Source organism: Flavobacterium sp., assembly GCF_013823965.1.
Taxonomy (GTDB): Bacteria; Bacteroidota; Bacteroidia; order Flavobacteriales; family Flavobacteriaceae; genus Flavobacterium.
Genome location: NZ_PNNA01000108.1, coordinates 1 through 57,671, shown reverse-complemented (window position 1 = coordinate 57,671; position 57,671 = coordinate 1). Strand labels below are relative to the sequence as shown.

Genomic DNA, 57,671 nt, shown 5'->3' with positions numbered 1-57,671 from the left:
TTGTCCAAAATCCGGAACTAATATGGCATCGAGGGTGAAGGCATCGTTTATTCCGTATTTGATGTCCATTCCAGCCTTTAATGTTTTGTCGGAACCCAATTCATTTTGTTGGTAATATGCTGATGTGTAAGGAATCAAGAAAAGTCTGGTGGGAGTTTTTATGTTTTCAATTCCTTCCAGAATCCCTTCTTGGGTAATTATGGAGCCAATTTTAGTATCCACGCGATTCCAAGTATATTTTTGAAAATCACGTTTTATTTCGCGCATAAAATTGATGCCCCAAGTTTGTTTTTCGGCTTTGGAGAATCGTAAGGCTGCATAAGGAATTCGCATTTCAACAACCCATCCAAATTGGGTAAGTGTCACTTCGCTGTTCCAGATGGCATCCCAAGTGTAATCCTCGCTGTCATCTGTGGCCAAACAATCCATTTGTACTCCGGCAGCGCTTACATAAAATCTAAAGTCTTGCTGTCCGTCGTTGTACCCGTTGATGGAAACTGAAAAATGGTCTGAAATTCCAAAAACATCTCTATTGGTTAATTCTTTTGAAATTTTATTGGGCTCCTCATCGTGTAATATGGCCAATACGTATATGGCGGTATTGTCATAGAGTATTTTTACGTCTGTTTTTTTTGTGTCACTAATGGGTTTCCCGTTATCAGGTTCAAACATTATGAAGTCAGTGGCTATTGGAGCTGATTGCCACGCTTTTTCGTTGTCTTTTCCGTCAATGATAATGCTTTCTACAGTCGATTTTGCCTGAAGTGTCTTTTTTTGGCCGTAAGAGCAGAAATTAATAAAAATTAAAAAAAGCAGAATTGAAGAGAAAAACTTCGGCATATATTGTGATTATGTTTAAGCAAAAATAGTAAAATTAACACAAAAAGCAAACAAAATGTGATTTTTAAACTCTTGTAAAACGCATCAAATACGCAGCAAAATCATATTTTTTTCTTAATTTTTTTCAAAAAAAACATTTCTGTTGTACATTTGCAGTCCCTAATCTGAAGTATAACCTATACATTGTCAATGATTTATAAGACATTTCCGCTTATTTTGTTTTTGTTGTTTTCTCTTTATTCAAACAAAACTAATTTTTCCGATTTAGAAAATTCTAAAAAACCAGATGTGGCCATTGTTGCAAAACCTACTTTTGATTCAAAGGCAGAGGTTGTGTATAAATCGCTGAATTCCAATGAATTTGAGTTGCCAAATCTCGAAGGTTTCAAAGAAGCCCTTAAAGGGTTTTATATATTAAAAGAAAAAGGATTGGTTCAAAAAGATATTTTAACCTTGGTCGATTTTAGTTTGTCATCCAATGTCAAAAGACTTTGGGTAATTGATTTGGCCACCAATACTATTTTGTACAACTCACTGGTTGCCCACGGAAGAAATACCGGAGATGAATTTGCCAATAGTTTCTCTAATGCCAACAAGTCTTTTAAAAGTAGTTTAGGGTTTTATGCCACGGGTGAAGTCTACAACGGAAAACACGGAATGTCATTAAAATTGGACGGTCTTGAAAAAGGGATTAACAATAATGCAAGAGAAAGAGGCGTAGTGATCCATTCGGCAGCTTATGTTTCAAATTCATTCATCAAGAGCAATAAAAGATTAGGAAGAAGTTTAGGTTGTCCTGCCGTTCCAGCAGAATCCCTGAATGGAATCGTAAACACGATAAAGAATAAATCCTGTTTGTTTATTTACCATCCTTCAAGAAGTTTCAAGACTATTTCGGATTTATTTTCCTAATTTATCATACAAATCGGCATCAAGATTATAGATGTCGTCTCGAAAAATCAAGGTATTTTTTTCGCTCCAAGCCGTCCAATACAAAATATGAATGTTGACTTGTTTTTTTATATTGATGTGTTTGGTTTCCTCGCTTTGGAGTGTTTCGGTGATTTTTTCTAAATTCCAATAGGTTGCATCATCCAATAAATATTCGGTTAATTCTAATGGATTGTCAACTCTCACACAACCGGAACTCAAGGAGCGCTCTAATTTTGTGAAAAATTCTTTGTGATTAGTATCGTGTAAATACACGGAAAAGCGATTCGGAAAAGTTAGTTTTACCATTCCAAGCGAATTAAAAGTTCCCGGACTTTGCACATAACGATAACTATTTGCATTGGATAATCTCCAATTGCTTGCCGGGACTACATTCCCGTTTTTGTCATATAATTTGATGTTGGTTTGGGCTAAATAGTTTCGGTTTTTTAAAATGGCAGGAATCACGTCTTCCCTCAAAATAGTTGGTGGAACAGTCCAAGTGGGATTGAAAATTGCTTGTGTCAATTTTGAAGAGAGCACTGGCGTTTTTCTTTTTGCTCTTCCCACAATTACTTTATGGATTCTTATCGTGTCTTGATTTTTGACCAAGGTTAATCTATAATCGGGTATATTGATGATTAGATATTCGTTTCCCATTGCTCTTGGAAACCATTTCCATCGTTCCAGATTGGCCATAATTTGTTCACTTCGCTGTTTTTTCGAAAAGTTAAGCGATGCAATAGTTCCTTTTCCAATAATTCCATCCGCGGCCAATCCGTGTCGAGTTTGAAATTTTTTTATGGCTTCTACGGTTTCACTGTCATAAATTGATGAAATGCTGTCTTTTGAAGGCAAGTCTTTCCAGTAAATTAATCTTTTTTTGATGCCAATTAAAGAGGAATTGGTGTCGTTCAGGACAATTTTATTCTTTATTTCTATTTTTTTAAAAACATCTTTCGGTAAAGTGGTAATTATTTTAAGGGCATTTTTTAATCTTTTGTATACAAGATGTTGGGGTTTTAGTAGTTCGATTTTTTCTGCCAATGAATCGCTTTTAAGTAGTTGTAAAATGGTCTCGTTAATGTCGATTTTGTTTTCTTTCAAATCCCAATTCGAATATAATTTTCTAGGATTTAATCTTCCGTTGGCCAAATGTGAAATGTATTTTTGAAAACTTTGAGTAAGTAAAACATCATAGTTTGCCATTTCTTTATGGGATAAAACAGCTATTTTTCGTTCGTATTTTTGCAATTTATTTGTGTTGTAATCCGCAGGATTTAGCCCTTCTTTTTCGGAATTAAGGAACTGCTCCATTATGATTTTTCTGTTTTCTTTTGATTCCCAAACAGTTTTGTAACGAGTGGATTTGTAAAATTCCTTGAGTGTTTTGTTGTCAAGAGTGTTTAGCAAAACACTGTCTATCAGGACTTCTTTTCTTTCGGGTTGAACCGCTGCAATTGGGGCAGGAGTGGGAGTTGCATGCTTTTTTATTGCCTCTTTTTCACAGCTGAAAACATTGAATATCAGAAATAAAACAAAAAATTTATTCATTTTTATTTTTTTTAAACATCACGATATGTTCTCCAACATCGGGTATGTCGAAAGAAATTCCTTTCTTTTGATATCCCATTTTTTCATAGAATCCAATGGCTTCCATTCTGGCATTGAACCAAATTAAATCTATGCCTTGGTTTTTGCATTCCTCTTCGCCATGGATGATGAGTGCTTTGCCAAAATCTTTCTTCCTATGGCTTTCCAATACTGCCATTCCTCGAATTTGGTATTGATTTTTTTCCAAGAAAGTGGGGTTGTTTTTTTTAAACAAGGAGATGATGCCTACTAATTTTTGGCTCAAATAAAGCCCAAAATGTTGGGTCGATTCCAAGTCATCGCCATCAAAGTGGCAACTTTCTATAGGTTTTCCCTTTCGAAGCACGGGAAGTCTTACGGAATAGGTTGCTGTGGCGGCTATTTTTTTTATGATTGCCATAGTAATATAAAAATAATGAATTTATAACAATTTAGTTTTAAAACGATTATAAAAAAAATAATCTTTTTGGATAAAAAAATAAAAAAAAAGCTTGCAAAGAACTTGAATTGTTTCTTATATTTGCACCACAGTAATGCGAAAGTAGCTCAGTTGGTAGAGCTCCAGCCTTCCAAGCTGGTTGTCGCGAGTTCGAGCCTCGTCTTTCGCTCCAAAAACCTCAAACGAAAGTTTGGGGTTTTTTATTTTAAATAACTCAAGTCTGTTCCGCTTTCGATTTCTTCTGGAGTTTTATTGCATAAAAAGAGGCGAGCCTGCAAATTTCCTTTCAAAGTTATTGTATTGCCTTTTACGGCTAACCAGCTTCCTTCTCTCAATCCTAAAACAGGTGTATTGTTAAACGCATGGAACTCTTTTATTCTAGTTTCACGAGTTTCTCCCATATGTTGTGAGTTCATGTCTGGGTCAAGATAATGCGGATTCAAATTAAAAGGAACCAATCCCAGCGTTAAAAAACTTGGCGGATAAATAATAGGCATGTCATTTGTGGTTTGCATGCTCAATCCGCAAATGTTGCTTCCGGCGCTGGTTCCTAAATAGGGAGTTCCGCTTTTGACAGTTTCCGCAAGAACGGTCATTATTTTGTTTTGGTACAATTGGGTCACCAATAAAAAAGTATTGCCGCCACCAGTAAAAATTCCTTCTGCATTAGTGATGGCTGAAGATAAATCTTCGAATTCGTGAATTCCTTTTACTTCTTTATTTATTTTGGCAAAAGCCAAAGCGACCTTTGCGGTATATTCCTCGTGCGAAATTCCACCGGGTCTCGCAAACGGAATGAATAGAATTGTTTTAGAATGCTCGAAATGCGCGCTCAATTCGGGTAATAAATAGTCTAAATAATCTCCTCCGTGAATCGTTGAGGTACTGGCAATAATTATGTTTTTACTCATAATTTTAATTTTTTTTTTGGAATTCGTGAATCTTTGATTTCATTTTATTTTGCAGAATTTGTTTGGGTTAAAGATATGAAATCTGGTTTTTTATTACTTCTTTTTATCGTTTTTAATTAACATATTTTTATCAAGTCTTTGTAAATTAATTGGGAAGGCATTGCGATACTTTTACATTTCAAGAACACCTGATTAGTTTGTTAATGAAAATTAAAACATGTCTCTTCTTTATTTTGGTTGCCAATTTGGTTTTGGCTCAAGAGTCTGCTAGAACGACCCTGGAAGGTAAAATCTGTGCCAATACCTTGGATCTTGAAGGAGTTTATGTTATCAATTTAAAAACAGAAAAATCCACCATAACCCAAAAAGAAGGCTATTTTTCGATACCTGCAACACCAGGAGATACTCTTGTATTTTCGGCGGTACATTTAAAAGGAATCCGGATTGGCCTAGAGAAAAAAGATTTTGAAAAGGAGTTGTTTCTCGTGAAATTAGATGCCGTAGTCACCCAATTAAAGGAGGTGGTGGTTCGACGATACGACAACATTAATGCTTTTTCGTTAGGCATTGTTTCCAAAGGAAAAAAATCATACACTCCTGCCGAGAGAAAATTATATGCTGCCACTAGTCTCAATCCAACAGCCAGCGGCGACGGAATGGCTGGAGGTTCTATTTCTGCCGATCCATTGCTTAATTGGATGTCTGGACGAACTAAAATGCTTAAAAAAGAACTAGAGGTCGAAAATAAAGAGTCTTGCCTGTTGCTGCTTGAAAATATGTTCGACAAAAATCATTTTGTCAATATTTTAAAAATACCTTTGGAATATGTTAAAGGGTTCGAATATTTCATTGTTGAAAACGAGAGATTTACCACTATTTTGAAATCTAAAAATAAAACAATGACCGAATTCTTGATGGGAGAATTGGCGGTAAAATACAACGAAATAATTGCCTGTGAGAACGAATAATACCCTTATGTTTTTTTTGTTTGTATTTTGTCAAGTGACTTTTTGTCAAACTAATGGCGAGAAATTGCTCCACGGAAAAATAGTGGTCGATTCCGGGAATGTAGGCGGAGTTACCATTATCAATTTGGTGAATGAAAAAACTACAATAAGTGATGGCAATGGCGAATTTTTCATTTTGGCTAAAGCCGAAGATTTATTGGTTTTCTCCTCCGTAAATTTAGAATATTACCGCAGGATAATCGAAGAAGAAGATTTGAAAACAGCAGTCTTGACCATAAAAATGACTGCAAAAATCACAGAACTCGAAGAAGTAATTGTCAACAAACATCCAGAAATTAATGCTGTTTCGCTGGGAATTTCGGCAAAAGGCATCAAACACTACACGCCGGCGGAAAGGAAATTATACACGGCAAATTCAACACCAGTTGACGCACTTTTAAATTTAATGTCTGGACGAACGGCGATGCTCAAAAAAAATCTTGAAGTCGAAAAAAAAGAGCGTTTATTGGCTTACATTGGCGCACTTTTTGACGATGAATATTATACAAGTACACTGAGAATTCCTGCCAATTACATCAAAGGGTTTCAGTATTATTGCATTGAAAAAGAAGAATTTGCAGCTTCTGTACGTTCTAAAAACAAAACGACAATCAAGTTATTGATTGTTTCATTGGCCAAAACATACAATAAAATCATAGCAGATGAAAACTAAAATAGTAATTCTAGTCCTGTTTTCGTTTTGTCAATTTTGTCTAGGACAAACATTGATTAGAAAACCATTGCACGGCGCGGTAGTAAATGATTCTGTCAAGGTAGAAAGCGGTTCAGTATTCAATATCAATTCAAAAACCAGGTCGTTTGTAAATTCTCAAGGCCTTTTTGATATAATGGCAAAAAAGAACGACACCTTGCTTTTTTTGAGTTTTGGACTAGAAGCTAAAAAAATTGTGCTGACCGATAAAGATTTTGCTGTTTTATTGTTTACGGTAAAATTAAACACCTCCATAACTCCTTTGGAAGAAGTTGTCGTCAAACGCACCTACATCAAGCCCAATGTAGGCAATATCCAAAGAATTATAGACACTGAGTATTTTGAAGACGAACAGTCTTCGTCGGACAATCCATTAATGCCATCAAAAATAAAATACGGCATGGACATTGATCGAATTGGTAAAATGATATGGAAATCGTTCTTCAAGGAGAACCCCAACAAAGAAAAAGAGGTTGACTATGGTAATTTTTCCAATATTGTATCCAAGCGAATCCATTCCTTTTTCTTTACCAATACATTGAAGTTGAAAGAAGATGAAATTGGACTTTTCCTTATTTATTGCGAAAATGATCCCAGGGCGAAAGCACTTCTAAAACCCGAATCTGAATTTGAATTAATCGAATTTTTAATTGGCAAAAACGAGGAATTCAAAACATTTGCTATTTTTGAAAAATGAAAAAACAAATTTTATATCCTTTATTTTTGTTCCTTTTTTTGACAACCTCCGCTTTTACTTTGCACAAATTTTATATGGCGGTGTATCAAGTAAATTATGCTCCTGAAAAGAAAATGCTTCAAATTACTGCCCGAATCTTTATCGATGATTTGAATAAAGCACTCGAAAACAAGTATAATAAAAAGCTCTATTTGGGAACGGAAAAAGAGACCGCAACAGAATTGATTTTGGTCAAGGAATATCTAGCCAATCATTTTTTCATCAAAGTAAATAAGCAGTCAAAACCCATGAATTTTTTGAGTAAAGAAGTGGATGGCGATGTGTTGATTTGTTATTGGAACATAAAAGGAGTTTCTAAAATCAATTCTCTTGAAATCTACAATACCGTTTTGACGGATTGGTTTCCTGAACAAAAAAACGTCGTTAATGTTGCTGTTTTGGGAGTAAAAAATAGTTTTCTTTTCACAAATTCCACCGGCATCGAAGTGTTAAAATATTAATATTTAAGTCTTCATCTCAACAAAAGTATTATTTTCACAAACTGAAAAGTATCCCATTCTGTTTATGAAAAAAATTTTATTATTATTTGTTTTTCCAATGCTTGTATTGGCTCAAGAAAAACCAGCTGCGGCAACTTCAAAAGAATCTGGCAAAAAGGATTCCAATAAATTCAACCAGATGTATGATTTGTTGGCAACTCCAAACATGTTTCGTACCGCTTCCGGTGCGCCAGGACCTGCCTACTATCAGCAGCAAGCCGATTATAAAATTGATGTAGTTTTAGACGATGCAGCGGCAAAATTGAGCGGTTCTGAAATCATTACTTATCACAATAATTCACCAGATTCTTTAGCGTATTTGTGGATACAACTAGACCAAAATCAAGCGGCAAAAAACTCCCAATCGCCTTTGGTAGAAAATCAAAAAACGCAGCAGGTTTACACTGTCAACAATTTTGCAAATAAATTTTTGAAGCAAGACTTGGAGCGCGGTTTTAATATCGAATATGTCAAAGATATCCAAGGGAAACCATTGACTTACACCATAAACCAAACAATGATGCGAATTGATTTGCCCGTTGCAATGAAGCCGGGCGAGACTTATTCATTCTCCATCAAGTGGTGGTATAACATTAATAATTACAGAACAGAAGGAGGTCGTTCCGGTTACGAACTTTTTGAGAAGGAAGGGAACAAATTGTATGTAATTGCACAATTCTATCCTAGAATGGCGGTTTATAATGATGTCGAAGGTTGGCAAAACATGCAGTTTTGGGGAAGTGGAGAGTTTACGCTGCCTTTTGGGAATTTCGATGTAAATATCACTGTTCCGGCTGATCACATACTCGAAGCTACTGGAGAATTACAAAATAGGAGTGAAGTATTCACGCCAGAACAAGTAAAACGATACGAATTAGCACAAAAAACATTTGACAAACCCGTAATGGTGGTTACACAGGCCGAGGCTGAAGCTGCTGAAAAAGGGTTTTCCAACAAGATGAAAACCTGGAAATTTAGTGCTAAAAACGTTCGGGATTTTGCTATTTCCACTTCAAGAAAATTTCTGTATGATGCGATGGCGGTACAATTAAGCAACAAAACGGTAATGGCAATTTCGCTTTATCCAAAGGAGAGCAATCCGCTTTGGGGCGATTTTTCCACCACGACCATTGCCCATACTCTCAAAAGCTATTCTGCCCATACTTTTGATTATCCTTATTCAAAAGCAATTTCCGTTTCGGCAGAAGACCAAGGAATGGAATATCCAATGATTTGCTGGAATAGAGGAAGACCAGACGAAAATGGATATATCAGTGATCGAGTAAAACGAGGTATGGTTAGCGTGATAATTCACGAAGTGGGACATAATTTTTTTCCAATGATTGTCAATTCTGACGAGCGTCAATGGTCTTGGATGGACGAAGGACTGAACTCCTTCATGCAATACATGGCTGAACAAGAACTGGAAGCCAATTATCCATCGACTCGAGGACCTGCCCATAAAATTGTTCCTTACATGAGTGGCGATCAAAACTTCTTGGAACCCATTATGTCGAATTCCGAAGACATAAATGATTTTAGTTCCAATGCTTATGGAAAACCGGCAACTGGACTCAATATTCTTAGGGAAACCATTATGGGAAAAGAATTATTTGACTATGCTTTTAAAGTATATGCCAATCGATGGAAATTTAAACATCCAACACCCGAAGATTTTTTTAGGACGATGGAAGATGCTTCGGCAGTAGATTTAGACTGGTTTTTTAGAGGCTGGTTTTACACTACGGATTACGTAGACATTGGAATTAAAAACGTCATTCAATATTATGTTTCCGAAACACCAACCAAGGAATTGAAAGATGTCACGGTCAAGAAAAAACGTTTCGGAGTTGAAAAAGGCCCATATTTATACATGATTTCGGAAAAAAGTGAAGAGTTAAAAAAAGACCAAAAACAACCAATGCAAGTTGAATCGGTAAAATTGTTTTCAGATTATGTGGCTCAAAATTTTTCGACCGAAGAAAAAACAAACATAAAAAATCCTAAATACTTCTATGAAGTCGAGTTTGACAAACCAGGAGGAATGCTAATGCCTGTCATTGTCGAAATCACTTATGACGACAACACAATAGAAAATTTTAAATTTCCGGCACAAATCTGGAGAAAAAACAATGAAACAGCCAAAAGAGTTTTTGCAACAGAAAAAGTAATCAAGAAAATTCAAATAGATCCAAAACTGGAAACTGCCGATGTTGATGTGACGAATAATAGTTGGCCAAAGGAAAACGTGAAATCTAAATTTGATTAATGTTAATTAATTATAAATTAATACATCTTGTAATATGGCAAGTTTGTAACTTTGCAACTTAAAAAAATATAAATTATGTTTGGAATAGGTGGAGGTGAATTAATTTTCATAATGTTTATTGTTCTAATGCTTTTTGGTTCTGATAAAGTGCCGGAAATGGCTCGAACTATGGGAAAAGCGATGGCACAATTAAAAAATGCCACAAACGACATAAAAAACGAAATTCAAAAAGGTGCAGAAGACAATGGTTTCGATCAAAAAATGTTGAATGACTTAACCAATAATATTACTTCCGAAATCAATAGTGCCAAGGCAAATTTACTGGGTGACACAAATCCATTAAAAGGAATTTCGGATTCTTTTTCAACTGAAATCAGCAAAGTCCAAAGCAGCGTGTTAGATGATGCAACTTCTCAAGCCGATAAACTAAACGAAGAAATAGAAGATAGTATTGGTCCAATAAAACGCAAAAAATAATGCTGGAAAAAATACGGTCTCTAGATGTAGAATTATTTGTTTTCTTGAATGGTTTGGGTTCGGAGACTTACGACGGATTTTGGTTAATGGTTACCAAACAATACAGTTGGATTCCGCTTTTCATGTTGTTAATTTACCTTATTTACAAGAAATTAGGGACAAAACAAACCTTGTATTTACTTTTATTCGTGGCGATTTTGCTCGTTATCACGGATCAAACCGCTAATTTATTCAAAAACGGAGTCCAAAGGTTGCGTCCTTGCAACAATCCAGAAATAAAATCCTTTATACGAATTGTGCAATCCAGGAATTCCTTTAGTTTTTTCTCGGGTCACGCCACAAGTTCAATGGCGGTTGCCACATTTTTATACCTAATTTTCAAGAAGCATTTCAACTACTTTTGGCTGCTGTTTTTGTGGCCGTTAATCTTCGCCTACAGCCGAATTTACTTGGGATTGCATTATCCTTTGGATATTCTTTCCGGATATTTGTGTGGTGCAATTTTGGGTTTTTTGATGTTCAAGTTCTATCAAATCGTCCAAAAGAGAAATTTTACAGATGTATCCAATTAATGAGTTGTGGGAATATTTTGGTAATTTATTAAAATAATTTTATGAGGATATTAAATGTATTGATTCTTATTTTTTTTATTAATTCTTATTCTCAAGAGAAACTACGTGTAGATGAAATTTATACTATAGATGGTCTTACTTATAAATCTTTTGATGGTGAATTGTTTACCGGGATTGCTCAAAAAAACAGAAATAACAATCATTTAAAATATGAAGTTGAATTTGAAAAAGGAGTTTTAGTTAAACAGACTGTTTATTTTAATACACGAGAAAATCAAATAGCTAGAGAAATATTTTACAAGAATAAAAAATGGAACAAACCATTAAAGGAAATATCTTATGGTTTGGATAGGGATTATAAATGTGTAAAGAGCTTTAATAGCAATGATGAAAAAATACTAGATGAGGATTATGAAAATGGAATACTTGTTTATAGATGTGAATTTATGAAAAACAAAAAAAATGGTATTGAATTTAGTGTAAATAAAAATGGTATAAAAACGGAATGTAAATATGAAAACGGAAAATTTTTAAAATAGTTTTTATATTACAAAACCCGACTAACCGTTAAGCCGTCGCGAATGGGCAACAAAACCGTTTCCACTCTCGGGTCGTTTTTCAACAAAAGATTGTATTCCAACAGTATTTTGGTACTGACATCTTTTGGATTCAAGGGTTCGAGAACTTTTCCGCTCCACAACACATTATCCGAAAGAATGATGCCGCCTTTGTTCATTTTGGGTACTATCAATTCAAAATAATTGATGTAATTTTCCTTGTCTGCATCAATAAAAACCAAGTCAAATTTTAGTTCCAACGTTGGGATAATATCAATTGCTTCGCCAAGGTGTTGCACGATTTGATTTCCCCAAGGTGATTTGTCAAAATGTTTGCGCTGAAAATCGACTAATTCTTCCTTGATGTCAATGGTGTGCAATGTTCCGTTTTCCTGCATTCCTTCGCACAAACACAAAGCCGAATAGCCTGTATAAGTTCCAATTTCCAATATATTCACCGGACGAATCAATTTGGACAACATACTCAAAACACGTCCTTGAAAATGACCGCTCAGCATTCGTGGCAACAAAACTTTCTGATAGGTTTCTTTGTTTAAAGCCGCCAATAATTCAGGCTCTTTTTCGGAATGTTGTTCAATATAATTTTCTAATTCTTGGGAAATGAAGTGCATTATTTTAATTTAAAATTACTCAAATTTTGATGGTTGTTCCAAAAACGCAATAAGTAAATCGTTTCGTTTTCAATGGAATAGTAGAGGGTGATTTGCTTGATGATTACCATTTTGAAAACATTTTTGTAATCAGATTGGGCAAAAATCACATTTCCATTGGATAATAAATTTAGGAAAAAATCTACTTTTTCAATGAAGTGCAAAACTTCTTTTTCAGACCAATAGTGTTCCAAATATTCAATATTTTTCCAATAGTCATTCTTGGACAACAGAGTCCAACTAATTTTCATTTTTGAAATATTTTGGATACCTTTTTTGGGTTTCTTCCATTACTGCATCATGCGAAACGGTTTGCTCGTTGGCGACTTGGATGAGTGCTTCGTCTATCGCTTTTTTTTCCAACAATGTCATCGATTGAAATGAAGCGTCGTTGGTCAAATCTTCATTCAAATAATTGTCAAAAACCGAGGCTACGATACGCAATAAACGTTCGTCCGCATTTTCGATTTGCATCTGGATTTTTTGTTTTAATTCTGGAACTCCCATAACAGACTGTTTTGAAAAAACAAAGTTACAAAATATAATTTGACGCTTATAAAAATTCAGTATAATTCAAAATAGTCATTAACTTTGCAGGATGATGGAAAAACAAGACATTAGAGCTTTATCTAAAGAGCAATTGCGTGATTTTTTTGTTGCCAATGGCGATAAATCCTTTCGCGGAAACCAAGTGTATGAATGGTTGTGGAGCAAGGGCGCACACAGTTTTGACGACATGACCAATCTGGCCAAAACGACCCGGACGATGCTCGAAAACAATTTTGTCATCAACCACGTCAAGGTTGATACGATGCAGCGAAGTGAAGATGGAACGGTGAAAAATGCGGTTCGTTTGCACGATGGTTTGGTGGTCGAGAGTGTCCTGATTCCAACCAATACTCGAACAACGGCTTGTGTTTCGAGTCAAGTGGGTTGTAGTTTGGATTGCAATTTTTGCGCCACGGCACGATTGAAAAGAATGCGAAATTTGGAGCCAGCCGAAATTTACGACCAGGTAATTGCCATCGATAAAGAAAGCCGCTTGTATTACAATCATCCCTTGTCGAATATTGTTTTTATGGGGATGGGCGAACCGTTGATGAATTACAATAACGTGATGAAAGCCATCGAAATGATTACTTCCAACGAAGGTCTGGGAATGTCGCCTAAGCGCATCACGGTTTCCACTTCGGGTGTTCCAAAAATGATCAAGAAAATGGCCGACGACGAAGTGAAATTCAAATTGGCTGTTTCCCTCCATTCCGCCATAGATGAAATTCGTTCCAAGATTATGCCTTTCAGTGCCAGTTTTCCATTGGCCGATTTAAGGGAAGCTTTGGAATATTGGTATCGAAAAACCAAAAGCAAGATTTCCTATGAATATGTGGTTTGGAAAGGAATCAACGACAACAAGGCTTCGGTTGATGCCTTGGTCAAATTCTGTAAATATGTTCCCTGCAAAGTCAATTTAATCGAATACAATCCCATCGATGACGGCGAATTCCAGCAAGCTTCGGAAGAGTCTATCAATGCCTACATCAAAGCACTCGAAGCTATTGGAATAGTGGTAAAAGTGCGAAGAAGCCGCGGAAAAGACATCGATGCTGCTTGTGGCCAATTAGCCAATAAAGAAGCATAAAATTAAATATATAGTTGCTGTTTTTTTATTCGAAAATAGTATATTTGAACTCTTATGAATATCACTTCGCAAATAAAGCAGCCTATTTTTAACGAAATGGAACTTTTCGAAAAAAAGTTCTATGAATCGATGACTTCAAAAGTGGCTTTGCTCAACAGAATCACTTATTATATCGTGAATCGAAAGGGAAAACAAATGCGTCCAATGTTTGTTTTCTTGACCGCAAAAATGGTTTCGGCGGGAATGGTAAACGAAAGAACGTATCGTGGCGCTTGTGTCATCGAACTGATTCACACCGCAACTTTGGTGCACGATGATGTTGTTGACGACAGCAATCGTAGAAGAGGTTTTTTCTCCATCAATGCACTTTGGAAAAACAAAATTGCGGTTCTCGTTGGCGATTATTTATTGTCTAAAGGGTTGTTGTTGTCAATTGATAACGGTGATTTTGATTTGTTGAGAATTATTTCAGTTGCCGTTCGTGAAATGAGCGAAGGCGAATTGTTGCAAATCGAAAAGGCCAGAAGACTCGACATTACCGAAGAAGTTTATTATGAAATCATTCGAAAAAAAACCGCCACATTAATTGCAGCTTGCTGCGCATTAGGCGCAAAATCGGTTCTTGAAGATGAAATTCAGGTAGAGAATATGCGAAAATTTGGTGAACTCATCGGGATGGCTTTTCAAATCAAGGACGATTTATTTGATTATACGGATGATGCCATTGGAAAACCCACCGGAATTGACATCAAGGAGCAAAAAATGACTTTGCCGTTGATTCACGTTTTGAATAATTGTACTTCCAAAGAGAAATCCTGGCTCATCAATTCCATAAAAAACCACAACAAAGACAAGAAACGGGTGAAAGAAGTGATTACTTTCGTGAAAGACCATAATGGGTTGTTGTATGCTGAACAAAAAATGGCGCAATTCCAGCAAGAAGCGCTCCAGCTTTTAGATAATTATCCCCAATCTGCGTTTAAAGATGCCCTGATTTTGATGGTGAATTACGTTATCGAAAGAAAAAAATAATTTTTTTCAAATAAAAATATATCTTCTAAAACCTTAATTTCATTGAGGTTTTTATTTTTTTAGCTTAAAAATGGTATTGCCGATGCAACCTTTTTGCAAGCAGATGCGTCTTACTTATAGAAACACTTTATAAAACAAAATTGAAGGTACTTTACTTAAATCAAGAAGAAAATGAAATCATTCGTTTGGCCATCGAGAACAATCGATCCGCTCAACAAAAGATTTATGCCCAGTTTTCTTCGAAAATGTTAAGTGTTTGCCGACAGTATATAAAGGATATTCATCAAGCCGAAGATACTATGATTACGGCTTTTATGAAAGTATTCACTAATTTGAAAAATTTTCAGCACCACGGAAGCTTTGAAGGATGGATTAGACGAATTATGGTTAACGAATGTATTTCGCATATCAGGGTTCAAAAGAAAGTGAGTTTTATTGAGGACGAGAATTATTCGGAAGATAGTTTCAATAATATCGAAAGTCGGTTTTCTGTGGAAGACATCCAATTTTTAATTGACAATTTGCCGGATGGTTACAGAATGATTTTCAATTTGTACGCGATAGAAGGTTATAAACATCAGGAAATTGCCAAGATGTTGGGAATCAACGAAGGGACATCAAAATCGCAATTGTCACACGCCAGAAAATTATTGAAAGAGCAAATAATAAAGCTAAACAATTACAGCAATGGAACAGAATAAATTAGAAAACGAGTTTAGAAACAAACTCAACCAGCGCGAAATCAATCCCAGTGAAAATGCTTGGGACAGGCTTGATGCGATGCTGACTGTTGCCGAAGAGAAAAAGCCTATTCGAAGATACAGTTGGCTTTATGTTGCTGCCAGCATTATTGGATTGGCATTTTTAGGAACCTTTTTTTTTAGTCAAGTAGATAAAAATATTGTTGTTGAAGAGAACGAAGTGGTAATTGAAAATAATCAAAAAGTGGAGCCAATTCAAAAGGAAGCACCGTCAATAATTCCTTCAAATTCGCAAAAAGAAAGTTTAGCAGTAATCTCGGAAGTGAATACGGTAAAAAAGAATCGTCGAACCATGAAATCGCTAATTAAAAATCAAAATCAAGTTGTCCAAAATTCAAATTCAGACAGTTTAACACCAAGGCACAAGGACAACCAATCCATGCAAGAAACTGAACAAATTGCTTCTTTAAACACTAATAATAATTCAGTTGACGAAATGCTTGCTGTTGCTCAAACTGCTTCAAAATCAAGCAATTCAAGAGCTATCGTAAGAGTAAATCCCAATGCGTTGCTTTCGCAAGTGGATGGCGAATTAGAACTTTCGTTTCGAGAAAAAGTAATTAATAAAGTAAACAAGAATTACCAAACCGTAAAAGTGGCTTTGGCCAACCGCAACCAAGAATAAATCATTAATCACCATTTAAATATTACATTATGAGAAATTTTACAATTTACTTAGTACTACTGCTATGCCTTTTTGCAAGCAAAATGTTGGCGCAAGACCCTAGCCTAAAAGACGGACAGTCGAATCAAACCTTTGAAAAACAGGCCAAAAATATTGCTTCAAATATTGAAAACATCACTAAAGAGGAAAAAGCCGCTTTAAAAAAGGAAGTGGATGCCGTAAACGATGAATTGGCAAACGGGACAATAAGCAAAGAAGAAGCAGAACGTAAAAAGGAAGCATTGGCAAAAGTCAGGGCAATCAACATTGAGACAAGAGTTGCCAAAGAGCAAGAAAATCTTGAAATTTTAGTTCAGAAAAAAGTGGATGGAAAAATTGCAGAGAGCGATTCGACTAAAATCAATTTGATTAACATAGGTTATGATAAAGATATTTTTAAAACCAAAGGCGAAAAAAGAACCACCACCCAATTTGTCCTCGCTTTTGGAGCCAATAATTTGGTGACTGATGGTGTGGTTGCAAACTCTGATTTTAATTATTGGCAATCTCGTTTCTTCGAATGGGGATTAACTTATAACACGAGAATTTTCAAAAACGATAATTTATTGCATTTAAAATATGGGTTTTCAGTGATGTACAATACTATTCATCCGACAGATAACCGTTATTTTGTAGCTGACGGGAACAATCAAACCAATTTGGAGATTTTTCCTTATGAATTAGAAAATTCCAGTTTCAAAAATGTATATCTGGTTGCACCATTGCATTTGGAGTTTGATTTCTCTGGGAATAAATTAAAAGACGGAAATTCCGGTTTTTCGACACACAAAGGAGTTCGTTTCGGAATTGGGGGTTACGGCGGTTTTAGAATAAAATCGAAGCAAAAAATGTATTACAACATTGACGATGATAAAATAAGCATAAAAAACAAAGGGAATTTTAATGCCAATGATTTGATTTATGGCGTGAGCACATACCTTGGTTACAAAGAAACCAGTTTGTATTTGAAATATGATTTGAATTCATTATTCGAAAATAATGTGATAGACCAAAACAATATTTCACTCGGTATTCGTTTCGATTTTAATTAAGATTTGTTTGAGTTAGTTAATGTAAAAGCCGCCGTAAATTTTTCGGGCGGCTTTTTTTATTATGGAATTTATGAGTTTAATTTGGTCAAGGATAATTCCAACGCTTTGTAAGTAAATGAACTTGGTGATTTATGAACCTGATGAACTTCTAAAATGGCATTTCGAATGGTGGTTGAAACATCTTCAAATATACTTTCATCAGTGAGTTCTGAATCGTGCTGCATCAAATAAGCAAAAACCCTTGCCATTCCGCAGTTTGCAATAAAATCTGGAACAATGCTAATTTGCTCATCTGCCCATTTTGCCGTAGGGCCAAAAAATACTTCGTCATCAGTAAATGGAACATTGGCACCACAAGAAACAAGTTTAAGCCCGTTTGAAATCAACGATTTTATTTGTTCTGGACTGACAATTTTAGATGCTGCACCGGGAATAAAAATATCGGCGTTGAGTTTCCAAATTTTTTCATTGATTTCTTCAAAAGGAATCAGGTTTGGTGCACAAAGTGAATTCCCGTCTTTGGTGTCAAACAAATGCTTGATTTCGTCCAAATTATAACCTTTTTCATTTATCAAACCGCCGTTTCGGTCAATAATACCAACAATCAAAGCACCGTTTTTAGCCAAAAAACTCGCAGCTGCCGAAGCTACATTTCCCCAACCTTGAATGATGACTCTTTTGCCTTTCAGATTTTCCTTAAAATAAATATCAAAGAAATGTACCACGGATTGTGCCACTCCGAAACCAGTTATCAAATCGGCAACCGCATATTTTTTTGGACCATCTTGTTTGTAATTGGAATCCTCAATTATTTTGGAACAGCCGTAACGCAATTGTCCCAAAATTTTGATGGCATCGCCACCTTGCGAATGCAGATGTCCATTGACAACGCCTTCTTGTGGATGCCACAATCCCAAACTTTCGGTAATGGGAATGACGTCTTTGAGTTCGTCCACATTCAAATCGCCTCCTGTTCCATAATAATTTTTTAGAATTGGGAAAACGGCTTTGTACCATCGTTCCAAAACTTCTTTTTTTCGTGGATCTTGTGGGTCGAAATTGATTCCTGATTTTGCTCCGCCAATGGCTGGTCCACTAACCGAAAATTTGACTTCCATTACTTTTGCCAACGAAATCACTTCTTCTTTTGTCAATCCCTTACGCATTCTGGTTCCGCCGCCAGCCGCGCCACCACGAAGTGAATTGATGACAACCCAGCCTTGGGCATCAGTTTGGGAATCATTCCATTCGAAAATAATTTCGGGAGTTTTGTTTTTGTATTTTTCTAATAGTGGGAACATAATATTTTGATTGTTGTTAGTTATTGCAAAGTTTCGATTATTTGTCTAACCAAGATTTATAGTAGTTTTTGTCTTCAATTTTTAACGCTTCTTCTGTAATTTGCAAAGGTTTGAAAGTGTCAATCATAACCGCTAATTCCAAGGTTTCTTTTTGTCCAATGCTTTTCTCGTAAGTTCCAGGATGTGGGCCGTGTGGAATGCCGCCCGGATGTAAACTGATGTGGCCTTGTTCGATATCAATTCTACTCATAAAATCGCCATCGACATAGTATAAAACTTCGTCAGAATCGATGTTCGAATGATTGTAAGGAGCAGGAATCGCTTTTGGATGATAATCGTAAAGTCTTGGAACGAAAGAACAAATTACGAATCCTTTGCTCTCAAATGTTTGATGAACTGGAGGCGGTTGATGCACTCGACCGGTTATGGGCTCGAAATTATGTATCGAAAAACCGTAAGGATAATTGTAGCCATCCCAACCCACAATGTCAAAAGGATGTGAACTATAAATCACTTCGTGAAGCTTGCCTTGCTTTTTTATTTTTATGGTAAAATCACCAATTTCATCGTGAGTTTCCAGATTTTCGGGCAATTTATAATCTCTTTCGCAATAAGGGGAATGTTCCAATAATTGTCCAAACCAATTTCGATAGCGTTTTGGCGTATAAATTGGACTGGAAGATTCGGTGATAAGTATTTTATTTTCAGATGAATCAAAGTTAATTTGATAGATAATTCCACGCGGAATTATGAGATAATCGCCGTATTCAAAGGAGATATTTCCAAACATGGTTCGCAAAGTCCCGCTTCCTTTGTGGATGAAAAGCACTTCATCGGCATCGGCATTTTTATAGAAATAAGTTGTCAGGGATTGACTCGGCGCGGCAACGCTTATGATTACGTCGCTGTTAACCAACAAAGGCGTTCTGCTTTGCAAATAATCCGAATTTGGAGCTACATCAAACGAAATTAGTTTTCGGGAATGGATATTTTCGGCAACGGCTATTTTTGGTTTGATATCAATAGATTTCCCGATTTCCTTGACCATTGTTGGGCGATGATGGTGATAAGAAAGCGATGCCATACCATCAAATCCAACGGTTCCAAACAATTGTTCGTAGTACAACTCTCCGTTTGGTTTATTGAAAACGGTATGTCTTTTGGGTGGAATAGTTCCTAATTTATGATAAATTGGCATAATTCAAAGGATTAGTGGTTTCAAAATAAGACAAACCTTTCTCAATTAAATGTTTGTTTTCGGGTTGTGTTTGTATCAGTTTTTTTAATTTGCCATAACTTTTAGATGCGTAATCTTGATTGTTTTTTTTGAAATTGGCTTCGTAAAAATTCAAAAGCAACAGCCAATTTTCTGGCGATAAAGAGTTGATTTTTGTCCACAAATCTTCCAGGTTTGTAGTTTTTCCTGCTGCATAATCTGCCACTTCCTGAAAGAGTTTTACTTCCTCAGAAATGGGAATTTTTATGGTTTCTGTGTTGACAACGTGTTTTATTAAATCAAAAGAATTTACGTCGGCTGGACCGGCATAAGCGGAAATAATTTCTTTGCCAATGGCCAAATGGTAAATGCCCCAATTGGGTTGGTAAAGCATTTCTCCCTCAAAAGTTACGGTGCATTCGTTGAAAGCTATCAATTGAATTTTGCCAAATAAATTACGTGTTCCAGAGATTACTTTCCCTTTTACGACAACGCCACTTTCAAATTCGAGAGTCGTAAATTGTCCTTCAGAAATCTTGTAAGCCTCTAAATCTCTTGGCGACATGTCTTCAATGGCAAGATGGATTCCTTTCAGTTTTCCGATTGCAGTGCCAAATCCATCTGCGTGGTTTAGAATTCCGTGACCAATTAATTCTTTGTCTCTATTAGACAATGCAGTTCCTCCTTCGGTGTGGATATAAGCAACTTGTGAAGAATCTTTTTGTGAAATCCTTACTTTTTTGAAAATACCCGAAATTTGGATACCTGTAGATAATTCGATTGTGCCTAATTCTTCGGACAAAATAAGTTTTTGAACGCCTTTCAATCCGCCATTTCGGATGGATAAATTGTCTGCCAATTCTTCTAATACTTTGCTTAAATGTGCAAAATTGGGCGTTACAAATAGTTGTGGCTGAGGTTTGGTAACATCAAAACTTTGGTAAGCTGCCTCAATGCTATAATCTAATTTTTTGACCTTGTCAGACAAGCACCATTTGCTTTCGCCAATGGAAGACAAAAGTCCTGCTCCATATAATTTGAAGTCGGTTAATGTGCCGATTAGACCATATTCCACGCTCCACCAATGTAGGTTTCTCACCATCGCCATTTCGGACAATTCGCCGTTTAGATTTTGCAGGTATTCGATTTCAGCTTCGGCAGCATCGATTGCTGTAGGAGAACTATCTTTTGATTCTTTTAAAATAGACAATTTTCTGACGGCTTGAAACAAAGCATCGTCGTGTTTTGACGTGATGGCTTTTGAGCCAATCATCCCAAATCGTCTTAAATATTCTGCATATTCTGCATTCGCCAAAATAGGAGCGTGACCAGCAGTTTCGTGGATTATGTCTGGTGCAGGAGTATATTCGATATGGTTTTGTGATCTAATATCAGAGGCAATGACCAAGACATTATAAGCCTGAAATTCCATAAAAGCAGCAGGCGGAATCAAGCCGTCCACAGCGGCGGCAGCCCATCCAATTTCTTGCAAAATACGATTCATACCGTACATACTAGGGATTTCGTTAGCTGAAATTCCGGTTTTTGCCAAGCCTTCAAGGTAGGTTTCGTGCGCGTGAATTTTTAAAAATTCAATATTATTTCGCATCACGTAGCGCCATACCGCTTGATCTTGGGCCGTATATAAATCATAATTTTGAGGCTTGATGTATTGCCTTAAATGTACGGGTAACTTGTCTAGAACCGGATTTGAAATGATTCGTGTCATAATCTATTTGTTCAAAAATTAATTCTAAATCAAAATCACTAAATTAGAAACCAATAATTAAAGAGTTCCTCTTCGTTCTTGCTCTCTTTCGATAGATTCAAACAGTGCTTTAAAATTTCCTTTTCCAAATGATGTGGCGCCTTTTCTTTGAATAATTTCATAGAACATTGTTGGCCTTGCTTGAATGGGTTTGGTGAAAATTTGAAGCAAATAGCCTTCTTCATCCCTGTCGACCAATATTCCCAAAGGTTGCAAAACATCTATATTTTCGTCAATTTTGCCAATTCGATTTCGTAAATCCTCATAATATGCATTGGGCACAGTCAAGAATTCGACACCTCGATTTTGCATTTCGGTTACTGTTTTTACAATGTCATCAGTAGCCAAAGCCACGTGCTGAATCCCGGGACTTTCATAAAAATCAAGGTATTCGTCTATTTGGGATTTTCGTTTGCCAATGGCGGGTTCGTTTATCGGAAATTTAATTCTTCCGTTACCATTGCTCATTACTTTGCTCATCAAGGCGGTATATTCAGTCGAAATATCTTTGTCGTCAAACGATAAAATTTGTTTAAAACCCATTACGTCCTCATAAAATTTGACCCAATGATTCATTTTGCCCAATTCCACATTTCCCACCATATGATCCACATATTTGAGTCCGATGGGTTCAGTTTTGAATGTTGGATTCCACGCTTTGTAACCGGGTAAAAAAGGGCCATTATAGTTGCTTCTTTCAACAAACAAATGAATTACATCGCCAAAAGTGTGTATGCCGGATTGAATGACATATCCAAATTCATCGGAAGTTTTAGTAGGTTCCAAATAAGGAATGGCTCCGCGACTTACTGCTTCTTCATAACTTTTAGTTGCATTATCAACCCAAAGGGCGACAAATTTTATCCCGTCGCCATGTTTGTCAATATGTTTTCCCATTGGAGTCCCGCTTTGCAAAGGAGAAGATAAAACAATCCTGATTTTGTCTTGAACGATAACGTAAGATTCTTTGTCTTGATTTCCAGTTTCTAAACCGGAATACGCCAAAGATTGAAAACCAAAGGCCGTTTTGTAATAATGAGCAGCTTGTTTAGAATTGCTGACATAGATTTCTACAAAGTCGGTGCCGTTGAGCGGTATAAAATCATCTTGGAGAAAAGTTGTCATAGATTTATATTTATAATGTTGGTCACAAATATAATTAATGGGATTGTACAATCAGTAATATTTAGTCAATTTTTATGATTATTTTTATGGTATTAAAAAAAAATAGCATTTATATTTGTTAAATATATAATTGGGATAAAGATTTTGCCAAAAAAAATCCCTTTTAAAGGGATTTAATGTTTGGTTAAAAGTTTGATAATGAAAATAATTAGTAAATAGTGTTGATTTTAAGAATGTAAAGGAAAAAACAATTTGATAGTTGTGCCCACATTTTTTTGTGAAATGATACTAAAAACACCTCTTGTTTTTTTCATGAAAGTCTTGCTTATAAAAAGACCTAGGCCCAATCCTTGTTGTTCTTCTTGTTCACGATCGAATTGCTGGTTAACGTCTATTTCTTTTAATTCTTCATTACTAAATCCAATTCCAAAATCCTGTATGACCAGTTCGTAATATTCATTATTGTGTTTTTTTCCGGAAACAATTATTTTTTTTTCATTTTTTGAAAATCGCAATGCGTTTCCTATCAGTTCAAAAAGAATGAAATTTAGGTATTCGTCTTTGATTTTTACATTTGATTCATCAACGTCAAACGATATTCTTTTTGCTAGATTTTTATCTATTCGGGTAATTTCATTTTTGGTTTTTAAAACACAATCTAGTATTTCGGAATAGGAATCATCCAGGAATTCGAGTTTATTGTTCTTTAAATTTTGATAAAGAATGGAGTTTTTTAAGGTTCTGCTCAATCGCTCTCCAGATGTTTTGATGGAATGATACACTTCTTCAATATTATTTTCTTCCAAACAATCTTCAGGATTCATTAAAACATTGATTGAGCCTAAAATTCCATGAAGAGGCGCGTTTATTTCCTGCATGAAATTGCCGTTTTCATTGGAGTTGATGATGTTGTAGGCTTTTTTTATTTTTTCGAATCTTTCAATTTTTATTTCAATAATCGTAATTAAATCTTCAATTTTGAAAGGTTTAGAAATAAAAAGATCGACGCCATTTAGGATGCATTTTTCTTTTTCCTCTTTGTCATTTTTTGCCGTCAAAAAAACAAAAGGGATTTGGTTTAGCATATTGGAATCTTTGACTATTTCATAAAATAAATAGCCGTCCATGATGGGCATCATAATGTCGCTAATAATGATGTCAGGAGTCCAATAATCTAATATTTCCAATGCATCTTGACCGTTAGCGGCTGTTTTAACAGAATAATTGTTTAGAATAAGTAGGTCTGTAATTGTGTCTCTTAAACTTACTTCGTCATCAACCAGGAGTATTTTTTTATTCATAAGGGAGAATTAGCATTACGGTGGTTCCAAAATTTTCTTTGCTCTTGATGGATATCTCGCCATTAAGAAGATCTATGAATTGTTTAACGATTGTCAAGCCTAATCCAGAACCGACTATTGTGCTGGTATTTGTGGCTCTGAAAAATGAAGTGAATAAGTGTTGTATTTCTTCATTTGGAATTCCAATTCCGTAATCTATTATTTCGATTTTAATTTTTTTATCCAGATAGTTTATTATTAGTTTTGGTTCTGCTTTATTTGCCGAATATTTAAAGGCATTGCTGATGACATTAGTGATAATGTGGGTTAACAATGTTTCGTCACTTATTATTTTTTGTTTTTTCCCTTTAATTGTAATTCCCATTTTACGTCCATCAGGTTCGTTGTTGAAATAGGTTTCAATTGTTTTATTTATGAAGTTGTCAAAATCTACTTCTTTGGTTTCTTTTTTGGTTTCCTCCAACTCGTTTCTTCCAAATATCAGGATGTTGTTCATTAATTCAGTTAGTCTATCTACTTCGTTTTTTATTCTATTGGTGATTGACTCGACTCCATCGGTATTTTTTGATCCGTTTATTTTGCTTTTAAATTCGATAAGTTCCGCATTGGAATAGATAATTGTCAACGGCGTCCTAAATTGATGCGATGCCATGGAAACAAATTTTGATTTCAATTCGTTGAGTTCCTTTTCTTTTAAAAGGTTTAATCTCATTTCTTCTGCCGCTTTTATCGTTTCACTGATATCCCTGCTGGAAGATTGCATCCCCATAATCTCATTTTTGCTATTGAGGATTACTTTTGTGATGCTTTCAATCCATGTATAACTGTTGTCTTTCTTTCTAAATCTAAAGATTAAGGGTTTTGTTCTTAGTTTTTTGGCAATTTCTAGATGGGCATTTTGCATTATATGTATATCATCTGGGTGGATGAAATCATACGGGCTTCTATGAATTAATTCTTCGTGATTGTATCCAGTGATATCTTTGGAAGAGTTTGAAACATAGGAGAAAGAGCCGTCTTTATGATGTTGTGTAATTAAATCGGTTGTGTTTTCGGCGATAAACCTAAATTTTTCCTCGGATAATTTTAGTTGACGGTCTTTTTCTTTTATCTCGCTAATGTCTATATGTGTTCCAATAATCTTAATTGGTGTTCCAATAATATTTTTGATGACCAAACCAGAATATTTGATCCACACATAATGTCCTTTTTTGTGTTTCATTCTTTGCACCCCGCTATAACTATCGGTTTTGCCTTGAATATATCTTTTTAAATTAAGTTCAAGTTGTTTGATTTCGTCAGGATGAACATTTTTTCTCCAAAATTCAAGAGTTTGGTCTATTTCGTCCAGATTGTAACCTAGCATCCCGGCCCAATTATAAGAAAATACAGCTTTGTTTGTTATAATATCCCATTCCCACATCCCTTGATTGGAACCTTTTAAATAGAAATCAAATTGCTCTAGGTGTGCTTCTAATTTTGCATTGATTTTGTCTTGATTTAATCGAATGCCTATGTTCTTGGCAACAGTATGTAACACATAAACCTCTTCATCAATCCATTCTCTCTCTGTTTTGCAATCGTCATAACCTATCCAACCCCAAAATTTGTTCTCTGAAAAGATGGGCGTAAAAAGATAGGATTTAATTCCTTGCATTTCCATCGTTTCCACAAATAACGGGTTGTCGCTTTCTTTGACTAATCCGTATAGTGGTTCATCTTTAATCAAGGTATTGTATATTCCTGGCAGTAAGTCGTATGAAATTCCATTCAAGTCCGGGTTGCCTAAATAGGCATCAACACCTTCATTGCACCATTCGTAAACGTAATATAACTTAAGGTCATCGTCTTCGGTCTCATTTTTAAAAATATAGCATCTGTCAATGTCCTGGCTTTTGCCAATTGCAGTAATACACAAATTTAGAGCGTCGTCAATCGAAATTTCTTTCAAAAGATGATTGTTTGCATTTGAAATTCCTAATAGAAGATTCTTCATAATAATTTTGTAACTTTATGAGGTAATTACGCAGTTACAAATATATTTTGATATAAATAAGTAGAGCGAGTAATTACTTATAATTTAAAAATAAAAAGTTATAACTTAAAATATGGATACCTACATTCGTACAATGAGAGTTAAGAAAAGTGAAATACTATTAATTGAAGACGATTTAGCCTTAGGAAGTTCTATTTCAGAGGTTTTACAGTTAAGCGATTTCAAGGTGCAGTGGTCAGTCAACGGGCTAAATGCGCTAGAGTATTTGCAAAAAAACACACCAGATATCATAATTAGTGATTTGATGATGCCTTTTATGGATGGCGAGGAGTTATTTGTCAATATTAGAAAAAACAACAAATTTAACACAATCCCGTTTATCATGATTACTGCAAATATGGATGACGGAGTCAAGTATAGACAACTTGAAAAAGGAGTTAATGACTATATCATGAAGCCTTTTAAATCCAAGGAACTGATTTTGAAAATCAAGAATTTATTGGTCCTGAGAAACAATATAGAAAAAAAATACAAACCGGACCCATTTTCTAAAGTGACCATAAAATTATCTGAAAAGGATTTTTTATCATCGATAAATGATTACATTTTAAAAAATTTAAAATCAAAAATTGGTGTTGAAGAATTGTCAACTCATCTTTTTATCAGTAGGTCAACATTAGATAAACGAATTAGAAAACTCACTAATAAAAATATTTCACAATATGTAAGAGAGTTTAAATTAGATTATGCAATCAAACTTATTGATTTAGGGGAGAGGAATATTCAATTTTTAGTGGATGAAACAGGGTTTAATTCATTTTCTTATTTTTCAACAAGTTTCAAGTCTTATGTGGGGCTTACCACTCGAGATTATTTTAAATCTTTGTAAAGTCAATACGCGATAAATCGCTTTGGTCGTAAATCAGGTTTAATTCAAAATGAATCTTCTTTAATCTAATAATGAGGGGTTTGTGATGTAAAATTAACTCATAAGTATTTTTTTTTAAGGTATTCGTTAAAATAAAGTTTTTTTCAAAATAGCATTATACTTTAGCGCCTAGATGTTGAATGTCTTGCCGTAATAAAGCAGCCTGTTAAAATTGTTTTTGGGGGCAAAAAGGATTTAGGATTAATAAGGCTGTTTTAGGCAAGAACAAAATTCACGTTTTTCACAATAATAATCTCCTTTACAATCAGTCCAAATATGAGTGCAGTTTTAGGTTCAGGAACCCTAGATGACAGTTTATTAAAAAATCCTTTTTTCAAACTGTATGAGTCCCATTTAGTAATTAAGATTAAAGAAGAAATTAAAGTTTTTCGTATTGATGAAATTTCAAATGTGCGGTTTTCCAAAAAAAGAAATTTCACAATAAACATTGTTCTTTTATTTGTGACAATATTAACCTATTCTTATTTATCTGATTTTATACACAAAAATTTTTTCTACAATATTTTATTGTTTGTAACGGCCATAATATCTAGTGTTTTGTCACTTTCTGTAAGAGATCATAAATACGTATTGTTTATCAACATGAATCGTTTTGGCTTCAGAGAATTAAAAATATCCAAAAAAGAAAGTCCACATGCAGAACATTTTGTTTCGATTTTTAAAACTCAATATGTGAAAAAAAAGAATCAAAATGATTTAGATTTTGTAAAATTTAAGCATTCTTCCTAGTGCAAACCGATGCTCATTTTGAATGAGTTTTTTCAAGAGAATTATTTATATTGCAAATGATGTTCTATGATTAGTTTTAGTTCTTGAAAAGAAAAAGGCTTTAAAACATAAGCTTTTGCACCCAAAGCAATTCCTCTTTCTAGATCTGATACTTCTGTTTTTGCCGTGAGAAATAGCACGGGAATATCAGAATATTTTGTTTTTTTTAGTTGTTCCATAAAGCCGTAACCGTCTAATTTTGTCATCATTACATCGCATATGATAAGATCTGGATTAGTTTGGTTTACTTTTTCTAAACCTTCTAATCCGTCATTGGCTTCATACACTTCATATCCTGACAATGACAACAATTCACTGACAGTTTCTCTTAATTTTATTTCATCTTCAATAATGAGTATCTTGGTCATATTTTTTTATGGTTTTTGCAAAGGGAATTGCAAAGTTACTTTTGTTCCTTTTCCTAAATGACTTTCCAATTGGATATTTCCAGAATTTTTTTCGGTAAATGTTTTGACAATATACAGACCGAGTCCAGTTCCTTGAATTCCATTGGTATTGCTTGCCCTAAAGAACGTGTTAAATAGTTTGTGTTGATCTTCTTCTGGAATGCCTATTCCAAAATCTATAATTTCAAGAATAATTTTTGACGAGATTGAAGAAAGATTTAGCTTTATGTCACCAGAACCTTCCGAATATTTGAAAGCATTGTTCAACAAATTAAAAAGGGAGTATTCCATTAAGTTTTTGTCGGCAAAAACCATAAAGTCTTTGCCTTCAAAAAATGTTTGTACTCTGCTTCCGTTTTTTTCATTGTCATAACTAGTTTCAATTACGTCAAGGCAGAGTTGCCTTAAATCAAATTTGATTGGGTGAAAATTAGTTTTGCCCGCATCATTTTTTGAAATAGTTAAAACGGAATTCATTAATTCGATTATTCTGTCAATCTCTCCAGTGATGGTATTTAATTGTTTGTCTACACGTTGTGCTTTTTCAAAATTCTGCCCATCCATGTACATGGATATCAATTCGGCACTTGTCCGGATGGTGGTCATTGGGGTCCTGAATTCATGGGAAATGGTAGAGACTAAATTGGTTCGTAGTTCGTTTAGTTCACGTTCTTTTGCCAATGCTTTTTCAGTGGCTTCCTCTTCTTCTTTTCTGGTTGTTATGTCTCTACTACTAGATTGGAATCCGCTTTTTACGCCATTTTTTTCAACAATATTTGCTCTTGTTTCAAGCCAAATGTATTTTCCGTCTTTGTTCTTGAATCTGGCAGTCGTGCAGTCATCCACTTTTTCAGCGACAAAATCGTTAAAACTCTCTAAAAGATATTCCACATCATCAGGATGGGCATAATCCAAAGGAGATTTTCCTATCATTTCTTCAGGTTTGTATCCCAGCATGTTAATTGCTGATGGGGAAACGTATTGAAAAGTTGTGTTCAAATCATGTAAACATATTAAATCGATAGTGTTTTCTGCCAAAAATCGATACATATTTTTAGCTTCATTGAGTAGAATGGCTTTGTTTTTATTGTTTTCTTCGATTAATATTTTGTTTTGTAGTTCGATTTTTTTTCTCTCGGAAATGTCTATAATTTGAACAACATAATAAATCTCGTTTTTACTGTTTTTTACCAAAGAAACCGAAATGTGTGCCCATACAATTGATTTGTTTTTGTGAACAAACCTTTTTTCAAAACCAAAATTTGATATTTTTCCCGAGTCTAAATCTGCTTTAAAGTCTAGATCTACTTTTAAATCTTTATGATAAGTAAGTTCTTGGAATGTTAATAATTTCATTTCTTGATTCGAATAACCCAGCATTTCGCAAAGCCTGTCATTGACCTCTATATAATTTCCGTTAATGTCAACTATCGACATTCCCACCGGAGAGTGCTCAAAAGCTCCTTTAAATTTTTCTTCGCTTTGTTGTAATTCGAGTTTTAATTTCTTTCCTATCGAAACATCTTGCATTGCTCCAATCATTCGAATGGCTTTACCTTGTGCATCTCGAATGATTACAGCCTTGTCATTTACATAAGCATAACTTCCATCTGATTTTAGATATCGATATTCAGCAGACCATCTATTGTTTTCGCTATTGATTACTGCTTCGTAATGTTTAAGATAAATGTCCTTGTCATCAGGATGCACAAAGGCTTCACACTCACGAGATGTTATGGTGTTGTCTTTGAAGGAGTGTCCAAAAAGCGCCGTGTAACTGGCGCCAACTACAATTTCATCTGTCATTAGATTCCAATCCCAAATAGCGTCTGATGTTGCTTCGCTGGAATAAGTAAAGCGCTCGTTACTTAATTTTAATTTATCTTCGGTTTTCTTGAGTTCCGTGATATTATTAAAAGAGCATACTACATATAGCAGTTCTCCTAAATCATTAAAAACTGGAATTGCATCGACCAATAACCAAACCCTGTCATTTGTCATGGGGCGAAAAACACCCATGATGATGTTTTTTATTGGTTTCAGTTGTTTGATTGCCATTGGTACTGGATGTTCTTCGGCCAGGAATTCCCTTCCATCAAGGTGAATGACTTGCCAGTGCTCATCAAATGAGGATTTTCCCAACATTTGGTCCTCAGTAAGCCCCAGCATTTCACAAGCAGCTTTATTGTATTCTAAAAATTCGGATTGCGGACCTTGTACAATTATTCCAACAGCCACGTTTTCAAGAATGCTATTGAGAAGTTGTTTGCTTTTAAGGATTTCCTCTTGGGCAATTTTTATTTCGGTAATATCCACGCCAAAGCCTACCATAATGTCCAGATTTCCATGTTTGTCAAAAACTGGATTAAACTTTCGCGTATGGTAAGTAGATTCTCCATTTGAACCTATGTATTTTTCATCCCATGCGATTAAGTTTTTGGATGAAGCAGCCTCTAGAAATCGTATTCTTCTTTTTCTTGCATTTTTGGTATTTCTTCCAGTATGTATTGCATACTCAAAATCATTTTTCCCAATTATAAAATTGCGAAGCTCGTCATTCTTAATTGCAAATGGATTTAAATACAGATAATTGTGATTGCTGTCAAATACCGCAATATCAGTTGGGATTTTGTCTAGTATTTTTTCATAAAATTCTTTTTGACGCAATATGGTTTGTTGTGTTTCGATGTGCTCTGTAACGTCTCTACAATTTCCAACATAAATAATTTCATTCTCTTTTACCGATAATTTTAAACTAGTAGAATGCCATACATAATGGCCGTCTTTGTGCAAAACTCGATAGATTATTTCGCTTTTGTCATCTCCTGCTTGAATTTTATTTCTCAAAAATGCAACAACCATTTCTAAATCTTCAGGATGCAATAACGAAGCGTTGTTTTTGCCTATGGCTTCGCTAGTTTCATAACCAAGAAAAGTCTTCCAATTTTCAGACGCATAAATAATAGTCCCATATTGATCAATTTCATAATAGATTTCCTTTGAGTTGTCTATAAATAGTTGAAATTGGGCTTCTTTATCTTTTATTTTATTGGATAATTCCTTGTTTTGCTGTAATAATTTTAGCTTGGATTTAATTTGTAGGGCAAAATATTCTAGCGTTTTTAGCTGAACGATAGAAAGCACTTTAGGGTTCAAGTCCAGGACACAAATAGTTCCCACAACTAAATTCTCATCATTGCATATGGGTAATCCAGCAAAAAAATCAAAATTAAAATCAGAAGTATTTGTTTTTTTGGATTGTGGTTCTAGATTTTTTGAGTCATTGGAAACCGTGATAAATGTATTTTTTTCAAAAACATCCTTGTTGTACAACAGTATGTTTTCTGGGATAGTTGATGAATCAAATCCTTTTTTTGCTATGGTTATTTGGTTTTTATTATCAAGGTGTGTTATGAAAACATAAGGCACCTGACAAATTTCTGAGATAATTGATAAGGTATCGTCAAATTCTTGCTGAAAATTTATTCTATCAGTCAATTTATAAACTTCTGGATCCATTTTATATTACAGTAGGTTTAGTTTGAATAATCATTTTAGGGGCAATAAACTGATTATTGTAATTTGGGAATTAATAATGCAAGTTAGTGTTTATTTTGTTATAAATTAATACTTTGGGGGATGCAAAGCTATTAAACATTTGGTATAAAATCAAAATAATAATTTTATTGAACAATGTTTCTCAAACTAGAATTATTGTTTTTTTATATCCATATTTGTTCAATATAAGATTTAATTAAAGTTAAGTTTTTTATTTTTTCCAATACATAATTTAGTCAAATTAAACTTTGTAACTTTGGCTTTCAAAAAAGAATAATTGATTTCAAAAGCTACCATAGACACCGTTTTCGAAACTGCTCGAGTAGAGGAGGTTATTGGCGATTTTGTGCAATTAAAACGCGCCGGAAGCAACTTCAAAGGATTGAGTCCGTTCTCGGATGAGCGTTCACCGTCGTTTATGGTTTCGCCGTCTAAAGGGATTTGGAAAGATTTTAGTTCAGGAAAAGGCGGAAACGCCGTGGCTTTCTTGATGGAACATTCGCATTTTACCTATCCGGAAGCCATTCGATTTTTGGCCAAAAAATACAATATCGAAATTGAAGAAACCGAGCAGACCGAAGAAGAAAAAGCCAATACCGATGTTCGGGAAAGCATGTACTTGGTTTCGGAATTTGCCAAAGATTATTTTCACAACACGCTTTTACATTCAGAAGAAGGCAAAGCCATAGGTCTTTCTTATTTCAAGGAAAGAGGTTTTACCGGCGAAACGATAAAAAAATTCTCCCTTGGATATTCTCCTGAAACTTGGGATGCTTTTACCAAAGAGGCATTAGGGAAAGGCTATAAATTAGAGTTTCTGGAAAGCACGGGTTTGACAATTCCAAAAGAGGACAGGCCTTTTGACCGTTTCAAAGGGCGCGTGATGTTTCCCATACAAAGCATGTCTGGAAGGGTTTTGGGTTTTGGTGGAAGAATTTTGGGCAATGATAAAAAAGCGGCAAAATACCTCAATTCGCCCGAAAGTGATATTTACCACAAGAGCAAAGTTTTGTATGGAATTTTTCAATCCAAGCAAGCCATTGCCAAACAAAATAATTGTTATTTAGTCGAAGGTTACACAGATGTTATCCAGTTCAATCAAGCCGGAATAGAAAATGTGGTGGCTTCTTCTGGAACAGCCTTGACGCCTGATCAAATCCGTTTAATTAATAGACTCACAAAGAATATAACCGTTCTTTTTGATGGTGATGCCGCAGGTTTGCGTGCTTCGATCCGTGGAATCGACTTGATTCTCGAAGAAGGAATGAACGTGAAAGTTTGTGCTTTTCCTAACGGAGAAGATCCCGATAGTTTTGCCAAGAAAACGCCTTACGAAGAGTTGGTCAGGTATTTAGAAGAAAATTCAAAAGATTTTATCCAGTTCAAAGCTTCTTTGTTGATGGATGATGCCAAAAATGACCCCATTAAAAAAGCCGATTTGATTCGGGATATGGTGGTGAGTATTTCCAAAATTCCGGATCGAATTCAACGCGAAATTTACATTCAGGAGTGTTCTCGAATTATGGATATTTCCGAGCAAGTCCTTGTTAGTACTTTGGCCCAATTGGTACAAAAAGATGTGGCCGATATTGGAAAAAAACAAAAACAGGAACAAAAAGTCTTTGAAGTTGTTAAAAATGAAGCGCCAGCCCAGATTCAAAAAATCGATATTCTCTATGGATTGGAAAGAAAAATCATTGAAATCCTTCTGTTGTATGGAAACAAAACTGAGGTTTTTGAAGACGTGCTTTTAAAAACTAATGGAGAAGGCGAAATTGAAAATGTGATCGAAAAGAAGGAATACAAAGTGTTTCAAAGAATTTATTTGAGTTTGCAGGAAGATGAAGTAGAGTTGGCAAATCCTTTATTCAGGGATATTTTCAATAATTTGATAAACTATTATCTTCAAAATGAAAATTTCAGCATTGAGCAATATTTAATGCATTTGCAACCTGAATTTGCACAAGAAGTGACGGATATTTTAATGGAGGACGAAAGGGTTGTACTCCACAATTGGGAAGGCCAGAATATTTTTCCAAAGACAAAGAATGATTCCATAAGTCAATATGTTGCTGAAACGATTCTAACAATGAGATGGTATTTAGTGGATAGAATTATTGAGGAAATAAAAGGCTCCATATCCTCTGAACCTGATTCAGATAATATAGAGCCTATGTCTATGGCAATGGATTACTACAAACTGATTAATTCTTTTTCGAAAAAATTAGGAAGAGTAATGTCACGTTATAGCTAAACTATTTCGAGTGTTTTAGCTTTGTTTACCAAATCTACTAAATTGGTAACATTCAATTTTTGCAACAGTCTTAATTTATAGGTACTTATTGTTTTTTCATTAAGTCCAAGTATTTTCGAAATTTCGTTGTTTTTCTTGCCATCGCTTAGATAGCGCAAAACTTCCACTTCTCGATTAGACAGTTTTCTGTACAGACGCTCACTTTTGTTTTGTTTCGCAATTAAAGCAAGATTTTTCTTTACAGTTTCATTGATGATTATTTTTCCTTGATTTACTTTGACAATTGCTTGGCCTAAAGTTTCTAGTTTTTCTTTTTTTGAGATAAAACCTGCAACACCTGCTTTGATGGCATTTGGTGCATAAATTTGCTCAGAAAGGTCGCTAAAGATGATGATTTTTGTTTTTGGAAAATTTTTCAAAATATTTTTAACTTCAAAAATACTGGAAAGACCTTCTAATTCTAGATCTAATATCAATACATCAATCTCCTTGGTAAGCAGAATATCTCTTACCATCATAAAATTCCCTACATTGGCAACAATCGAAATATCGTCGTGATCTTTAAAATAAGATTTTACTCCAAAATGTACAACAGGGTGATTATCGGCTAAACAAACTTTTATCATAATTTTAAATTTAGAATTGTTTATCTCATTTATATTGTAAAGTTAATAAATAATATCCGTAAATGACAGTAAATTAATTAGAAAAATACTACTTTAATACTTTTGGAATTGAACAAACGGGAATTTCAGTCATTTTATGTTGATTATTAGTATTCAATCTTTTGTATATTTCGAAGACTATTTTTTCTCTTCCAGTGAAATTTTCTGCCGTTTTTCCTTTTTCATCCTCAAGCATTGCCCACTCCAATTCGTCATAACTGGCGCCAAGTTGGTCTTCGTCCGTTCTGTCATCACCAAACAAACCATCGGTTGGAGAAGCCACTAAAATGGATGTTGGAATTTTTAAAAATTCGCCCAGAGCATAAACATCTGATTTCATTAAATCGGCAATTGGACTCAAATCAACACCGCCATCACCATATTTTGTATAAAAACCCACCCCAAAATCCTCTACTTTGTTGCCTGTTCCAGCAACCAGCAAAGCATGAATTCCGGCAAAATAATACAAAGTGGTCATACGCAAACGAGCACGAGTATTGGCTAAAGACAAATTCACCTTGTGGTTGTCCACATTGTTGGGAACTACTTTTTTGAAATCTTCAAATACCGAAGTCAAATCGGCTTCGATAGTTTTTACGTTTGGAAATCTTTTTTTCAACTGTTCGATGTGTTCTCGCCCACGACTTACGTGACTTGGAGCTTGATGTATGGGCATTTCCACACATAAAGTAGTCAAGCCGGTTTGAGCGCATAATGTCGAAGTGACTGCCGAATCAACTCCGCCAGAAATGCCTACAACAAAACCATTAACTTTTGCGTTTTCAGCATAAGTTTTCAACCAATTTACAATATGAGTATTTACTTTTTCAACTTGAATGGCACTTTTTTTAGGCATAATAGTTTGGGTTTTTAAAAAGTAGGAATTGTATATTTGCAAAAATAATAATTTTATAGACAGTACCTATTCATTTCAAACGAAGTTGGCTTAACTCCGGCAATAATTACGATATGTGAATAAATCTGGTCTCAAAATAATATAAATGAGAAAAATAATTTTTATAATCACGTTAATTTTATTTATCACTTCTTGCGATAAAAAGTCAAAAGTTAAAAAAGAAGTTGAAGCAATTCCAGTAGCGCTAAAAGTGGAACGTTTTGACAAGCTTTTTTTTGAAACAGCTCCAAAAGATTTGGGTAAATTAAAAAAAGAATTTCCTTTCTTTTTTCCATCAGAAACTGAAGACATTGTTTGGTTGGAGAAAATGCAAAATCCGCTTTGGCGAGAATTATATGGAGAAGTTCAAAAAAAATACTCCAATTTCGAGCCTGTTCAAAAAGAATTGGAAACACTTTTCAAGCACATAAAATATAATTTTCCAAAAACTAAAATGCCTAAAGTTATTACAGTAATTTCTGAAATGGATTACAATAACAAGGTGATTTATGCCGATAGTTTGTTGATTATTTCATTGGAATTGTATTTGGGCAAAGAACATAAGTTTTATCAATTTCCAAAGTATTTGAAGCAAAATTTTGAACAAAAACAAATTATGCCTGACGTGGTTTCAAGTTTTTCAACCAGCAAAATAGCTTCCGTAGCCGATAAAACTTTGCTGAGCCAAATGATTTATTTTGGCAAACAATTGTACCTAAAAGATTTGCTTTTGCCGGATTACAGCGATGCCGACAAAATGGGTTATACGCCAGCGCAGATAGCATGGTGCGAGGAAAACGAAAGTTACATGTGGCGTTATTTATTGGAAAACGAAATGTTGTACAGCGATGATTCTAAATTAGGTAATCGATTTATAAATCCAGCGCCCTTTTCTAAATTTTATCTTGAAATTGACAATGAATCGCCAGGAAGAGTGGGTGCTTGGATAGGATGGCAAATCGTTCGTTCTTATGTAAAAAACAATGATGTTCCCATGGAGAAACTACTCAAAATGAATGCAAAAGAAATATTCGAAAAATCTAAATACAAACCAAAAAAATAATGGCAAATACAAATACATCAGAAATAAAGTTAAGCATTGAGTTGGACAAAAATCGTGTTCCGGAAAAACTAATGTGGACGGCAATAGAAGGAGGAGTTCAAGAGGAAGAATCCAAGGCTTTTATGCTTTCGGTTTGGGACAGTAACGAAAAATCCACAAAAAGTATCGAATTATGGACCAAAGACATGCCTGTTGACGAAATGAAAATTTTCTTTCATCAAACCTTGATGTCAATGACTGAAACGTTTCAACGTGCCACTGGCGATGAAAAAATGTCGGCAACGATGAAAGATTTCTGCGATTATTTTGCGGAAAAATTGGAGTTGAAGTTGTAATTCAGAAATGATTGTAAAATAAATATCCCAAAACTAAAATGATTAGTTTTGGGATATTTTTTTTATTTTATGAATGATTTAAAATCCGCTGTTGTTCTTGAAAACTTCCTGATTTACTTCATCAATATAATCCAAAAGAGTTTCTTTTCCGGTAGATTCCGTAGCCGATGTCACGAAATATTGCGGCATTTCGGCCCAATTGTTGGCAAACATTTGCTTCTTGTAAGCAGCAATATGCGAATCTATTTTGGTTTTGCTAATCTTGTCGGCTTTGGTAAAAATGATGCAAAACGGAATTTCGCTTTTGCCCATATACGACATAAATTCTATGTCGATGTTTTGTGCTTCGTGACGAATGTCAATCAATACAAAAGCACAAACGAGTTGTTCTCTTGTTTCAAAATAATCCGTAATAAATTGCTGAAAAACCGATTTGGTTTTCTTGGAAACTTTGGCGTAACCATATCCCGGCAAATCGACAAGAAACCAATTGTTGTTAATCAAAAAGTGGTTGATTAATTGGGTTTTTCCTGGTCTTCCAGAGGTTTTTGCCAAATTTTTATGGTTGGTCAACATGTTAATCAACGATGACTTCCCAACATTGGAGCGACCTATAAAAGCATATTCCGGTAAAAAGTCTTTTGGACATTTTCCTACTTCGGAGTTGCTGACAATGAATTCGGCGGTATTAATCTTCATAATGATAGTTATAAATTCTTTGCAAAAACCTAGTGTGCTTTTAGGTGTGTATGTGTCAGCCAGTCTTCCAATAAACGATTGAATTCTGCAGGATGTTCCATCATTGCGGCGTGACCACATTTGTCAATCCAATACAAGGTTGCGTTTGGCAGTAATTCATTAAATTCTTCGGCTACATTTGGAGGTGTGACTTTATCGTTTTTTCCCCAAATAAGACAAGTTTGAACATGCATTTTTGGCAAATCTTTCGCCATATTGTGTCGAATGGCGCTTTTGGCAATTGTCAATGTTTTGATTAGTTTGATTCGGTCGTTTACGGAAGCATAAACTTCGTCCACTAATTCTTTTGTTGCCATTTTTGGATCATAAAAAACATCTTCGGCTTTCTTTTTTATATATTCATAGTTGCCTCTTTTTGGGTAACTATCACCCATGGCGCTTTCGTAAAGGCCAGAACTTCCGGTAAGTACAAGTCCTGCCACTTTTTCTGGATACATTTTGGTGTGGTACAGGGCTATGTGTCCGCCTAGTGAATTCCCTAAAAGAATTACCCTGTCAAAACCTTTGAAAGTGATGAAATCCTTCACGTATTTTGCAAAAGCTTTCACATTGGTTTTTAATATGCTTTGAGTGTATATCGGTAAATCAGGTATTACTATTTTGTATCCTTTTTCAGAAAAATAACTGGCGACTGCATCAAAGTTGCTTAATCCGCCCATTAAACCGTGTAAAACAACAATTGGAGTTCCTTCTCCTGCTTCATAATAACTATATCTACCTTCTTTTTTAAAGTATTTTTCCATACGTTTTATCGCAAATTTTCAATTGCCACAAAGATAGGTTTTAAAAAATTAAAAAGAATTCTTGCAATCAAAATTTATGCATTTTAATGTTTTTTGTTAAAAAGTGTGGCGAAAACGGTATCGATTTCGCTTCGAATATTTCATTTTTACTTTAGCTGAAAAAAGGCAATCTTCTTTTTTTGCCAGATTATCTTTTTGATAATTCAATAGTTCTCAACAATGAGGGCAAAAAATGCCTAATGTTCTGATTGACTAAAACTAAGGCTTTTACTTGTGAAGTGGTAAAACTTATTAACAAAGTGGGATATAGTGGTAAATAGTGGTAGAAATTTTTATATTTTTGCTCAACATCATTTAATTTTTTTTACTTGAATACAATTGTCGGAACATATGAATGTAAAGTCGATGCCAAAGGGAGGGTTTTGTTGCCTTCGCCTTTGAAAAAGCAATTGGCTGCTTCACTTCAAAACGGATTTGTTTTGAAGCGTTCCGTGTTTCAACCATGTTTGGAATTGTATCCAATGGAAGAGTGGGATTTGATGATGCAAAAAATCAACAAACTCAATCGATTCGTGAAGAAAAACAACGACTTTATTCGCCGTTTTACAGCTGGTGTGAAAGTGGTTGAAATCGATGCTTTGGGACGATTATTGGTTCCTAAAGACTTGGTGGTTTTTGCCAGTATTGCTAAAGATGTCGTGTTTTCGTCGGCAGTGAATATTGTGGAAATTTGGGATAAAGATTTATACGAAAAATCAATAAGCGGCGAAGATGTCGATTTTGCTGATTTGGCTGAAGATGTAATGGGGAACTTAAATGACGACGACAATGGAATATCATAATCCTGTTTTATTGCATCCTACGGTAGATGGTTTGAATATTAAGCCGGACGGCATTTATGTTGACGTGACCTTTGGTGGTGGCGGACATTCGAAAGAAATTTTGAGAAGATTGGGCCCTAATGGCAAATTGTTTGCTTTTGACCAAGATGAAGATGCCTTGGCGAATGCCTTGCCGGACGAAAGATTTACGTTGATTAATGAAAATTTCCGATTCATAAAACGGTTTTTGCGGTTTCATGGGGTGAAAGGCGTGGATGGAATTTTGGCTGATTTAGGAGTTTCTTCCCATCAATTTGATGTGCCAGAAAGAGGTTTTTCCACTCGTTTTGACGCAGGATTAGATATGAGAATGAGTCAAAAAAACGATTTAAACGCTTACCGAGTAGTCAATGAATATGATGATGCAAATTTGAGAAGAGTGTTCTTGGATTATGGAGAATTGAAAAATGCGCCCGCTTTGGCACGAACCATTATAGAATCCAGAGAGCATCAACCCATTAAAACTACGGATGAGTTGAAAGAGGTTTTGGCGAAATATTTACCGGAAAGAGTTCGGAACAAAATATTGGCACAAATCTATCAAGCCATCCGAATTGAAGTCAATCAGGAAATGGATGTTTTGAAAGAATTTCTCCAGCAATCATTGGAAGTATTGAATCCAGGTGGAAGATTAAGCGTGATTTCTTACCATTCATTGGAAGATAGATTGGTCAAAAGATTCATAAAAAACGGAATGTTCGAAGGGGAACCGGAGCGCGACTTTTATGGCAACTATTCCGTTCCATTCAAGACTATCGGGAAATTAATTGTTCCGGATAACGACGAAATCAAAATCAACAACAGGGCAAGAAGTGCCAAATTAAGAATTGCCGAAAAGATATAATTAGCCTGAAAATACAATGAAAAACGGAGTTTACGGCATATTGAAAGCAAGGTTTCTTATTGACGATGACTCAATGAAAAATTGGCGTTTTATCGTTTTTCTAATCGTTTTGGCTATAATCATGATTGCCAATACACAACGTTTTGAGCAGAAAGTTTTTAAAATCAACGAGTTGACAAATGAAGTGAAAGAGCTTCGTTCGGAATTTGTGGATCGACGTTCAGAGTTAATGAAACTTAGAATGGAATCGACAGTTTCTGAAAAAATGTTGGAAAAACAAATTTTTCCATCGACAGTGCCTCCAACCAAAATTAAAGTCAAAAAAACAACAGAAAAAAGCTTTTTCCAAAAAATATGGCAGTAGAAGATAAAAATATATCCTACAGAATTTATCTGGTTGCTTGCGCCATCTTCGTGATGGCCATTGCGATTGCCATAAAGTTGACCAATATTCAATGGATCGAAGGGGATTATTATCGAAAATTGGCTAAGGAAAGAACCGTCAAAAACTTCGTTATTCCGGCCAATAAAGGGAATATTTATTCTGCCGACGGAAGCTTGTTGGCCACTTCCATTCCAAATTATGAAATTCGTTTTGATGCTGTAGCTCCAAAAGCCGAAGCTTTCGAGAAAAATGTGAAACCATTGTCCGATTCCTTGTCGATTCTTCTAGGGAAACCAAGCAGCTTTTTCCTGAACGAATTTAGAAAAGCGAGGGCAAAGAAAAATCGTTATTTCTTGGTGGCTCGTGATTTGAGTTACACGGAATACATGAAAATCAAGAGTTTTCCCTTGTTTGGCCTAGGTGCTTACAAAGGTGGAATTATTGTGGAACAAGAAACGGTAAGAGAACATCCCATCGGTAAAATTGCCGAGAGAACCATTGGTTACGAAAGAAAAACTCCGAGCGGAATTCCAGACGGAAAGGGAATTGAATGGGCTTTCAGAAAATACCTGAACGGAAAAGACGGCAAAATTTTAAAGCAAAAAATCGCCAAAGGACAGTGGAAACCCATTCGTGACGTGAATGAAATTGATCCCCAAGATGGCTACGACGTCATTTCTACAATTGATGTTTTTATCCAGGACATTGCCCATCACGCCCTGTTGAAGCAATTGACGGATTATGAAGCCGATCACGGTTGCGTAGTGGTTATGGAAACCAAAACAGGACAAATAAAAGCTATTTCGAACTTGGGAAGAGCAGGAGACGGGTCTTATTATGAAACCACAAATTATGCTGTGGCCGAATCACACGAACCGGGTTCGACCTATAAATTGGTTGATTTGATGGTGTTGTTGGATGACAAAAAAATCGATACCAGTGCTGTTTTCGACAGTTATGGAGGGGTAATCAAATACTCGGGAAAATCAGTTCGCGATTCCCATCAAGGTGGTTACGGAAAAATTTCCTTGGCACGTGGATTCGAGCTTTCTTCAAACACGGTAATGGTTCAGGCGGTTTACAATAATTACAAAAACAACCCTTCGGAATTTGTCAATCATCTCAATAAATACGGATTGAATAAACCTTTGGGACTTTCGATTAAAGGGGAAGGAAAACCTTTTGTGCCTCAACCAAGCGATAAAAACTGGTCTAATCTTTCGCTTCCTTGGATGGCTTTTGGATATGGAGTTTCCATTACGCCCTTGCAAACCTTGACGTTTTACAATGCCGTGGCCAATAACGGAGTGATGGTAAAACCGCAATTCGTTTCAGAAATCAAGGAATGGAACAGAACCATCAAAAAATACAACACCGAAGTGATGAACCAAAAAATATGCTCCCAAGAAACCATTTCGAAGTTGCATGCGGTACTTGAAAACGTGGTAAAAAAAGGAACGGGATCCAAGTTGTATTCCAAAGATTTTTCAATGGCAGGAAAAACTGGAACGGCACAAGTAAATTATCATAAAGCGGGAAAGGAAGGCTTATATTACGCTTCTTCATTCGTGGGTTATTTTCCGGCAGACCAACCAAAATATTCTTGCATAGTAGTGGTACACAAGCCCAATACGTCAAACAATAATTATTATGGAGCCGACGTGGCCGGGCCAGTTTTCAAGAGAATTGCCCAAAAGATTTTTACCGATGCGCCTTCCACGAACGAGATAAAAAACATTAACAGAAAAATACTCAAACAAGAAAGCAGTTACGAGGCTTATGTAAAAAAGTCGCAAAAACAACAATTGTCCATTCCAAACCTTAAAGGAATGTCGGGAATGGATGCCGTGGCTTTGTTGGGAAATCTTGGCGTAAAAGTAAAAGTGGTAGGCGTTGGGAAAGTGAAAAAACAATCCATACAGCCGGGAGAAAATTTAGCTAAAAACACAACCATAACATTGGAATTATCGTGATCATTCTAAAAGAAATAATATACAAAGTAGCCATCGAAGCCGTAAAAGGTTCGACGGATATTGCCATCAATAAAATGGATTTCGATTCCAGAAATATTGGTGCCAATGATGTTTTTGTGGCCATTCGAGGCACGATTTCAAATGGGCACGATTATATCGAGAAAGCTATCGGTCTAGGAGCTGTTACCATCGTTTGCGATACTTTTCCAGAAAATTTGGTAACGGGAATTACTTATGTTCAAGTAAAAGATACCAATACTGCCTTGGCTTATATGGCAGCCAATTATTTTGGAAATCCTTCAGAAAAATTAAAATTGGTAGGAATTACCGGAACAAACGGTAAAACCACAATTGCTTCCCTGTTGTATCAATTGTACAAAAAAGCAGGTTTCAAAGTGGGATTGTTGTCCACCGTAAAAATATTGGTTGACGATGTTGAATACAAAGCAACTCACACCACGCCGGATTCCATAACCATCAATAATTATTTGAATGAAATGGTCGGTGCCGGAGTGAAATACTGTTTTATGGAAGTGAGTTCACACGGAATTCATCAAAAACGTACGGAAGCTTTGCATTTTGCGGGGGGGGTTTTTACCAATTTGTCCCACGATCATTTGGATTATCACCCCACTTTTGCCGAATACCGTGACGTGAAAAAATCGTTTTTCGACAATTTGCCCAAAACAGCTTTCGCCTTGTCCAATATCGACGACAAGAATGGATCGGTGATGTTGCAAAACACGGTTGCCAAAAAATTGTCTTACGCCTTGAAATCATACGCTGATTACAAAGCACAAATCTTAGAAAATCAATTGTCGGGATTGTTGCTTAAAATCAATGGTAATGAAGTTTGGGTGAAACTCATCGGAACATTCAATGCTTACAATCTATTGGCAATTTACGGAACGGCAGTCGAATTGGGAATGGAAAGTCTGGAAGTATTGCGATTGCTGTCGGATTTGGAAAGTGTTTCAGGTCGTTTCCAATTCATCGTTTCCAGTTCCAATATTACCGCGATTGTCGATTATGCACACACACCTGATGCTTTGGAAAACGTTTTGAAAACAATCAATGACATCCGTACCAAAAACGAACAATTGATTACCGTGGTAGGTTGTGGAGGAAATAGGGACAAAGCGAAACGACCAATCATGGCCGGAATTGCCACTGAAATGAGCGATAAAGTAATCCTGACTTCCGATAATCCAAGAAATGAAGAACCGGAAGTTATCATCAATGAAATGGAGCAGGGAATTGCAGCCCAAAACTATAAAAAATCACTGTCGATTACCGATAGAAAACAAGCCATAAAAACCGCTTGTCAATTGGCTCAGCCCAACGACATAATACTGATTGCAGGAAAAGGACACGAAAATTACCAAGAAATTCAAGGTGTTCGTCACCATTTTGACGATATGGAAACAGTTACGGAATTACTGAACCAATTAAACAAATAACCGATTAACCAAATAAACAAAGATATATGCTGTATTATTTATTTGAATATTTAGACAAAACAATGGACATTCCTGGAACTGGAGTTTTCCAATACATTACTTTCAGATCAGCATTGGCATTGATGCTTTCCCTGCTTTTATCCACGATTTATGGAAAAAGAGTAGTTAGTTTTTTGCGAAGACAACAAATTGGGGAAACGGTTCGTGAACTAGGTTTGGCAGGTCAAAACGAAAAAGCGGGAACACCTACGATGGGTGGATTGATTATCATATTTGCCACCTTGATTCCGGTTCTTCTTTTTGCCAAACTTCAAAACATATACATCGTCTTGCTGATTGTTACTACTTTGTGGATGGGAACCATTGGTTTTATTGATGATTATATCAAAATATTCAAAAAAGACAAGCAAGGGTTGAAAGGAATTTTTAAAGTTTTTGGGCAAGTGGGCTTGGGTCTTATTGTTGGAGCTGTACTTTATTTTCATCCGGGTGTGAATATTAGAACCGATTTGAAAAAAATAAATGTAAACATTAATCAAACAGAAAACGTAATTACTCCAGCTCCAATTTATGAAAAATCAACGGCAACTACAATTCCATTCGTTAAAAACAACGAATTCGATTATGCCGAATTATTGGCTTGGACTGGCGAAGGTTATGAAAATTGGGCTTGGTTGATTTTTATTCCCGTGGTTATTTTTATTATCACGGCAGTTTCAAATGGAGCCAATTTAACAGATGGAATCGATGGCTTGGCGGCTGGAACTTCAGCTGTTTCAGTTCTTGCTTTGGGGATTTTCACGTTCGTTTCGGGAAATATTATTTTCTCCAATTATTTGAACATAATGTACATCCCAAATTCGGGTGAGATGACGGTTTTTATTGCTGCTTTTGTTGGAGCATTAATAGGATTTCTTTGGTATAATTCCTATCCGGCATCGGTATTTATGGGTGATACAGGAAGTTTAACCATTGGTGGTGTCATTGCGGTTCTTGCAATTGCCGTTCGAAAAGAGTTGTTGATTCCTTTTTTCTGCGGAATATTCTTGGTCGAAAACATCTCGGTGGTTCTTCAGGTAGCTTATTTCAAATACACTAAAAAACGTTTTGGCGAAGGCCGAAGAATATTCTTGATGGCGCCTTTACATCATCATTATCAGAAGAAAGGCTATCATGAAAGCAAAATTGTAACCCGATTTTGGATTGTTGCCATAATGCTCGCCATATTGTCAATCGTAACCTTAAAATTAAGATAATGCGGTTGGTGGTTTTAGGAGGAGGCGAAAGCGGTGTTGGAACCGCGATTCTGGGCAAGAAAAAAGGATATGATGTTTTTGTGTCCGATTTTGGAAAAATAAAAGACAATTACAAAGAAGTTCTTTTGATTAATGGAATAGCTTGGGAGGAAGGAAAGCATACGGAAGAACTGATTTTGAATGCCGACGTGGTAATGAAAAGTCCTGGAATTCCCGAAAAAAAATCTGCAATCGTAAAAAAATTGGTCGAAAAAGGAATCCCGGTAATTTCTGAAATCGAGTTTGCCGCACCATTTACAAAAGCCGTCACGATAGGAATCACGGGAAGCAACGGGAAGACAACAACGACAATGTTGACTTATCATTTGCTGAAATCGGCCGGACTGAACGTTGGTTTGGGAGGCAATATCGGAAAGAGTTTTGCCTGGCAGGTTGCCGATGACAAGTTTGATAGTTATGTGCTGGAGTTGAGCAGTTTTCAATTGGACGGGATTATAAATTACAAGCCACACATTGCCATCATCACGAATATAAGTCCAGATCATTTAGATCGATACGATTACAAATACGAAAAGTATGTTGCATCGAAATTTAGAATAACAATGAACCAAACCGAGGAAGATTTTCTTATTTATGATGCAGATGACGAAGCAACCCAAGAATGGTTAAAAAACAATAAAACAAAAGCACAATTAATTCCTTTTTCGTTGACAAAAACATTCGAACTGGGAGCCTTTATAAAAGAAAAAACAATGGAAGTAAACATCATCAACGAAGAAGAATTCACAATGGAGACCGAAACTATGGCACTAGAAGGAAAGCATAACATGAAAAATGCAATGGCAGCAACCTCTGTGGCAAAATTGATGAAAATTCGAAATGCTACCATTAGGGAAAGTTTGTCCAATTTTCAAGGCGTGGAACACCGTTTAGAAAAAGTGTTGAAAATTCAAAATGTGCTATACATCAACGATTCCAAAGCGACCAACGTGAATGCCACATTTTTTGCCTTGGATAGCATGAATACACCAACAGTGTGGATTGTGGGCGGTGTCGACAAAGGAAATGATTACAACGAATTGATGTCTTTGGTTCGCGAGAAAGTGAAAGCCATTATTTGTTTGGGTATTGACAACAGAAAAATTATCGATGTTTTTGGCAACGTTGTCGATATTATGGTTGAGGTAAACAATATGGAAGATGCCGTGAAAATGGCACAACGTTTATCCGAAAAAGGAGACACAGTTTTGTTGTCGCCTGCTTGCGCGAGTTTCGATTTATTCGAAAACTACGAAGACAGGGGAAATCAATTTAAAAAAGCGGTAAAGCATTTATAAATAGTTTATGGTTTAAAAGTTTAAAGTTGTTTAACCTTAAACTTTTAAACAAATTAAACTTTAAACAAAAACCAAAATGAAAGAACTAGTAAACAATCTAAAAGGAGACAGGGTAATATGGTCATTCGTGGCTTTATTGGCTTTGTTTTCGTTTATGCCTGTTTTTAGTGCGAGTAGTAATTTGGCTTATTTGGGACATGGAACAGGAAATACAATCAGTTATTTGCTGAAACATTTGTCGCATATTATCATCGGATTTTTCATTATTTACGGTGTCCATAAAGTGCCTTATCATTATTACAAAGGAATTTCAAAAATTGGTTTGCCAATAGTTTGGCTGTTGTTGGCCTATACTTTGATCAAAGGAACGGTTATCGCCGGTGCCAATGCCAGTCGTTGGATTCAAGTGCCGTTTATTGGAATAACATTTCAAACTTCAACCTTGGCATTTATCGTTTTGATGATGTATGTGGCGAGATATTTGTCCAAAAAAAGAGAAGTGGAAGATACTTTTCAAGAATCGTTAGTACAGCTTTGGCTTCCTGTTTTTATCACATTGGGAATGATTTTGCCTGCCAATTTTTCAACGGCTGCCTTGATGTTTTCGATGGTTTTGATGTTGACTTTCGTGGGTAAATATCCATTAAAATATATAGGATTTATTCTTGGAGCTGGATTTGCGGCATTGGCCATGTTTGTTTTGTTGTCCAAAGCTTTTCCGGATTCGCATTTTTTCAGCAGGGTGGATACTTGGTCGAGCCGAATCGAAAATTTCACTTCCAATAAACCCGGAGAAGATGATTATCAGATAGAAAAAGCAAAAATTGCCATTGCTTCTGGTGGAATTTATGGTCTTGGCCCTGGGAAAAGTGTTCAAAAACATTTCTTGCCACAATCTTCTTCCGATTTTATTTACGCCATTATTGTCGAAGAATGGGGTTTGATAGGAGGATTGGGAGTTCTGGTCATGTATCTTTTGTTGTTTTTCAGATTTATTGTTGCGGCCCACAAAGCCAATACTTTATTCGGAAAATTAATGGTCGTCGGATTAGGATTTCCCATAATTTTTCAAGCGATGATCAATATGGCCGTTGCAGTCGAATTATTACCGGTAACAGGGCAAACATTGCCTTTTATAAGTAGTGGAGGAACTTCAATCTGGATGGTGTCCATTGCGTTGGGAATCATCATTAACGTGACTAAAAAAGAAGAAGAAATTGCTCAAGAATTAAGTGATAAAGCCAAAAGAGAAGCAGCGCTTCAAAAACTAATTGACAAACAATTAGAAGAAGAAAATGAAGACTTGATTGAAGATAGTAATTCTGAAAATTATTCTATCGAAGACAAGGCGAATAATCCAATGAATGCAGTTTTGAATAAATAATTCGTTGAATAAATGAAAAAATTAAAATTCATATTAAGTGGAGGCGGAACGGGAGGACACATTTATCCTGCGGTTGCAATCGCCAATGAATTAAAATCTCGTTTTCCAGAGGCCGAATTTCTTTTTGTGGGAGCCAAAGACAAAATGGAAATGCAAAAAGTGCCCCAATCCGGTTACAAAATAGAAGGGCTTTGGATTGCCGGTTTACAACGAAAATTGACTTTACAAAACGCCATATTTCCATTTAAATTAATCAGTAGTTTATGGAAATCAAGAAAGATAATCAAGGGGTTTAAACCAGATGTTGTTATTGGGACAGGTGGTTTTGCTTCTGGTCCATTATTGCAAATGGCGAATATGTTGAATATTCCAACGGTGATTCAGGAACAAAATTCCTATCCGGGAATTACCAATAAATTATTGAGCAAAAAAGCCAATAAAATTTGCGTTGCCTATGAAAATTTGGAGCGTTTTTTTCCAAAAGAAAAAATGATTTTGACCGGGAATCCAGTGCGTCAGGATTTGATTGACATCGATGGAAAAAGGGCTGAAGCAATTCAATATTTCAATCTGGATGCCAACAAGAAAACATTGTTGGTTCTTGGCGGAAGCCTTGGAGCCAGAAGAGTGAATCAATTAATCGAAAAAGAATTGGAGATGTTTATTGCCCAAGATGTTCAGGTAATCTGGCAATGCGGAAAATTATATTTCGAAGATTACAAGAAATACAATTCGAAAACTGTTCAAGTTTTGGCGTTTATAGACCGAATGGATTTGGTTTATGCCGCTGCCGATATCGTGATTTCAAGAGCAGGAGCATCATCGGTTTCGGAATTATGCATCGTGGGAAAACCGGTGATTTTTATTCCGTCACCCAACGTGGCTGAAGATCATCAAACTAAAAATGCGCAAGCCATCGTGGACAAAAAAGGAGCGTTGATGTTAAAAGAATCCGAGTTGGATTCGCAATTCGGCCTTGTTTTTGAAGCCTTGTTGAAAGACCAAGGAAAGCAAGACCAGCTGAGCAAATACATAAAACACTTGGCTTTGCCCAACGCAACAAAACAGATAGTCGACGAAATAGTAAAATTAATACAGTAGCAAATCAATTCGAAATTTTGCCATTGAAATTGAAATAGAAAATGAATCTAAATCAAATACAGAACGTTTATTTTATAGGAATCGGAGGAATTGGAATGAGTTCTTTGGCACGCTATTTCAAGTCCATTGGCAAGAATGTGTCTGGTTATGATAAAACCGAAACCGAACTTACAAAAGAGTTGGAGGAACTTGGTATCGACATTCATTTTGAAGACAACATAGATTTAATTCCAGCTGATTATGCAGCTGAAAACACTTTGGTTATTATTACTCCGGCAGTTCCAAAGCACCATTCCCAATGGAATTATTTCTTGGAACATGGCTATGAAGTAAAGAAAAGAGCTGAAGTTTTGGGAATTATCACAAAAGACACCTTTTGTTTTGCAGTGGCAGGAACTCACGGAAAAACGACTACTTCAAGTATTTTGGGACATATTTTATTCCAAAGCGGAGTTGATGTAACGGCTTTTGTGGGAGGAATTGTCGAAAATTACAATTCGAATTTAATAGGAAACGGAAAAACCATCACTGTGGTCGAAGCCGATGAATTTGATCGTTCGTTCCTGCATTTACATCCCAATATTGCATGCGTAACCTCAATGGACGCGGATCATTTGGATATTTACGGTGATAGCGCTTCAATCGAAGCTTCGTTTGTGGAATTTGCAGATAAAGTGGTCGATAAAAGCAAATTGTTTATTACGAATGAGTTGCCGATTAAAGGAATTACTTGTGCCGTAAATGAAGAAGCTGGTTTTTCGGCTTTCAATATCAGGATTATCAACAGTCAATATGTTTTTGACGTGAAAACTCCGTTGGAAATTATTGAAAACATACAGTTTGGTTTACCGGGAAAACACAATTTAATGAATGCACTCATGGCATTGGCGATGGCAAAAACATTCGGCCTCCCAAACGAAGACATCGCTAGTGCCTTGCTTTCATTCAAGGGAATCAGGAGAAGATTTTCGTACCAAATCAAAACCGACAACTTGGTTTATATCGATGATTATGCACATCATCCCACCGAAATTAATGCGGTGCATCAAGCTGTTCGTGAATTGTATCCCAACCAAAAAGTGTTGGCGATTTTTCAGCCGCATTTGTTCAGCAGGACAAAAGATTTTGCCGATGATTTTGCGAAAAGCCTGTCCGCTTTTGACGAAGTAATCCTGTTGGATATTTATCCGGCCCGCGAATTGCCAATGGAAGGAATTACCTCACAGTGGTTGATGGGTAAAATGGATAATCCGAACAAAAAATTAGTTCAAAAACAGGAATTAATTCCCACAATTCTAGAAAATAACGCAACCGTTATAGTAACAATCGGTGCGGGAGACATTGGAGAAATGGTTCAATCCATAAAAAAAGCGATAAATGAAACTATTTAAATGGACAAATGTTCGATTAATACTGATGTTTTCATTGGTAATTTTCTTGTTTTCGTTTACGTCAAAACGAAATAACAACAGAAAATTGACCAAATCGGTTGTTGTTTTTGTAGGAGATAACGCTCCTTTTATCACTCAAGAAACGGTTAATAAATTGTTAATAGAAAATAAAAAAGACGCGCAAAGTATCGACAAAGATAAATTAGATTTGAATAAATTAGAGAAAGCTCTGAACGCGCACGGAATGATTGAAAGGTCTGATGTGTTCGTGAGCATTGATGGGGTCTTAAAAGCAGTGGTGAAACAAAAAACTCCAATAGCTAGGGTTTTTGACGGAGAGGATTCTTTCTATATTGATTACAAAGGGGATAGGATGCCGTTGTCAACTAATTTTACAGCTAGAGTTCCGCTTGTTTCCGGGGAAATAAATAAAAAAAATAGCGAGGATTTAGCCGAATTGTTTCGGATAATTTATGACGATGCGTTTTTGAAAAAAAACATCATTGGTGTACAAATTATGCCGAACGGGAGCTTAAAAATGCTCAACAGGAATTTTAGTTATCAAATAGATTTTGGTGGAACCAAGAGAATGAAAGCTAAATTTAATAATTATAAGGCATTTTTTCAGAAAGCGGTTTTGGATAGTTCATTGTATAAATACAAAACAATCGATCTCAGGTTTTCGCAACAAGTAGTGTGTACTAAATAATAGATAATGGAAAAAGAGAATATTGCAGTAGGTCTAGATATTGGGACAACAAAAATAGTTGCCATGATAGGCAAGAAAAATGAATACGGGAAACTGGAAATTTTGGGCGTTGGAAAATCCAAAAGTTTGGGTGTGGCTAGAGGTGTTGTTAATAATATTACCCAAACCATTCAATCTATACAACAAGCCGTAGTGGAAGCCGAAAATAAATCGGGTTATAAAATTAAAGATGTCGTGGTGGGAATTGCTGGTCAACACATTCGAAGCATTCAACATAGCGATTACATCATCAGAAGCAGTGCAGAGGAAGTTATTGGAGGAAATGATATCCAGCTTTTGATTGATCAAGTGAATAAATTGGCGATGTTGCCAGGAGAAGAAATTATCCACGTTTTGCCACAAGAATTCAAAATCGACGGACAATCTGAAATAAAAGAACCTATCGGAATGTACGGAGGAAGATTGGAATCCAGTTTTCACGTTGTGGTAGGACAAGCGTCATCCATTCGTAATGTGGGCAGATGCATTCAAAGTTCCGGAATTGAATTGTCGGGATTAACCTTGGAACCCTTGGCTTCGGCAGATGCGGTTTTGAGTCAAGAAGAAAAAGAAGCAGGAGTTGCATTGATTGATATTGGTGGCGGAACAACGGATTTGGCCATTTTCAAGGATGGAATTATTCGTCATACTGCGGTTATTCCTTTTGGAGGAAACGTGATTACCGACGACATAAAAGAAGGCTGTTCCATTATCGAAAAACAAGCCGAATTGTTGAAAGTGAAATTTGGATCGGCTTGGCCGGGAGAAAATAAAGACAATGAAATTGTTTCGATTCCAGGGCTTAGAGGAAGAGAACCAAAAGAAATTTCTTTAAAGAATTTGTCCAAAATAATTCACGCCCGAGTAGTAGAAATTATCGAGCAGGTTTTTACGGAAATCAAAGATTACGGTCACGAAGATCCTCGCAAAAAATTGATTGCAGGGATTGTTCTTACTGGAGGTGGAGCCCAATTGAAACACATCAAACAATTGGTGGAGTACATCACCGGAATGGATACCAGAATTGGTTATCCAAACGAGCATTTGGCCGGGAATTCCGATGAAGAAATATCAAGTCCTTTGTATGCAACCGCGGTTGGATTGGTGATGAACAGCATCGAAAACAATACACGGAGTGCCATAAGAATAGATGCAATTGAAGCGCCAAAACCAGCCCCTAAACCGCCGGTTTTTCAAGTGCCAGTAATTGAAGAAGAGGTCGAAAGTGAAGTTGTTGTGGCGAATAGCAAAAAAGAAGTTTCCACAGGAGAAAAAATATCGAGGTCTTTCTTTGACAGATATGTGGACAAGATAAAAGATTTCTTGGACAACGCGGAATAAGGAAGAATAAAAGAAATAAAGAATTGAAAAATAAAATAATATATAAAACCCAATAAGATGATGAGCAACTCAGAATTTGGAAGCATTTCATTTGATTTACCAAAAAACCAATCAAATGTAATTAAAGTTATTGGAGTAGGTGGAGGCGGAAGTAACGCTATCAACCACATGTTTAAACAAGGTATCAAAGGCGTTGATTTTATCGTTTGTAATACCGATTCCCAGGCTTTGGACAACAGTGCCGTGCCCAACAAAATCCAGTTAGGCGTAAACTTGACCGAAGGATTGGGAGCAGGAGCAAATCCAGATGTTGGACAACAATCGGCCATCGAAAGCATTTCGGATATCGAAAAAATGCTCGACAGCAATACCAAAATGGTTTTTATCACTGCTGGGATGGGTGGTGGAACCGGAACCGGTGCTGCACCCGTAATTGCACAATTGGCCAAAGAAAGAGATATTCTAACCGTGGGTATCGTGACATTGCCGTTCTCTTTTGAAGGGAAAGTGCGTCAAGAACAAGCGCAGATTGGAATCAATAAATTGCGCAAACAAGTTGATTCATTAATTGTGATCAACAACAATAAATTAAGGGAAGTATACGGGAATTTGGGTTTCAAAGCCGGGTTTTCTAAAGCGGACGAAGTTTTGGCCACGGCCTCAAGAGGTATTGCCGAAGTAATCACGCACCACTATACCCAAAATATCGACTTGAAAGATGCCAAAACTGTTTTGGCCAATAGTGGAACGGCTATCATGGGATCAGCTGTCGCTTCTGGCGAAAACAGGGCCAAAGAAGGTATTATGTCAGCTTTGGATTCTCCATTGTTGAATGACAATAAAATTACCGGTGCCAAAAACGTATTGTTGCTCATCGTTTCTGGCTCTGAAGAAATCACGATTGACGAAATTGGTGAAATCAACGATTTTATTCAAATGGAAGCCGGACACAACGCCAATATTATTATGGGTGTTGGTGAAGACGAATCATTGGGAGACGCTATTTCTGTTACGATAATTGCTACAGGATTTGATATCGAACAACAACACGAAATCGTAAATACGGAACCGAAAAAAATCATCCACGCACTGGAAGACGAACAAAAAATCGTGCACGATTTGACGCAAAAAACAGTTCCTGCATTCAACTACAACAGCGAAACTCCAGTGGCAAAAACCGAAGACAGAATTGTTTTCGAATTATTGGAAGAAGAAGTTGCGGAGCCAGTTATTGAGCCGGTTGCAGCTGCTCCAGCCGTTGTTTCGATAAACAAGGAAGAGCTTGTGGGAATGACTGAATTTATTAAAAATTTAGACGTGACTTTTGAAATTGTTTCTCCAATAAAAGATATCGATTTTATGATTTCCGAACCAAAAGTTGCTGACGTTAAAGATATATTTGTAGTGGAACCTAAAGTGGTGGAAACACAAAAACAAGCTACTTTTTCTTTTGACTTGCCACTTTTTAATACGCCAACTATTCAAGAACCAATTGCAAAAGTTGAAGAGAACAAAGTTTTGTTTGAATTGACAAATGAAACACGCGAAATCAAAGTCAACGAGCCGGTTCAATTTGTTCCCGTGACTGAATTGACCGACAAAGGAATAATCCGATATTCTCTTGAAGAATACACGGAGTTGGAGAATACTTTAATGGAATCAAAACCGACAATGACCGTTGTCGAAGAAATAATTCCTGAAGAATTAAATATCACCATGAAAAAAGTGGAAGTCGTTTCAAACACAAATTCTACTTTCGAAAATATTTCTCCAATGGAAATGACGATTGAAGAAACTTTGAAATTCAGGGCTGACGAAAGAAGAAAAAAATTGAAAGAATTCAATTATAAATTTCACAATAATGTTTCCAGAATTGATGAACTCGAAAAAGAACCTGCATACAAAAGATTAGGAATTGACCTTTCCAACAAACAAACAAACAGCACGAATTCAAGAATTTCCGTAGGGACAGACAGCAATGACGACCTACAATTGCGTTCAAACAATTCGTACTTGCACGATAATGTTGACTAACTAATTCAAACCAAAGTTGCCAAACCCGGAAATTAATTTAATTTTCGGGTTTTTTTGTTCTTGCAAGAAGGAAGCACTAAGTAATCTATTGTGAATTCCATTAAAATTCTTTAATTTTGTGGCGCCTTAATTCAGGTGTTTGTTTCAGTTTTTGAAAAAAAATAAGCGGAATTTTTTGATTCCAATTAGTTGTCCAAACAAAGTTCAGTTTGCAGGCAGAAGCCAATTTAAAATCTAAAATCATAAAATAAGATATGAGTTTATCAATACAAATTATGGAGGAAATCAAAACCGCCATGAGAGCCAAAGACACGGTTGCTTTAGAAGCTTTAAGAGCTATTAAATCGGAACTTCTTTTGGCTCAAACAGCAACAGGTTCAAAAGAGGAAATCTCTGAAGCTGACGAAATCAAATTACTTCAAAAATTAGTAAAAACTCGTAAAGACAGCGCCAAAATTTTCACCGAACAAAACAGGTTGGATTTGGCCGAGCCAGAATTGGCACAAATTGCCGTAATCGAAAAATTCTTGCCAGCACAATTAAGCGAAGCCGAAGTAGAAGCGGTAATTGCTAAAATAATTGCCGAAACCGGAGCATCTGGAATCGCTTCGATGGGAAAAGTAATGGGACTGGCCGCAGCACAGTTGGGTGGAACCGCCGAGGGAAAAACGATCTCGACCATCGTTAAAAAACTATTGACTTAAAATAATTTTAGAATTCAGATTTTACATTGAATCTGAATTCTAAAATCATAAATCTACAATAAAAAGGCTACGTAGTTCAACTGGATAGAATATCAGATTTCGGCTCTGAGGGTTGCAGGTTCGAACCCTGCCGTGGTCACAATTAACCTTGTTTTTTAATTCTAAAACCCTTGTTTTACAAGGGTTTTTTGTTTTTTTTTAAATAAAAAAAACATTTTGATAAACTTTCCGTTGGACAGGTTTGCCCTTTTTAATTCCAGTTTTAAATCAATATTTTCTAAGTGCTTTTTTTTGAAAATCAATAATTGATTTTTAATAATTTTGTTGGTTACTAAAATGGAAACAGACAAATATCTTGAATTTTTGAAGCCTAATAGTTTTCAAAATATAAAGAAAAATTCTAGAATAATCACTGACAAACGTCATGTATTTCAGTTTTTTTATCAAATAACTTTGGATTCAATCTAAAATTAGGAGTTATGAAAAATAAAGTGCCGGTATCAACCATAATGACGCAAAACGTTATAAAATTGCATCTTAACGACGATTTGACAAGGGCTGAAAAACTATTCAAACATAATAAAATCAGGCATATTCCGGTAGTCGACAACAACAAGATAGTTGGAATGTTAAGTTACACTGATTTATTAAGAATTTCTTTTGTAGATGCGGTAGATGATGAATCGGACACGGTTGATGCGATGGTTTATAATATGTTTACGGTAGAACAAGTAATGGCCAAAAAATTGGTTACTATTTCTCCTGACACTACTATAAAGGAAACCGCCGAAATCTTGTCTAAGAAAGAATTCCATGCTTTGCCAGTTTGTTTGGGGGAAGTGTTGGTAGGAATCGTGACAACAACTGATTTGATAAAATATTTAATAGACCAGTATAAATAAAGAGAAGAAAAGCCTCTAGATTTGAGGCTTTTCTGGATTTTTATAGTGTAGTAATTCTTTTTAAATCTTTGATTGTTTCCGTAGGGTTTTCAGCTTTGAAAACAAAACTTCCAGCGACAAGAACATCTGCTCCAGCTTCTACTAATTGTTTTGCATTCTTGTTTGTTACGCCACCGTCAATTTCAATAATTGTATTTGCCCCTTTTCGAGTGATTAAATCTTTCAATTTTTTAACCTTGGAATAGGTATTCTCAATAAATGATTGTCCTCCAAAACCAGGATTCACGCTCATGATCAAAACCATATCGATATCATTGATGACATCTTCTAAGAAATCGACATTGGTGTGTGGATTTAAGGCAACTCCGGCTTTCATTCCTTCGGCTTTTATGGCCTGCAAGGTTCTGTGAAGATGCGGGCAGGCTTCATAATGAACGCATAATACATTGGCGCCTAATTTCGCAAAAGTTTTAATGTATCTGTCTGGGTCAACAATCATCAAATGGACATCAATTGTCTTTTTGGCGTGTTTTGTTATGGCTTCCAGAACGGGCATTCCAAAAGAAATATTGGGGACAAATACACCGTCCATGATATCAATATGAAACCAATCGGCTTGTGAATTGTTAATCATTTCGATGTCACGCTGCAAATTGGCAAAATCAGCGGCAAGAATTGAAGGTGCGATAATTGTGTTTTTACTCATTGTTTAGTTGTGTTGTTTTTTTGCAAAGGTAATATAAAAAATAAAACTCCGGACACGAAGCTGAAAGTCGAACTGAGCGTAGCTAAACCCAAGAGTGAAACCCGAACTGACTCGATTTTTTTGCTGAATAAACAAAAAAAACTCCGGTAATCAGCCGGAGTTTTCAATCATCAATCAAAAAACGAACAGTTAATCAGACCGTCGTTACTCGTCTATTTAACCTAGATAGGTTTTTAATATTTTACTTCTTGAAGTGTGTTTCAATCTGCGAATTGCTTTTTCTTTAATTTGGCGAACACGTTCACGGGTCAGGTCGAAAGTTTCTCCTATTTCTTCCAATGTCATTGGATGTTGATCACCAAGACCAAAATACAAACGAACCACATCGGCTTCTCTTGGAGTCAATGTTTCCAATGAACGTTCGATTTCGGTACGCAATGATTCTTGTATTAAAGTTCTGTCTGGATTAGGAGATTCACCGGAACGCAATACATCATATAGGTTTGAATCTTCTCCTTCAACAAGTGGCGCATCCATAGAAAGGTGTCGACCAGAGTTTTTCATGCTTTCTCTTACGTCGTTTACGGTCATATCCAATTCTTTTGCAATTTCCTCTGCTGTTGGTGGTCTTTCGTTAGATTGCTCTAACAATGCATACATTTTGTTGATTTTATTGATGGAGCCAATTTTGTTCAAAGGCAAACGAACGATACGAGATTGTTCTGCCAAAGCTTGCAAAATCGATTGACGAATCCACCA

At 35.8% G+C, this 57,671-nt stretch carries 55 protein-coding genes and 2 tRNA genes (1 of these 57 running past the window's edge); 36 read left to right on the top strand and 21 right to left on the bottom strand.

Translation table 11 applies throughout. The features are described from left to right. Positions 1-840, bottom strand: the start of a protein-coding gene (locus C0430_RS13255; RefSeq protein WP_290871034.1) for a DUF5916 domain-containing protein. 1,554 nt of this gene lie to the left of the window's left edge; only the first 840 of its 2,394 coding nucleotides appear in the window; it begins with the start codon at positions 838-840; its stop codon lies off the left edge, out of view. 189 nt (positions 841-1,029) lie between these two features. Between C0430_RS13255 and C0430_RS13250 the strand changes: the two genes are divergently transcribed. Beyond that, a complete protein-coding gene (locus tag C0430_RS13250) occupies positions 1,030-1,752 on the top strand; it encodes a murein L,D-transpeptidase catalytic domain family protein (RefSeq protein ID WP_290871032.1) in 723 nt (240 codons plus the stop codon). Here C0430_RS13250 and C0430_RS13245 read toward each other — a convergent pair. Continuing rightward, positions 1,741-3,324, bottom strand: coding sequence for a L,D-transpeptidase family protein (locus C0430_RS13245; RefSeq protein ID WP_290871030.1), 1,584 nt, complete (start codon positions 3,322-3,324; stop codon positions 1,741-1,743). The two genes, C0430_RS13250 and C0430_RS13245, sit on opposite strands and share 12 nt — an antisense overlap. Next, entirely contained in the window at positions 3,317-3,763 is a 447-nt protein-coding gene (locus C0430_RS13240; RefSeq protein ID WP_290871028.1) for a GNAT family N-acetyltransferase, read from the bottom strand. The genes C0430_RS13245 and C0430_RS13240 overlap by 8 nt, the downstream gene beginning before the upstream one ends. 135 nt (positions 3,764-3,898) lie before the next feature. Here C0430_RS13240 and C0430_RS13235 point away from each other — a divergent pair. Further along, positions 3,899-3,974: transfer RNA gene (locus tag C0430_RS13235), tRNA-Gly, on the top strand. A gap of 28 nt (positions 3,975-4,002) precedes the next feature. On the opposite strand, the gene pepE is transcribed toward C0430_RS13235, so the two are convergent. Next, entirely contained in the window at positions 4,003-4,713 is a 711-nt protein-coding gene (gene pepE / locus C0430_RS13230; protein ID WP_290871026.1) for a dipeptidase PepE, read from the bottom strand. A 203-nt stretch (positions 4,714-4,916) separates the two neighbouring features. Here pepE and C0430_RS13225 point away from each other — a divergent pair, with 203 nt between their 5' ends. The 8 genes from C0430_RS13225 (at position 4,917) to C0430_RS13190 (ending at position 11,525) form a co-directional block, all read left to right on the top strand. Next, entirely contained in the window at positions 4,917-5,681 is a 765-nt protein-coding gene (locus C0430_RS13225; RefSeq protein ID WP_290871024.1) for a hypothetical protein, read from the top strand. A gap of 34 nt (positions 5,682-5,715) precedes the next feature. After that, on the top strand, positions 5,716-6,393 hold the full coding sequence (locus C0430_RS13220) for a hypothetical protein (protein WP_290871022.1): 678 nt from the start codon (positions 5,716-5,718) through the stop codon (positions 6,391-6,393). Next, complete coding sequence (locus tag C0430_RS13215; protein WP_290871020.1) at positions 6,383-7,129, top strand: hypothetical protein; 747 nt, start codon at positions 6,383-6,385, stop codon at positions 7,127-7,129. Before C0430_RS13220 ends, C0430_RS13215 begins: the two co-directional genes overlap by 11 nt. Beyond that, entirely contained in the window at positions 7,126-7,629 is a 504-nt protein-coding gene (locus C0430_RS13210) for a DUF6702 family protein (protein WP_290871018.1), read from the top strand. The genes C0430_RS13215 and C0430_RS13210 overlap by 4 nt, the downstream gene beginning before the upstream one ends. 64 nt (positions 7,630-7,693) lie before the next feature. Continuing rightward, positions 7,694-9,937 carry a M1 family metallopeptidase gene (locus C0430_RS13205; RefSeq protein WP_290871016.1) on the top strand — a complete coding sequence of 748 codons (2,244 nt, stop codon included), beginning with the start codon at positions 7,694-7,696 and terminating at the stop codon, positions 9,935-9,937. A 75-nt stretch (positions 9,938-10,012) separates the two neighbouring features. Continuing rightward, a complete protein-coding gene (locus C0430_RS13200) occupies positions 10,013-10,414 on the top strand; it encodes a twin-arginine translocase TatA/TatE family subunit (RefSeq protein WP_290871014.1) in 402 nt (133 codons plus the stop codon). Next, positions 10,414-10,986: a phosphatase PAP2 family protein gene (locus tag C0430_RS13195; protein ID WP_290871012.1), complete on the top strand. Its 573-nt coding sequence runs from the start codon at positions 10,414-10,416 to the stop codon at positions 10,984-10,986. Before C0430_RS13200 ends, C0430_RS13195 begins: the two co-directional genes overlap by 1 nt. A gap of 41 nt (positions 10,987-11,027) precedes the next feature. After that, complete coding sequence (locus C0430_RS13190) at positions 11,028-11,525, top strand: hypothetical protein (protein WP_290871010.1); 498 nt, start codon at positions 11,028-11,030, stop codon at positions 11,523-11,525. A gap of 8 nt (positions 11,526-11,533) precedes the next feature. Here the strand turns inward: C0430_RS13190 and C0430_RS13185 are convergent, their stop codons facing one another. The 3 genes from C0430_RS13185 to C0430_RS13175 are packed head-to-tail and all read right to left on the bottom strand — an operon-like array spanning position 11,534 to position 12,721. Next, entirely contained in the window at positions 11,534-12,175 is a 642-nt protein-coding gene (locus tag C0430_RS13185; RefSeq protein ID WP_290871009.1) for an O-methyltransferase, read from the bottom strand. Continuing rightward, positions 12,175-12,465 carry a type II toxin-antitoxin system RelE/ParE family toxin gene (locus C0430_RS13180; protein WP_290871007.1) on the bottom strand — a complete coding sequence of 97 codons (291 nt, stop codon included), beginning with the start codon at positions 12,463-12,465 and terminating at the stop codon, positions 12,175-12,177. Before C0430_RS13180 ends, C0430_RS13185 begins: the two co-directional genes overlap by 1 nt. Then, positions 12,455-12,721 carry a hypothetical protein gene (locus C0430_RS13175; RefSeq protein ID WP_290871005.1) on the bottom strand — a complete coding sequence of 89 codons (267 nt, stop codon included), beginning with the start codon at positions 12,719-12,721 and terminating at the stop codon, positions 12,455-12,457. Before C0430_RS13175 ends, C0430_RS13180 begins: the two co-directional genes overlap by 11 nt. A gap of 91 nt (positions 12,722-12,812) precedes the next feature. Between C0430_RS13175 and rlmN the strand changes: the two genes are divergently transcribed. From rlmN to C0430_RS13150, 5 genes are all read left to right on the top strand, one after another. Next, on the top strand, positions 12,813-13,853 hold the full coding sequence (gene rlmN / locus C0430_RS13170; protein WP_290871003.1) for a 23S rRNA (adenine(2503)-C(2))-methyltransferase RlmN: 1,041 nt from the start codon (positions 12,813-12,815) through the stop codon (positions 13,851-13,853). Positions 13,854-13,907: 54 nt separating this feature from the next. Further along, positions 13,908-14,885, top strand: coding sequence for a polyprenyl synthetase family protein (locus C0430_RS13165; RefSeq protein WP_290871001.1), 978 nt, complete (start codon positions 13,908-13,910; stop codon positions 14,883-14,885). Positions 14,886-15,025: 140 nt separating this feature from the next. Further along, positions 15,026-15,586, top strand: a complete 561-nt coding sequence (locus tag C0430_RS13160; RefSeq protein ID WP_290870999.1) for an RNA polymerase sigma factor — start codon at positions 15,026-15,028, stop codon at positions 15,584-15,586. Continuing rightward, complete coding sequence (locus C0430_RS13155) at positions 15,573-16,271, top strand: hypothetical protein (RefSeq protein ID WP_290870997.1); 699 nt, start codon at positions 15,573-15,575, stop codon at positions 16,269-16,271. Before C0430_RS13160 ends, C0430_RS13155 begins: the two co-directional genes overlap by 14 nt. Before the next feature lie 29 nt (positions 16,272-16,300). Next, positions 16,301-17,362, top strand: a complete 1,062-nt coding sequence (locus tag C0430_RS13150) for a hypothetical protein (protein WP_290870995.1) — start codon at positions 16,301-16,303, stop codon at positions 17,360-17,362. 68 nt (positions 17,363-17,430) lie between these two features. Here the strand turns inward: C0430_RS13150 and C0430_RS13145 are convergent, their stop codons facing one another. From C0430_RS13145 to C0430_RS13120, 6 genes are all read right to left on the bottom strand, one after another. Further along, positions 17,431-18,663, bottom strand: coding sequence for a Glu/Leu/Phe/Val dehydrogenase dimerization domain-containing protein (locus tag C0430_RS13145; RefSeq protein WP_290870993.1), 1,233 nt, complete (start codon positions 18,661-18,663; stop codon positions 17,431-17,433). A 37-nt stretch (positions 18,664-18,700) separates the two neighbouring features. Then, entirely contained in the window at positions 18,701-19,861 is a 1,161-nt protein-coding gene (locus C0430_RS13140; RefSeq protein WP_290870989.1) for a homogentisate 1,2-dioxygenase, read from the bottom strand. Next, positions 19,845-21,608: an aromatic amino acid hydroxylase gene (locus C0430_RS13135; protein WP_290870987.1), complete on the bottom strand. Its 1,764-nt coding sequence runs from the start codon at positions 21,606-21,608 to the stop codon at positions 19,845-19,847. The genes C0430_RS13140 and C0430_RS13135 overlap by 17 nt, the downstream gene beginning before the upstream one ends. A gap of 57 nt (positions 21,609-21,665) precedes the next feature. Beyond that, positions 21,666-22,772: a 4-hydroxyphenylpyruvate dioxygenase gene (gene hppD, locus C0430_RS13130; protein WP_290870985.1), complete on the bottom strand. Its 1,107-nt coding sequence runs from the start codon at positions 22,770-22,772 to the stop codon at positions 21,666-21,668. 227 nt (positions 22,773-22,999) lie between these two features. Next, positions 23,000-24,073 carry a hybrid sensor histidine kinase/response regulator gene (locus C0430_RS13125; protein ID WP_290870983.1) on the bottom strand — a complete coding sequence of 358 codons (1,074 nt, stop codon included), beginning with the start codon at positions 24,071-24,073 and terminating at the stop codon, positions 23,000-23,002. Continuing rightward, positions 24,066-26,069, bottom strand: coding sequence for a PAS domain-containing protein (locus C0430_RS13120; protein WP_290870981.1), 2,004 nt, complete (start codon positions 26,067-26,069; stop codon positions 24,066-24,068). The genes C0430_RS13125 and C0430_RS13120 overlap by 8 nt, the downstream gene beginning before the upstream one ends. A 112-nt stretch (positions 26,070-26,181) precedes the next feature. Between C0430_RS13120 and C0430_RS13115 the strand changes: the two genes are divergently transcribed. After that, the gene (locus C0430_RS13115; RefSeq protein WP_290870979.1) at positions 26,182-26,958 is read left to right on the top strand and encodes a response regulator; all 777 of its coding nucleotides are present in this window, start codon (positions 26,182-26,184) and stop codon (positions 26,956-26,958) included. Between the two features lie 315 nt (positions 26,959-27,273). Further along, complete coding sequence (locus tag C0430_RS13110; RefSeq protein ID WP_290870977.1) at positions 27,274-27,747, top strand: hypothetical protein; 474 nt, start codon at positions 27,274-27,276, stop codon at positions 27,745-27,747. Between the two features lie 41 nt (positions 27,748-27,788). Here C0430_RS13110 and C0430_RS13105 read toward each other — a convergent pair whose 3' ends face one another. After that, the gene (locus C0430_RS13105; protein WP_290870975.1) at positions 27,789-28,154 is read right to left on the bottom strand and encodes a response regulator; all 366 of its coding nucleotides are present in this window, start codon (positions 28,152-28,154) and stop codon (positions 27,789-27,791) included. A gap of 6 nt (positions 28,155-28,160) precedes the next feature. After that, positions 28,161-31,712, bottom strand: coding sequence for a PAS domain S-box protein (locus C0430_RS13100; protein ID WP_290870973.1), 3,552 nt, complete (start codon positions 31,710-31,712; stop codon positions 28,161-28,163). A gap of 316 nt (positions 31,713-32,028) precedes the next feature. On the opposite strand from C0430_RS13100, the gene dnaG reads away from it, so the two are divergent. Continuing rightward, entirely contained in the window at positions 32,029-34,005 is a 1,977-nt protein-coding gene (gene dnaG, locus C0430_RS13095) for a DNA primase (RefSeq protein WP_290870972.1), read from the top strand. On the opposite strand, the gene C0430_RS13090 is transcribed toward dnaG, so the two are convergent. Both C0430_RS13090 and nadE read right to left on the bottom strand, forming a co-directional pair. After that, a complete protein-coding gene (locus C0430_RS13090) occupies positions 34,002-34,631 on the bottom strand; it encodes a response regulator transcription factor (protein ID WP_290870970.1) in 630 nt (209 codons plus the stop codon). The two genes, dnaG and C0430_RS13090, sit on opposite strands and share 4 nt — an antisense overlap. An 88-nt stretch (positions 34,632-34,719) precedes the next feature. Further along, entirely contained in the window at positions 34,720-35,526 is an 807-nt protein-coding gene (gene nadE / locus C0430_RS13085) for an NAD(+) synthase (RefSeq protein ID WP_290870968.1), read from the bottom strand. Positions 35,527-35,671: 145 nt separating this feature from the next. On the opposite strand from nadE, the gene gldB reads away from it, so the two are divergent. Further along, on the top strand, positions 35,672-36,628 hold the full coding sequence (gldB, locus tag C0430_RS13080) for a gliding motility lipoprotein GldB (RefSeq protein WP_290870966.1): 957 nt from the start codon (positions 35,672-35,674) through the stop codon (positions 36,626-36,628). Next, positions 36,628-36,963, top strand: a complete 336-nt coding sequence (gene gldC, locus C0430_RS13075) for a gliding motility protein GldC (RefSeq protein ID WP_290870964.1) — start codon at positions 36,628-36,630, stop codon at positions 36,961-36,963. The genes gldB and gldC overlap by 1 nt, the downstream gene beginning before the upstream one ends. 78 nt (positions 36,964-37,041) lie before the next feature. Here the strand turns inward: gldC and yihA are convergent, their stop codons facing one another. Further along, on the bottom strand, positions 37,042-37,662 hold the full coding sequence (gene yihA, locus C0430_RS13070) for a ribosome biogenesis GTP-binding protein YihA/YsxC (RefSeq protein WP_290870962.1): 621 nt from the start codon (positions 37,660-37,662) through the stop codon (positions 37,042-37,044). 29 nt (positions 37,663-37,691) lie between these two features. Further along, complete coding sequence (locus C0430_RS13065) at positions 37,692-38,465, bottom strand: alpha/beta hydrolase (protein ID WP_290870960.1); 774 nt, start codon at positions 38,463-38,465, stop codon at positions 37,692-37,694. Between the two features lie 368 nt (positions 38,466-38,833). On the opposite strand from C0430_RS13065, the gene C0430_RS13060 reads away from it, so the two are divergent. The 16 genes from C0430_RS13060 to C0430_RS12985 all read left to right on the top strand — a co-directional run bounded on the left by C0430_RS13060 (position 38,834) and on the right by C0430_RS12985 (position 56,206). Beyond that, entirely contained in the window at positions 38,834-39,307 is a 474-nt protein-coding gene (locus tag C0430_RS13060) for a division/cell wall cluster transcriptional repressor MraZ (protein WP_290870958.1), read from the top strand. After that, positions 39,282-40,190, top strand: a complete 909-nt coding sequence (gene rsmH, locus C0430_RS13055; protein WP_290870956.1) for a 16S rRNA (cytosine(1402)-N(4))-methyltransferase RsmH — start codon at positions 39,282-39,284, stop codon at positions 40,188-40,190. Before C0430_RS13060 ends, rsmH begins: the two co-directional genes overlap by 26 nt. Before the next feature lie 16 nt (positions 40,191-40,206). Beyond that, positions 40,207-40,554: an FtsL-like putative cell division protein gene (locus tag C0430_RS13050; RefSeq protein ID WP_290870954.1), complete on the top strand. Its 348-nt coding sequence runs from the start codon at positions 40,207-40,209 to the stop codon at positions 40,552-40,554. After that, on the top strand, positions 40,545-42,548 hold the full coding sequence (locus tag C0430_RS13045; RefSeq protein ID WP_290870952.1) for a penicillin-binding transpeptidase domain-containing protein: 2,004 nt from the start codon (positions 40,545-40,547) through the stop codon (positions 42,546-42,548). The genes C0430_RS13050 and C0430_RS13045 overlap by 10 nt, the downstream gene beginning before the upstream one ends. Continuing rightward, on the top strand, positions 42,545-44,008 hold the full coding sequence (locus C0430_RS13040) for a UDP-N-acetylmuramoyl-L-alanyl-D-glutamate--2,6-diaminopimelate ligase (RefSeq protein WP_290870950.1): 1,464 nt from the start codon (positions 42,545-42,547) through the stop codon (positions 44,006-44,008). Before C0430_RS13045 ends, C0430_RS13040 begins: the two co-directional genes overlap by 4 nt. A gap of 26 nt (positions 44,009-44,034) precedes the next feature. Beyond that, on the top strand, positions 44,035-45,264 hold the full coding sequence (mraY, locus tag C0430_RS13035) for a phospho-N-acetylmuramoyl-pentapeptide-transferase (protein WP_290870948.1): 1,230 nt from the start codon (positions 44,035-44,037) through the stop codon (positions 45,262-45,264). After that, the gene (gene murD, locus C0430_RS13030; RefSeq protein ID WP_290870946.1) at positions 45,264-46,601 is read left to right on the top strand and encodes a UDP-N-acetylmuramoyl-L-alanine--D-glutamate ligase; all 1,338 of its coding nucleotides are present in this window, start codon (positions 45,264-45,266) and stop codon (positions 46,599-46,601) included. Before mraY ends, murD begins: the two co-directional genes overlap by 1 nt. Positions 46,602-46,677: 76 nt before the next feature. After that, a complete protein-coding gene (locus tag C0430_RS13025; protein ID WP_290870944.1) occupies positions 46,678-47,985 on the top strand; it encodes an FtsW/RodA/SpoVE family cell cycle protein in 1,308 nt (435 codons plus the stop codon). A 12-nt stretch (positions 47,986-47,997) separates the two neighbouring features. Continuing rightward, on the top strand, positions 47,998-49,086 hold the full coding sequence (gene murG, locus C0430_RS13020; RefSeq protein WP_290870942.1) for an undecaprenyldiphospho-muramoylpentapeptide beta-N-acetylglucosaminyltransferase: 1,089 nt from the start codon (positions 47,998-48,000) through the stop codon (positions 49,084-49,086). A gap of 41 nt (positions 49,087-49,127) precedes the next feature. Then, positions 49,128-50,477, top strand: coding sequence for a UDP-N-acetylmuramate--L-alanine ligase (gene murC / locus C0430_RS13015; protein WP_290870940.1), 1,350 nt, complete (start codon positions 49,128-49,130; stop codon positions 50,475-50,477). Beyond that, positions 50,464-51,186 (top strand): cell division protein FtsQ, encoded by a 723-nt coding sequence (locus C0430_RS13010; protein WP_290870938.1) that lies wholly within the window; start codon positions 50,464-50,466, stop codon positions 51,184-51,186. The genes murC and C0430_RS13010 overlap by 14 nt, the downstream gene beginning before the upstream one ends. 6 nt (positions 51,187-51,192) lie before the next feature. Then, the gene (ftsA, locus tag C0430_RS13005) at positions 51,193-52,566 is read left to right on the top strand and encodes a cell division protein FtsA (RefSeq protein ID WP_290870936.1); all 1,374 of its coding nucleotides are present in this window, start codon (positions 51,193-51,195) and stop codon (positions 52,564-52,566) included. Positions 52,567-52,623: 57 nt separating this feature from the next. Then, positions 52,624-54,600 carry a cell division protein FtsZ gene (gene ftsZ, locus C0430_RS13000; RefSeq protein ID WP_290870934.1) on the top strand — a complete coding sequence of 659 codons (1,977 nt, stop codon included), beginning with the start codon at positions 52,624-52,626 and terminating at the stop codon, positions 54,598-54,600. Between the two features lie 254 nt (positions 54,601-54,854). Continuing rightward, entirely contained in the window at positions 54,855-55,304 is a 450-nt protein-coding gene (locus C0430_RS12995) for a GatB/YqeY domain-containing protein (protein ID WP_290870932.1), read from the top strand. A 65-nt stretch (positions 55,305-55,369) separates the two neighbouring features. Continuing rightward, positions 55,370-55,443 (top strand) — tRNA-Arg (locus tag C0430_RS12990). A 340-nt stretch (positions 55,444-55,783) separates the two neighbouring features. Continuing rightward, positions 55,784-56,206, top strand: coding sequence for a CBS domain-containing protein (locus tag C0430_RS12985; RefSeq protein ID WP_290870930.1), 423 nt, complete (start codon positions 55,784-55,786; stop codon positions 56,204-56,206). Between the two features lie 40 nt (positions 56,207-56,246). Here C0430_RS12985 and rpe read toward each other — a convergent pair whose 3' ends face one another. Beyond that, entirely contained in the window at positions 56,247-56,912 is a 666-nt protein-coding gene (gene rpe, locus C0430_RS12980; RefSeq protein WP_290870928.1) for a ribulose-phosphate 3-epimerase, read from the bottom strand. A gap of 216 nt (positions 56,913-57,128) precedes the next feature. Continuing rightward, on the bottom strand, positions 57,129-57,671 hold a 543-nt coding region (locus C0430_RS12975), incomplete at its 5' end, for a sigma-70 family RNA polymerase sigma factor (RefSeq protein WP_290870926.1).

Coding starts and splice junctions, on each gene's coding strand:
- C0430_RS13250 (WP_290871032.1), top strand. CDS start 1,030: ATGATTTATAAGACATTTCCGCTTATTTTGTTTTTGTTGTTTTCTCTT.
- C0430_RS13245 (WP_290871030.1), bottom strand. CDS start 3,324: ATGAATAAATTTTTTGTTTTATTTCTGATATTCAATGTTTTCAGCTGT.
- C0430_RS13240 (WP_290871028.1), bottom strand. CDS start 3,763: ATGGCAATCATAAAAAAAATAGCCGCCACAGCAACCTATTCCGTAAGA.
- pepE (WP_290871026.1), bottom strand. CDS start 4,713: ATGAGTAAAAACATAATTATTGCCAGTACCTCAACGATTCACGGAGGA.
- C0430_RS13225 (WP_290871024.1), top strand. CDS start 4,917: ATGAAAATTAAAACATGTCTCTTCTTTATTTTGGTTGCCAATTTGGTT.
- C0430_RS13215 (WP_290871020.1), top strand. CDS start 6,383: ATGAAAACTAAAATAGTAATTCTAGTCCTGTTTTCGTTTTGTCAATTT.
- C0430_RS13210 (WP_290871018.1), top strand. CDS start 7,126: ATGAAAAAACAAATTTTATATCCTTTATTTTTGTTCCTTTTTTTGACA.
- C0430_RS13205 (WP_290871016.1), top strand. CDS start 7,694: ATGAAAAAAATTTTATTATTATTTGTTTTTCCAATGCTTGTATTGGCT.
- C0430_RS13200 (WP_290871014.1), top strand. CDS start 10,013: ATGTTTGGAATAGGTGGAGGTGAATTAATTTTCATAATGTTTATTGTT.
- C0430_RS13195 (WP_290871012.1), top strand. CDS start 10,414: ATGCTGGAAAAAATACGGTCTCTAGATGTAGAATTATTTGTTTTCTTG.
- C0430_RS13190 (WP_290871010.1), top strand. CDS start 11,028: ATGAGGATATTAAATGTATTGATTCTTATTTTTTTTATTAATTCTTAT.
- C0430_RS13185 (WP_290871009.1), bottom strand. CDS start 12,175: ATGCACTTCATTTCCCAAGAATTAGAAAATTATATTGAACAACATTCC.
- C0430_RS13180 (WP_290871007.1), bottom strand. CDS start 12,465: ATGAAAATTAGTTGGACTCTGTTGTCCAAGAATGACTATTGGAAAAAT.
- C0430_RS13175 (WP_290871005.1), bottom strand. CDS start 12,721: ATGGGAGTTCCAGAATTAAAACAAAAAATCCAGATGCAAATCGAAAAT.
- rlmN (WP_290871003.1), top strand. CDS start 12,813: ATGATGGAAAAACAAGACATTAGAGCTTTATCTAAAGAGCAATTGCGT.
- C0430_RS13165 (WP_290871001.1), top strand. CDS start 13,908: ATGAATATCACTTCGCAAATAAAGCAGCCTATTTTTAACGAAATGGAA.
- C0430_RS13155 (WP_290870997.1), top strand. CDS start 15,573: ATGGAACAGAATAAATTAGAAAACGAGTTTAGAAACAAACTCAACCAG.
- C0430_RS13150 (WP_290870995.1), top strand. CDS start 16,301: ATGAGAAATTTTACAATTTACTTAGTACTACTGCTATGCCTTTTTGCA.
- C0430_RS13145 (WP_290870993.1), bottom strand. CDS start 18,663: ATGTTCCCACTATTAGAAAAATACAAAAACAAAACTCCCGAAATTATT.
- C0430_RS13140 (WP_290870989.1), bottom strand. CDS start 19,861: ATGCCAATTTATCATAAATTAGGAACTATTCCACCCAAAAGACATACC.
- C0430_RS13135 (WP_290870987.1), bottom strand. CDS start 21,608: ATGACACGAATCATTTCAAATCCGGTTCTAGACAAGTTACCCGTACAT.
- hppD (WP_290870985.1), bottom strand. CDS start 22,772: ATGACAACTTTTCTCCAAGATGATTTTATACCGCTCAACGGCACCGAC.
- C0430_RS13125 (WP_290870983.1), bottom strand. CDS start 24,073: ATGAATAAAAAAATACTCCTGGTTGATGACGAAGTAAGTTTAAGAGAC.
- C0430_RS13120 (WP_290870981.1), bottom strand. CDS start 26,069: ATGAAGAATCTTCTATTAGGAATTTCAAATGCAAACAATCATCTTTTG.
- C0430_RS13115 (WP_290870979.1), top strand. CDS start 26,182: ATGGATACCTACATTCGTACAATGAGAGTTAAGAAAAGTGAAATACTA.
- C0430_RS13110 (WP_290870977.1), top strand. CDS start 27,274: ATGAGTGCAGTTTTAGGTTCAGGAACCCTAGATGACAGTTTATTAAAA.
- C0430_RS13105 (WP_290870975.1), bottom strand. CDS start 28,154: ATGACCAAGATACTCATTATTGAAGATGAAATAAAATTAAGAGAAACT.
- C0430_RS13100 (WP_290870973.1), bottom strand. CDS start 31,712: ATGGATCCAGAAGTTTATAAATTGACTGATAGAATAAATTTTCAGCAA.
- C0430_RS13090 (WP_290870970.1), bottom strand. CDS start 34,631: ATGATAAAAGTTTGTTTAGCCGATAATCACCCTGTTGTACATTTTGGA.
- nadE (WP_290870968.1), bottom strand. CDS start 35,526: ATGCCTAAAAAAAGTGCCATTCAAGTTGAAAAAGTAAATACTCATATT.
- gldB (WP_290870966.1), top strand. CDS start 35,672: ATGAGAAAAATAATTTTTATAATCACGTTAATTTTATTTATCACTTCT.
- gldC (WP_290870964.1), top strand. CDS start 36,628: ATGGCAAATACAAATACATCAGAAATAAAGTTAAGCATTGAGTTGGAC.
- yihA (WP_290870962.1), bottom strand. CDS start 37,662: ATGAAGATTAATACCGCCGAATTCATTGTCAGCAACTCCGAAGTAGGA.
- C0430_RS13065 (WP_290870960.1), bottom strand. CDS start 38,465: ATGGAAAAATACTTTAAAAAAGAAGGTAGATATAGTTATTATGAAGCA.
- rsmH (WP_290870956.1), top strand. CDS start 39,282: ATGACGACGACAATGGAATATCATAATCCTGTTTTATTGCATCCTACG.
- C0430_RS13050 (WP_290870954.1), top strand. CDS start 40,207: ATGAAAAACGGAGTTTACGGCATATTGAAAGCAAGGTTTCTTATTGAC.
- C0430_RS13045 (WP_290870952.1), top strand. CDS start 40,545: ATGGCAGTAGAAGATAAAAATATATCCTACAGAATTTATCTGGTTGCT.
- mraY (WP_290870948.1), top strand. CDS start 44,035: ATGCTGTATTATTTATTTGAATATTTAGACAAAACAATGGACATTCCT.
- murD (WP_290870946.1), top strand. CDS start 45,264: ATGCGGTTGGTGGTTTTAGGAGGAGGCGAAAGCGGTGTTGGAACCGCG.
- C0430_RS13025 (WP_290870944.1), top strand. CDS start 46,678: ATGAAAGAACTAGTAAACAATCTAAAAGGAGACAGGGTAATATGGTCA.
- murG (WP_290870942.1), top strand. CDS start 47,998: ATGAAAAAATTAAAATTCATATTAAGTGGAGGCGGAACGGGAGGACAC.
- murC (WP_290870940.1), top strand. CDS start 49,128: ATGAATCTAAATCAAATACAGAACGTTTATTTTATAGGAATCGGAGGA.
- C0430_RS13010 (WP_290870938.1), top strand. CDS start 50,464: ATGAAACTATTTAAATGGACAAATGTTCGATTAATACTGATGTTTTCA.
- ftsA (WP_290870936.1), top strand. CDS start 51,193: ATGGAAAAAGAGAATATTGCAGTAGGTCTAGATATTGGGACAACAAAA.
- ftsZ (WP_290870934.1), top strand. CDS start 52,624: ATGATGAGCAACTCAGAATTTGGAAGCATTTCATTTGATTTACCAAAA.
- C0430_RS12995 (WP_290870932.1), top strand. CDS start 54,855: ATGAGTTTATCAATACAAATTATGGAGGAAATCAAAACCGCCATGAGA.
- C0430_RS12985 (WP_290870930.1), top strand. CDS start 55,784: ATGAAAAATAAAGTGCCGGTATCAACCATAATGACGCAAAACGTTATA.
- rpe (WP_290870928.1), bottom strand. CDS start 56,912: ATGAGTAAAAACACAATTATCGCACCTTCAATTCTTGCCGCTGATTTT.